Below are 57336 nucleotides of genomic sequence, written 5' to 3' on the forward strand. Positions count from 1 at the left end.
CATCGAGCGGCACGGACGATGCGGCCAACCGCCGTATGCTTGGGCTTTGAGAGCATTTCAGGGGAGATATTATGGCTATTGAAGGAAAGACAACCGACAAGGCGAACAGGCGGATTCGCCTTGGCATGGTGGGCGGCGGTTCGGGCGCATTTATCGGCGGCGTTCACCGCATGGCCGCGCGGCTCGACAATCGCTTCGATCTCGTGGCGGGGGCTCTGTCCTCGACGCCGGAAAAATCCCTCGCCTCCGGCCGTGAGCTGGGGCTCGATCCCGAGCGCTGCTACGGTTCGTTCGAGGAGATGGCCGAAAAGGAAGCGCTGCGCGAGGATGGCATCGAGGCGGTGGCGATCGTCACCCCCAACCATGTGCATTATCCGGCGGCCAAGGCGTTTCTGGAGCGCGGCATCCATGTCATCTGCGACAAGCCGCTGACCTCCAATCTGGAGGACGCCAAAAAGCTGAAGCAGGTGGCCGACAAGGCCGATGCGCTGTTCATCCTGACGCATAATTATACCGGCTATCCCATGGTGCGGCACGCGCGGGAACTGGTGGAGGCCGGTGAACTCGGCAATATCCGTCTGGTGCAGATGGAATATCCGCAGGACTGGCTGACGGAAGCGGTGGAACAGACCGGTGCGAAACAGGCTGTCTGGCGCACCGATCCGGCGCAATCGGGCGTCGGCGGCTCCACCGGCGATATCGGCACCCATGCCTATAATCTCGGTTGCTTCATTTCCGGTCTGGAAGCGGATGAGCTGGCGGCGGATGTGCACACCTTTGTCGAAGGCCGCCGGCTGGATGACAATGCGCATGTGATGCTGCGCTTCAAGCAAAAGGGCGGCAAGCAGGCGGCCAAGGGGCTGCTCTGGTGCAGCCAGGTTGCGGTCGGTCACGAAAACGGGCTGAAGGTGCGTGTTTATGGCGACAAGGCCGGCATCGAGTGGACGCAGGCGGACCCCAACTATCTCTGGTTCACGAAGCTTGGCGAGCCCAAGCAGTTGATCACCCGCGGCGGCGCCGGGGCAGGGGCTGCCGCAGCACGCGTCACCCGCATTCCGTCCGGCCACCCGGAAGGTTATCTCGAAGCCTTTGCCACTATCTATACCGAGGCGGCGCATGCCATCGAAGCCCGCCGCAGCGGCTCGGCGCTCGACAAGGCGGTGATTTACCCGACCGTGGATGACGGGGTTAAAGGTGTCGCTTTCGTAACGGCCTGCGTTGAGTCCGGCAGGAAGAATGGCGGCTGGGTGAAGCTGTAAGACAAGGTTGCCGCGTATTTCTTCTCCCCGCTGTCGGGGAGAAGATGCCCTTGGCGTCATCTGCCGATGGGATCAGTTGACGCGGGTTGATTGCGTCTGCACCCTTTCCGTTATGGGGCAACCGTCCTGAAGCTTGGTCCAGGACGAAACGTTGAGCTTCATCTCGCAGCGCGCGAGATAAGAACCGCCGTCGACCTTCAGGCAGGATGTCTGGCCGAGCTGGAACATGACGCCGCGATTTCGGCATTTGCAATTGTGGGCATCCGCCAAAGTCGGAATAAGGGCCAAGATCAGGCCAAGTATGAGCACTCCAGGTCGCATGGCTGAGGCTCCAAAGGATCTCCAGCCAGATTACTCCTGTCCGAGGGCATAGTCAAAACGTCTTCCCTCCACGATCCACGCGCCGGAAAGCCCGTAATCGTTGCGAACTTCTCCGCTATCACCCGATCAAAATCGCGCGGATATCATTCACATTCGTCAGCGTCGGCCCCGTCACGACAAGGTCTCCTGCTGCCCTGAAAGCGGTGTAGCTGTCGTGGCCCACGAGCGACTGACGCGGATCGACACCGGCTTCGCGCATGCGGGCAAGCGTGTCCGGTGTTACTACCGCACCCGCCGCATCCTCCACGCCGTCTATGCCGTCGCTATCGCCGGCAATGGCCCAGATGCCGTCCGCACCTTTGAGCGTCAGCGCAAGGCTCAGCAGGAATTCCGTATTGCGGCCGCCCTTGCCGGCCGGTCCCTTGCCGCCAACGCCCCTGTTCAGCGTGACTGTGGTTTCACCGCCGGAAAGCAGCACGGCCGGGCCCTTGACCGGCAGGCCCTTGCGGCTGGCGGAAAGCGCGATGCCGGCCATGACAGCGCCGACATCTTTTGACTCGCCTTCCAGCGAATCCCCGAGGATGAGCGGCGTAAGCCCGAGCTTTACGGCCTCATCCGCCGCCGCCTGCAGGGCGAGCGAAGGAGCCGCGATGAGCCGGATATCTTCCTCGATATCGCCTGTCTTCGGGGTTTCCTCGCCTTTTTCCAGCACCTTGCGCACGTTTTCGGGAAGATCGAGCGCATAACGGGAGACGATTTCCCGCACGGTTTCGATATCGCTCGGATCGGCGACCGTCGGGCCGGAGGCGATTTCGGAGGGATCGTCTCCCGGCACATCGGAAATCAGCAGCGAAACAACCCTGGCCGGTTTGGCAGCCAGCGCCAGCCGCCCGCCCTTGATGCGGGAGAGATGTTTGCGCACGGCGTTCATTTCGGAAATCGTCGCGCCGCTGGCCAAAAGGGCACGATTGACGGCCATCTTGTCGGCAAGCGTCATGCCTTCGGCCGGCGCGACCATCAGCGCCGAACCGCCGCCGGAAATCAGTGCGATGACCATGTCGTCGGCGGTCAGGCCTTCAACGGCGGCGAGAATGCGTTTTGCCGCTTCCGCGCTCTTATCGTCCGGCACCGGATGCGACGCTTCTATGATCTCGATGCGCCCGGCCGGGACGGCATGGCCGTAACGCGTCACCACCACACCGGAAAGATCGACATGTGGCCATGCCGCTTCGAGCGCGGCAGCCATGGCGGCGGAAGCCTTGCCGGCGCCCACCACCACGCAGCGGCCTTTGGGCGGGGAGGGAAGGTGGTGTTGCAGCACCTTTGCCGGGTCGGCGCTTGCGACTGCCGCCATGAAAATCCGGTTGAGGGCGTCTTTTGCGCTGTGATCGTTCCATGCGCTCATCGGTTCATGCTCCGACCCAGAGGAAGCCGAGCGCGAACAATGCCGGCAAAGCCTGAATGAACAGGATCTTCATATTGGCAGTGATGGCGCCGAAAATACCGGCCACCAGAACGCAGGCGAGGAAGAAAACCTTGAAGCTCAGCCCTTCATCGCCCTGCATCAGCCCATAGATCAGCCCCGCTGCGAGAAAACCGTTATAAAGCCCCTGATTGGCGGCAAGCACCTTTGTCTGCCGGGCAAAATCCGCCGAAAGACCGAAGGCCTTGCGGCCGGCTGGTTTTTCCCACAGCAGCATTTCCAGAATGACGATGTAAATATGGATGGCCGCAACCACGGCAATCAGAATGCTGGCGATCATCGGCGGTTTCCTCCAAACCATGATGTCCGTTGCCGGCGGCTGTCAGGGTAAAACAGGTGGCGAGCGGACAATTCCGTTTTAACGGCAGGGCAGAGGGCCGCAAGGCCAGAATCCTCTCTTCCCGTGCAAACTGTTGAAGACCGGCAGCCTATTGCTTGACTCTTTGTTGAAATAGGAACAAAACAAGAACAATAAAGATGAATAACCGGAATTGAAACCTGTCATGCCATGCAAAAGCGCGCGGATCAGTTGCTCGTTGTCGAAGAGCTGCGTGAAAGGCTGGAAAGGATCGGTAACGGCGCTCCGCGCCTGCACGAGACCTTACCTTTCGGCGTGGATGCCATCGACCATCGCCTGCCGGGAGGCGGGCTGAAGCTCGGCTGCCTGCATGAGGTGAGCGGCGGCAATAGCGCTGCCGATGGCGCGGCGGCCGCCCTTTTTGCGGCCGGTGTGGCGGCAAGGCTTTCCGGCAAGGTTTTATGGTGCGTCACCCGGCGGGATCTGTTCATGCCGGGGCTGACGCAGGCAGGCCTGTCGCAGAACCGGGTCATCATCGTTGAATGCCGTGATGAGAAAGGTGTGCTCGACTGTTTCGAGGAGGGTTTGCGCTGCAACGGCTTCGGCGCGGTGATGGGCGAAGTGGCAAAACTGCCGATGAACGCCTCGCGGCGGCTGCAACTGGCGGCGGAAACCTCCGGTGTTACAGGCATCGCCATCCGCCGTTTCCGTCGCGCCGCCGATGCGGCGCTGTTCGGCGAGCCGACGGCGGCGGTGACCCGCTGGCGCATCTCCGTCCTTCCTTCTTCGCCCTTGCCGGTGCCGGGGGTGGGCAGGCCGCGCTGGTTTCTGGAACTTTTGCGATGTCGCGGCGGCGAAAGTGCCGAATTTGAAGTGGAAGCCTGTGATGCAAAGGGTCGTCTCGCTCTACCTGCCGACATGGTCGACGGATCGCTTCCGGCGTCTTTCGGGCAAGGACGCGCCGCCGGTTGAAAAACCACTGGTCATGATCGGCCGCCAGGGCAGCCGCCGGCTGGTGCTGGCGCTCGACAAGGCGGCAAAGGCGGCGGGCATCCGGCCGGGCACGCCGGTCAGCAAGGCGCAGGCGCTGGTGCCGGGCCTTCTCGTGGAAGATATGGATGCGGCTGGTGATACCCGCGCGCTGCAGCAGCTGGCCTTTCATTTCCTGCGCATCTATGCCCCCATCGTTGCGGCCGACCCGCCGGACGGGCTGGTGCTGGATACGGCGGGGGCGGACCATCTGCACGGCAATGAGGCGCTGATGCTGAGCGGCATGGTCAACCGCCTGCATGCCGCCGGCTTTGTCGCCCGCGCCGCCATTGCCGATAGCTGGGGTGCTGCCCATGCGCTGGCCCGTTTCGGCCGTGAGGAAATCAGCATCGTGCCACCGGGCGGGCAGCGGGCGGCGATCGGCGGCTTGCCGCTTTCTGCGCTCAGGCTGGAAGAGCGTATCGTTTCCGGGCTGAAGGTGCTCGGTTTCCGCAGTATCGGCGAGCTGACCGATGCCCCGCGTGCACCGCTGACCCTGCGTTTCGGGCCCGAACTTGTGCGCCGTCTTTCCCAGGCTTTCGGAGAGATCGGCGAACCCATAGAACCGGTGCGCGTGGCCGAGTTGGTGGAGGTGCGGCGCGCCTTTCCCGAACCCATTGCAGCGGCGGAGACGATTGCCCGTTACACGCAAAAACTGGTTGCGGAGCTCTGTGTCGCGCTGGAAAAGCGCGGCCTCGGCGCCCGCCGTGTCGATCTGGTGCTGCACCGGGTGGATAGCGGCCTGCAGGCGGTGCGGGCCGGCACCTCCAGACCGGTGCGCGATGTCAAGCAGCTTGTCCGGCTTCTGACCGACCGTATCGACACCATCGATCCCGGTTTCGGCATCGAGATGGTGGTGCTGACCGCCACCCATGCCGAGCCGCTTGTCGCCGCGCAGGCCCGATCCTCGCTTCTGGAGGAAGGCCGTGCGGACATCGCCGATACGGTCGATGTTATTCTCAATCGCGGCCACAGGGTCTATCGTTATGCGGCGGTGGCAAGCGACGTGCCGGAACGCTCCCTTGCCCCCGTTGCGGCGCTTGCGCCTGAGGATACGCTCGGCTGGCCCGGCCACTGGCCGCGTCCGGTCAGGCTTTTTGCAAGACCGGAACCCATCGAGACGCTGGCGCTGCTGCCGGATCATCCGCCGCGTTATTTCCTCTGGAAAGGCGTGCGCCACAATGTGCGGCGCGCCGACGGGCCGGAGCGGGTGTTCGGCGAATGGTGGAAACGCGACCGGGAAAAGGCCGCTGTGCGCGATTATTTCACGGTGGAAAATGAAAGCGGCGAGCGCTTCTGGATTTTCCGCTCCGGTGACGGCGAACATGCCGAAACCGGCTCGCAGGGCTGGTTCATCCACGGGGTTTTCGCATGAATACGCCGCTTTATGCCGAACTTCAGGTGACCACGCATTTCTCCTTCCTGCGCGGTGCAAGCTCCTGTGAGGAGCTGTTCGAACAGGCCAAAAATCTTGGCATCGAGACGCTGGGCATCGTGGATCGCAACAGCCTTGCGGGCATTCCCCGCGCTTACGAAGCCGCCAATAATCATGGCATCCGCCTCGTCATCGGCTGCCGGCTCGATCTGGATGATGATATCTCCGTGCTTGCCTATCCCATGGATCGCCCGGCTTACGGCCGGCTTTGCCGGCTGCTTTCCGTCGGCAAGAAAAGAGGCGGCAAGGGCAAATGCCGGCTGACATGGGATGACCTCGTCGCCTATGGCGAAGGCCTGATCGTGGTGCTGCTCGCCGATCTGGCCGACGATCTCTGCGCCCTTCGCCTGCGGCGACTGAAGACAGCCTTTGCGGACCGGGCTTATATGGCGCTCAGCCTCCGAAGGCGGCCCAACGACCAGATGCGGCTTTTCGAATTGTCGAACATGGCGGAAGCGGCTGGTGTGCCGACCGTGGTGACCAATGACGTGCTGTTTCACGTGCCCGAGCGGCGCATGCTGCAGGATGTCGTCACCTGCATCCGGCACAATTGCACCATCGATGAGGCCGGTTTCCGGCGCGAACGCCATGCCGACCGCTATATGAAACCGCCGCAGGAAATGCACCGGCTGTTTGCCCGCTACCCCGAGGCGCTCTCCCGCAGTCTCGAAATCGCCCGACGTTGCACCTTTTCACTGAAGGAACTGGTCTATCAATATCCCGAGGAGCGCACCCTGCCGGGGCTGACGGCGCAGCAGGCGCTGGAAAAGCTCGTCTGGGATGCTGTGCCGGGGCGGTATCCGAAGGGTTTGCCGGAGAAGGTGGAAAAGGCGCTCAAACATGAGCTGGCGGTTGTCGGCAGGCTGCAATATGCCTCCTATTTCCTGACCGTGAATGCCATCGTTCGCCATGCGCGCTCGAAAGATATTCTATGTCAGGGACGTGGTTCGGCGGCCAATTCGGTCATCTGTTTTGTGCTCGGCATCACCGCCATCGATCCTGCCCTTTTCAGCAATCTCGTCTTCGAACGTTTCGTTTCCGAAAACCGGGGCGAGCCGCCGGATATCGACGTGGATTTTGAACATCAGCGGCGCGAGGAGGTCATCCAGTGGGTCTATGACACCTACGGCCGTGACAAGGCTGCGCTCTGCTCCGTTGTTACCCGTTATCGCGGACGCGGGGCGCTACGCGATGTCGGCAAGGTTTTGGGCCTGCCGGAAGATCTGACGAAGCTTTTGTCCTCGCAGGTCTGGCGCTGGAGCGAGGGGGTGGATGAAAAGCAGGTGAAGGAGCTGAACCTCAATATGGAGGATCGCCGCCTGAAGCTTGCTTTCGAGCTTGCCAACCAGCTTGTCGGCACACCGCGTCACCACAGCCAGCATCCGGGTGGTTTCGTCTTGACCCATGACCGGCTGGACGAACTGGTGCCGATCGAACCCGCCGCCATGGATGACCGCCAGATCATCGAATGGGACAAGGACGATATCGATGTCGTGAAGTTCATGAAGATGGATTGCCTGGCGCTTGGCATGCTCTCCTGCATGAAGCGCGGCTTCGACATGTTGGAGGCACGCACGGGAGAGAAATACGATCTCGCCGCCATGCCGCCGGATGACAAACCCACCTATGCCATGATCCAGAAGGCCGATACGCTCGGCACGTTCCAGATCGAAAGCCGGGCGCAGATGTCGATGCTGCCGCGCCTGAGGCCGAAGGAGTTTTACGACCTTGTCATTCAGGTCGCCATCGTTCGCCCCGGCCCGATTCAGGGGGATATGGTCCATCCCTATCTACGCCGCCGGCAGGGAAAGGAGCCGGTCCTTTTTCCGAAAAAAGAACTTGAAAGCGTCTTGGGAAAGACGATGGGTGTTCCGCTGTTTCAGGAGCAGGCGATGCGGATCGCCATGGATTGCGCCGGCTTCACCGCAGATGAGGCTGACCAGCTGCGCCGCGCCATGGCGACTTTCAAGAATGTCGGTACCATTTCCAAATTCAGGGAAAAGCTCGTCATGGGCATGGTGGAGCGCGGTTATGAGCAGGACTTCGCCGAACGCATCTTCAAACAGCTCGAAGGTTTCGGCAGCTATGGTTTTCCCGAAAGCCACGCGGCATCCTTCGCGCTGATCGCCTATGCCTCCTCATGGCTTAAATGCCACCATCCCGATATTTTCTGCACGGCGCTTCTCAATTCACAGCCCATGGGGTTTTACGCCCCGGCGCAGATCGTGCGCGATGCGCGCGATCATGGCGTGGAGGTGCGCCCGGTCTGCGTCAATAACAGCCGTTTCGATTGCACGCTGGAACCGACGGGAAAGCGAGATGTCAATGGCAAAGAGCGTTATGCCGTGCGGCTCGGCATGCGTCTGGTGAAGGGGCTTTCCAACAATCATGCTGCCGATATCGTCGCCGGCCGGCAGGACCGGGCTTTTGCCTCGGTGGATGATCTCTGGCGCAGGGCCGGCGTTCCTGCCGCTGCCCTCGTCTGTCTGGCCGAAGCCGATGCCTTTCTGCCGTCGCTTTCGCTTGCCAGACGTGAAGCGCTCTGGGCCATCAAGGCTTTGCGCGATGAGCCGCTGCCGCTTTTTGCCGCCGCCGCCAGCCGGGAAAATGCTGTCGTGGACGAGCTTCAGGAACCCGCCGTCGCGCTCAGGCCCATGACGGATGGCGGCGAGGTGGTGCAGGATTACGGTCATGTGGGGCTGACGCTACGCGAACATCCCATGACCTTCCTGCGGCGCGATCTTTCCCGCCGTCGCATCGTCACCTGCGCGGAGGCGGTGCGGGTCCGTGACGGCACATGGCTGGAAACGGCGGGGTTGGTGCTGGTGCGCCAGCGTCCCGGTTCGGCCAAGGGCGTGATCTTCATGACGCTGGAGGATGAGACGGGCATTGCCAATGCGGTGCTGTGGGTCAAGACCTTCGAAAAATACCGGCGTGTGGTGCTGTCTGCCGGCATGGTCGGCATTTACGGCAAGATCCAGCGGGAAGGCGAGGTGGTGCATCTGGTCGCCCACCGGCTGACCGATCTGTCGGAAGCGCTGGCAAGTGTGGGCGAGCGTAACCACGCATTCCCCCTGCCGCATGGGCGCGGCGATGAGTTCCACCACGGCATGCCGCCGGAAGATCATCGCACTATTAAGGAACGCCTGCCGGCTACAGTCGATGATGAAGATGAGGTGGAGCGGATAAAGGTCATTTCCCGCAATTTTCATTGAAAAGGCGGTTCAGATTATCTTTTTCGCGCCACGATATAAGGCCGCTTGTCATTGCCCTTTGTCGCGTGGAATTCCGTGGCCAGAATGTCGAAGCCTCCGGCTGTTATATGCCGGCTCAACTCGGTGGCGGTGAAGATGCCGGCATAGGGCGCCTTGCCGATTGCGCGCATGGCCGGCAACACAAGGCGGATGAGTGGGTTCATATCGCCGACGCAGGGTGTCTTGGTGATGAGAAGCCCCTGCGTGGCGAGCAGGGAATGGATGTGCTGCAATGTACCGGGCAGGTCACGGACCAGATGAAGATAATTGAAACCCAGAACCGCGTTAAACTGCGCGGGGTCGGGCACAAGCGTTTCCACGGTCGCCATGCTGAAAACAAGGTTGGTGAGAGAGCCGGCGGCGTGTTTTCTTTCCTCGGCAATCGCAATCATGTCGGCGGAAATATCCGTCGCAAGATAATTTTTGACGCCGCCTGCCAGCCGGATTGCCGTTGTCCCGGTGCCGCAGCCCAGTTCCAATACCCTGTCATCCGGTTTCAGCAGGGCGAGGGTCCGTTCCAGCGTGCGCACATATCCGGTTTCGTCCGAAATCTTGCCCCCGGCATATTTCCGGGCAGACCGGTTCCAGAAACGGGCGTCGTCGGCAATGCTCATGGTGGATGCTCCCCGAACCCCACGCTTTCGCGGCACGCGGATCTGATTTCACCCCGTATCCATATCCGTTTTATTTGAAGCTTTTAAGCCGCATCCTCAAGCCCGGCCGTGTCCTTCCTGCGGAACTGGCTGGGCGGCGCGCCGAGCACGCGTTTGAAGGCGCGGCTGAAGGAGGCTTCGGAATCGTAACCGAGCTTTTCCGCCGCCAGTGTCACGCGCATGCCTTCGCGCAGCCACAGTCGCGCCTGATGCATGCGCACGCGCACCACATAACGGGCCGGGCTTTCGCCGACCACGCGGGTGAAACGTTCCGCGAAACTGGAGCGGGATGCGCCCATCAGCGAGGCAAGCTCCTCCACGCTCCAGTCCTTTTCGGGATTGAGGTGGATGGCGGCCAGCACCCGCCCGAGTTCGGGATTGCGCACGGCGGCCAGCCAGCCGCTGGAATCGCCGCAGCCATATTCCACCCATGTGCGGATCAAGGTCGCCGTCAGCACATCGGCAAGCCGTGCCAGAATGCCGCCCGCGCCGACGCGGTTCAGTTCCACCTCGCGCGTCATGGCTTCAAGCAGATGGGGGATAGCCGGGTCGCTTTTGGCCAGATCGCTGGTCAGCATCACATCCGGCATCAGCTGCAGCAGCGGGTGCAGATTGTCCATGTTGAAACGCATCGAGGCGGTAAAGGCGACGGTATCGCCGCCGGCGCTCGCGCATTCCATGTCGAAGATGCCCTGGCAGACTTCCTTCTTGCCGAAGCGGTCGAAAAGGGTGGGCTTCACATCCTCGCCGCTGCCCAGCACATGGGCGTGCCCTCGCGGCAGAAGCACGGCGTCACCGCAGGTCAGCGTCAGCCATTCGCCGGAAGGTTTCAGCAATTTCGCCTGACCGACGCCGATGAAATGAAACCGCGCGGCTTCCTGTTCGGGAAAGGCCGTCGCCCAGGGCGTGGCCATGCGGCATCGGCCGTATTCGACGCCGTCGAGCCTCAGGCCACGCAACATTTCGGTCAGGGCATCATTCATGGCTTGCTCGCAAATTCGGATTTTTGGTTAAGGAATATGGATTTTCTAGCATGGAAACGCCGGGATGTCACGCATAGCTTATGTGCATCGATTTGCGGTTGTTGAACCGGACTCCCACCGGTTTCACCATTTCGCCTTTCCGTTTCAGGACGCATTCCGGGAATGCGCATCAGGAGATTTTCATGAACAACCGGACCATAAACGAGCTTGAATATGTGCCGCGCAAGACAGAGCCGGATGCGAAATGGGCGGCCGTGGTTTCGCTTTCGCTCGGCGTTTTCGGGCTGGTGACGGCGGAATTCCTGCCGGTCAGCCTTCTCACGCCGCTTTCGGCCGATCTCGCCGTCAGCTCCGGCATCGCCGGTCAATCCATCACCGTTACGGCGCTGGTCGCGGCGGTCGCCGGCCCCGGCGTCGTCATCGGCACACGCAGCATCGACCGTCGCTGGACATTGCTTGGTCTGACCACGCTGCTGATCATTTCCAGCACGCTGGCCGCCTTCGCCAACGGTCTTTTCATGCTGTTCGCCTCGCGTGTCCTGCTCGGCATCGGCCTTGGCGGTTTCTGGGCCATGTCGGCGGCGCTGGCGCTGAGGCTCGTGCCGCTTGAGAAGATGCCACGCGCCATGGCCATTATCCTGACAGGGGTTTCGGTTGCCACCGTCTGTGCAGCGCCGGTGGGCGCGTGGATCGGCGCGACGCTTGGCTGGCGCTCGGCCTTTGTCGTTGCGGGTGCACTCGGTGTCATCGCACTTTTCGTGCAATTGCTCACCGTTCCGTCGCTGCCGCCGGCTGGCGCACCCGGTCTTTCCACAATGTTCCGCCTGTTGCAGCGGCCGCAGGTCCGGATCGGCCTTCTGACGACGCTGTTCATCGTTGCGGGTCACTTTGCCGGTTTCACCTATGTCCGTCCATTCCTGGAGGATGTGACGCTTCTTGGCGTCGAGGCGATTTCCCTCGTCCTTCTGGTTTATGGTGTCAGCGGCTTTTTCGGCAATCTTTTCGGCGGTTTCCTCTCCGAGAAAAACACGGCATGGGCAGTGACGTTCGCCGCGACTCTCATCGCGGCATCGGCCTCCGTTCTGGTCGTTGCGGGTGCTTCGCCCCTCGTTGCGGGTCTTGCCATCGCCTCCTGGGGTTTTGCCTTCGGTGCGCTTCCGGTCAGTGTGCAGAGCTTCATCACGCGGGCCGCTTCCGATGAAGCGGAAAGCGCCGGTGCGCTGCTGCTCACCACGTTCCAGATCGCCATTTCCAGCGGTGCGGTTCTGGGCGGCCTGCTGATCGATCTTCAGGGGGCGACGATGGTCTTCGTCTTCGTGGCGATTGCCGCCCTTCTCGGCGCATCGCTGATGGCGTCGCGCCGTGGCGTGGTGCCGCAGGTCGAGGCATCGCAGGGGTAATTGGTTGGAGAAAACGGACCCGCATTCCTGCGGGTCCTACTACTCCTCAAACCGTCTTGATCGCCTTCTGCGTCCGGTCTTTACCGACCTCGATCACGTGGCGCATGGCTTTCACCGCCGCATCCGCGTCACGCGCCGCAATCGCATGCACGATACGCAGATGATTGGACGCGATTTCGGCGATGGTGCCAGGCGAAGCGGCCGGCGAAGAGAGCTGGAAGGAAATGGCAAGTGCTGCTTCGATCAGCCCGCTTGCCGAGCGCATGAAGGGGTTGCCGGACATATGCGCCACGGCAAGGTGGAATTCGAGATCGACCTTGGCGATGCTTTCGGGCGTATGTTTAGGATTGTCGAATTTGGCGGCGATGACGTAAAGCGAAACGATATCGTCATTGGAGGCCTGCAGGGCCGCTGCTGCCGCCGCCGCCGGTTCCAGCGCCAGGCGGATCTCCGCCAGATGCGTGACGAATTCCTGGTCTATGCCGGCCTCGCAGCGCCAGCCCAGCACATCCGGATCGAAGAAGTTCCAGCTTGAGCGGTCGAGAACGCGGGTGCCGACCTTCGCCTTGGGCTCCACCAGCCGCTTGGCCGCCAGCGTCTTCATGGTTTCGCGCAGCACGGTGCGCGAGACGCCGAAGCGCATGGAGAGTTCCGCGTCATTGGGCAACAGGGAGCCTTCCGCAATTCTGCCCGAGACGATGGCGCTGCCGAGTTCGGAGACCACATGGGCGTGGCTGTTCCGGCGTTTTCGCCCGCTTATCGTCGTTTCGAGCAGCCCCAAGCAAGCCTCCCTTGGCAATTATGCCGGATGCGGTCCGGCCAGTCTCCTGTTTGAATACCAGATGATTGCGCGCTGCAACACGATGAAGATGAAAAGCAGCACACCGATGACGATTTTCGTCCACCAGGAGGAAAGCGTCCCGTCAAAAACGATGTAGGTCTGGATCAAGCCCTGTATCAGAAGGCCGATGAAGGTTCCTGCCACCAGCCCCGTGCCGCCGGTCAAAAGCGTGCCGCCGATGACGACGGCGGCGATGGCGTCGAGTTCAACGCCCACCGTCGCCAGCGAATAACCTGACGAAGTGTAGAGCGTATAGACGATGCCGGCGAGGCCCGACAGGAAACCGGAAAGCGCATAGATGCCGATGGTCGTCGCCCCGATCGGCACGCCCATCAGCTCGGCCGATTGCGGATTGCCGCCAAGCGCATAGACATTGGCGCCGAAGCGGGTGCGGCTGGCGATCAGCATGCCGGCGGCGAAGACGAGAAGCATCAGCATGGCCAGTGCCGTCAGCCTGCCGCCGCCGGGAAAGCGGTAATAAAAGCCCTGTATCGCATCGATGAAGGGATGCGAGATCGGCACGGACTGGGTGGAGATGAGGTAAGCCGCGCCGCGCGCCAGAAACATGCCCGCCAGCGTCACCACGAAAGGTGGGATCGACAGGAAGCGGATCATCGCCCCCATCAGGCAGCCAAACAGCGTCGAGACAACCAGCACGATGGCGAAGGCGAGCAGCGGGTGGATATTATAGGTGCCGACCATGACGGCGACGAAGACGCTGGTAAAGGCGATGACTGAACCGATGGACAGATCGATGCCGCCCGACAGGATGACGAAGGTCATGCCGACGGCCGCGATGCCGAGGAAGGCATTGTCGGTCAGAAGGTTGCCGATCACCCGCGTGGAAAAGATCGCCGGATATTGCAGCACGCAGAGGAGATAGGCGATGACGAAGATCGTCAGGGTGGTGAGGAAGGGCAGGTTGCGGCTGTGGATCATCGCGCGGTTCCTTCCTTGGTCATGCCATTGGTGGCCGCCGGTTTGGCGTGTGGCTTCGGCGCTTTCACGAAGCCCAGCACCGTCATGATCGCCGGCGATTGTAGCGTCAGCACCACCATGATGATGCCGGCCTTGATGATGAGGTTGAATTCCGGCGGAAAGCCCGAAACGAGAATGCCGGTATTGATGGTCTGGATGATCAGCGCGCCGATCAGCGAGGCGGTGATGGAGAAGCGCCCGCCATTCAGCGACGTGCCGCCGATGACTACCGCCAATATGGCGTCCAGTTCCAGCCAAAGCCCGGCATTGTTGGCATCCGCGCCGCGAATATCGGCAGTCACGATCATGCCAGCGATGGCCGCGCAGAGGCCGGAAACCGCATAGACGAAAAACAAGAGGAAACGGGCCCGTACGCCGGCAAGCGCTGCCGCGCGACGATTGATGCCGGTCGCCTCGATCAGAAAACCGAGCGCGCTCTTGCGCACCAGAAGCCCGATCAGCAGCGCCGCCGCCACCCAGATGATGACGGGCAGCGGAATGCCCGCAAACGAGCCGGAACCGATAGCGGAAAAGCTGTCATTGTTGAAGGTGAGAATGACGCCTTCGGTAATGAGCTGGGCGATGCCGCGCCCTGCCACCATCAGGATCAGCGTGGCGATGATCGGCTGGATGTCGAGAAGGGCGACCAGCACGCCGTTCCAGAGGCCGCAGGCGATGCCGACGGCAAGCGAGATGACGATGACGGAAGGAATGGAATGGCCATTGCTGATGAGCGTGGCCGCGACCGCGCCGCAGATGGCGATGACGGCGCCGATGGAAAGGTCGATGCCCTTGGTGGCGATGACCAGCGTCATGCCGATGGTCAACAGCGCGACCGGTGCGGCGCGAACGAGAATATCCACCAGACTGCCATAGAGCCGGCCGTTCTGGAACGAGACATGCAGGAAACCCGGCGAAAGGATTGTAATCGCTGCCAGAATGATGAAGAGCGCGGCAAGCTGGGGAGCAAGCCTTTTGAAGCGTCGTGTCACAGCCACCATCACGCCGCCTCCGTTTTCGCCGCATCGGCAATCGCCCGCATGATGTTGTCGGCGGTCACCTCGCCGCCCTTCAATTCGCTGACATGGCGGCGGTCGGAGAGCACGACGACACGATGGGCGACGGCGGTAAGCTCTTCCAGCTCGGAGGAGATGACGACAAGCGACATGCCCTCGCTGCAGAGTTTTTCGATCATTTTCAGGATTTCCGCATGCGCGCCGATATCGATGCCGCGTGTCGGCTCGTCGAGGATCAGAAGCCGGGGATGGGTGGCGAGCCAGCGCGCCAGAATGGCCTTCTGCTGATTGCCGCCGGACAGGAATTTGATCGGCCGGTCAGGGTCGGCCGGGCGGATATCCAGCGACTTGATGAAGCTTTCGGCAAGCTCAGCCTTCTGCCGACGCGAGAGCGGCCGTGCCCAGCCCTGCCGCGCCTGAAGCGCCAGCGCGATATTATCGGTGACGGAAAAGTCGCCGATGATGCCGTCCGTCTTGCGCTCTTCCGGACAGAAACCGAACCCGGCCGAGATGGCGGCTTCAGGAGACGAAATTGCCGCCGTCTTTCCATCGATTGTCGCCGTGCCGGTATCGGGTCGATCGATGCCGAACAGCAGGAAGGCGGTCTCGGTTCGGCCGGAGCCAAGGAGACCGGCGACGCCGACGATCTCTCCCGGCCGGATGCCGAGATCGAAAGGCGCGATGCTGCCGCGTTTGCCGTAACCTTCGAAACGGATCGGCGGCTCGCCCTCGGCAACCGTATCTTCGGTCGCCTGATGGTCATGGGTAATGTGCTGAAGTTCGCGACCGAGCATCATGGAAATGAGTTCGGACCTCGGCAGGCTGCCGATATCGCGGGTGCCGACGAGGCGGCCATTGCGCAGCACCGTCACCCGGTCGGCGATATCATAGACCTGATTGAGGAAGTGGGTGATGATGACGATGCCGATGCCGCGGGCGCGCAGGTTTTTCAAAACCCCGAACAGCATCTCGACTTCATGGGCGTCAAGGCTGGCGGTCGGTTCGTCCAGCACCAGCACCTTGCCGGAAAGATCGACGGCGCGGGCAATGGCGATGATTTGCCGGATGGCGACGGAATAGCTTGAAAGAAGCGCGTTGACGTCGATGGAAAGCCCGTATTGCGCAAGCAGCGCCTGCGAATTCTTCTGCATCGTGCTGCGGTCGATCAGCCCGAAGCGGCGCGGTTGGCGCCCAAGAAACAGGTTTTCGGCAACCGTCAGGTTTTCGAGAAGGTTCACTTCCTGATAGACCGTGCCGATACCGAGCGCCTGCGCCTCGCCCACATTGGCGGGCGAAATCTCGCTGCCCTCCAGAAAGATCGAACCGCTGTCGCGGTGATAAACGCCGGTCAGGATCTTGATGAGCGTCGATTTGCCCGCGCCGTTTTCGCCGAGCAGGGCATGGATTTCACCGTGCCCGAGCGAAAAATCGACGCCATCGAGCGCCGTGATCCCCAGAAAGGATTTGCCGATGGCGCGTGCTTCCAGAAGTGGTGCCGTTTCGGACATTGAGCAGGTTCCGTATCGAAATGGGTCTCGGTGGAGTGATCGCGTAAGGCGAGGCGGGTTTCTTCTCCCCGCCGGGGAGAAGGTGGCCCGAAGGGTCGGATGAGGGGGCTAGCTCTCGGTCTATCGCTACCCTCGCCCCCTCATCCCGCTGCCGCGGACTTCTCCCCGGCGGGGAGAAGAACAAGCGGCGTCCGCCCGCTCCATACGCGATCATTTTGCAGACTGAATCGGAGAAGTCTCCCTCTCTTCAGCAGAAAGAAACGGCGCAAACCATGCGCCGTTCCTCACGAAACAGGGCTCAGTAACCCAGACCCTTCTTCGCCTCGTAGACCTTCATCGGGTCGTCGGACGCCGTGTAGAGCTTGGATTCGGTCTGAATCCATTTCGGCGGGGCCTTCTTGTCCTTCAGATAGGCTTCGAGCGCGTCGAAGGCGGGGCCGGCCATGTCAGGCGTCAGTTCGACGGTGGCGTTGGCTTCACCGGCCGCCATGGCCTTGAAGATATCAGGTACGGCATCGATGGAAACGACCTTGATGTCGGTTCCGGGCTTCAGACCGGCTTCCTTGATCGCCTGGATCGCGCCGACGGCCATGTCGTCATTATGAGCGTAGACAGCACAGATATCCTTGCCGCCGCCTTCGGCCTTGATGAAGCTTTCCATCACTTCCTTGCCCTTGGTGCGGGTGAAGTCACCCGTCTGCGAGCGCGCGATCTTGATGTTCTTGTGCGAGGCAATCGCCTCTTCGAAGCCCTTCTTGCGGTTGATGGCGGGCGAAGAGCCGGTTGTGCCCTGCAATTCAACGACCTTGCAGTCCTTGGAACCGACATCCTTGACTAGCCAGTCGCCGGCAACCTTGCCTTCATGAACCTGATCGGAGGTCACGGCGGTGAGGTAAAGATCGTCCGAAGCCTCGATCTGGCGGTCGAGCAGGATGACAGGGATTTTTTCTTCCTTGGCTTCCTTCAGCACGGCGTCCCAACCGGTTGCGACGACCGGAGCGATCAGGATCGCATCGACGCCCTGCGCGATGAAGCCGCGAACGGCCTTGATCTGGTTTTCCTGCTTCTGCTGCGCGTCGGCGAATTTCAGCGTGACGCCGCGCTTCTCCGCCTGCTGCTTGGTGACGGTTGTTTCAGCCGCGCGCCAGCCGGATTCCGAACCGATCTGCGAAAAGCCGACGGTAAGCGATTGTGCGGAAACACTGGATGCAAGGCATGCGGAAACGGCGACAGTGAATGCCGCAAGAGCTTTTCTCATCTTATCCTCCCAGAGATGATGTCAGCGTGACGGCGACACTATGAGCATATAGTAATACTCTTGAAAAGTGGTTTTTTGGCCTTTTCGCAATTTGGCTTTCACGAACTGCGGCTAAATTTTGTCATAAAATACAATGAATCAATGGGTTGTGTGGAAATCAGTTATACTCTTTCCCTGTCTGGATACGCCGAAAATGGTCCGTGACGTGGCTTGACAGCCAATGACGGCATCTAATAGTAATACAAATAAAGAGATCAGACTGAGGCGGAGTGCCGGGCCATCGGGCCAGACGCATTCCGGCAAGGCAGGGAGGAAGAGGCCGTTGCGCGACACCGGTATCATCGTAAATGCCGAAAAATATTCGGCTAAAGCCGAAGAACAGCTCCAAATCACTCGTCTGGGGCTGCTCTGTCGGTTATGCGTGATCTCCGAAAGCTGATTCCATTTTCCTTGCGCACAACATAAGCTTGTCGCATTTCGTAATATTTTACCGTTGGCCACTTCCGGCTGGAGACCCGCATCATGACTACATCCGACAATCTTCCCGCAACCCAGGGCAAGGGAGGCAAGCTTCGCTCGCGCGCGTGGTTCGACAATCCCGCCAACGCGGATATGACTGCGCTTTATCTCGAGCGTTACATGAACTTCGGTCTGAGCCAGGCCGAGCTTCAGTCCGACCGCCCGATCATCGGCATTGCGCAGACCGGCTCGGACCTTTCACCCTGCAACCGTCACCATCTGGAACTGGCGAACCGCCTGCGCGAAGGCATCCGTGAAGCGGGCGGCATCGCCATCGAATTCCCGGTGCATCCGATCCAGGAAACCGGCAAGCGCCCGACCGCCGGTCTCGACCGCAACCTTGCCTATCTCGGCCTCGTGGAAGTGCTGTACGGCTATCCGCTCGATGGCGTTGTCCTCACCATCGGCTGTGACAAGACCACGCCTGCCTGTCTTATGGCGGCGGCCACCGTCAACATTCCGGCCATCGCCCTTTCCGTCGGCCCCATGTTGAACGGCTGGTTCCGTGGCGAACGCACCGGTTCCGGCACCATCGTCTGGAAGGCGCGCGAATTGCTGGCGAAGGGTGAGATCGATTACCAGGGCTTCGTCAAGCTCGTCGCTTCGTCGGCTCCCTCCACCGGTTACTGCAACACCATGGGCACGGCGACGACCATGAACTCGCTGGCCGAAGCGCTCGGCATGCAGCTTCCGGGCTCCGCCGCCATTCCGGCGCCTTACCGTGACCGTCAGGAAGTCTCCTACCTCACCGGCCTGCGTATCGTCGAAATGGTCAAGGAAGATCTGAAACCATCAGACATCATGACCAAGGACGCCTTCATCAACGCCATCCGTGTCAATTCGGCCATCGGCGGCTCCACCAACGCGCCGATCCACCTGAACGGCCTTGCCCGCCATGTCGGCGTCGAGCTGACCGTGGATGACTGGCAGACCTATGGCGAAGACGTGCCGCTGCTCGTCAACCTGCAGCCGGCCGGTGAATATCTCGGCGAGGATTATTACCATGCCGGCGGTGTTCCTGCGGTCGTCAACCAGCTGATGACACAGGGACTGATCATGGAAGACGCCATGACTGTCAACGGCAAGACCATCGGCGAAAACTGCCGTGGCGCGATCATCGAAGACGAGAAGGTCATCCGCCCCTATGAACAGCCGCTCAAGGAGCGCGCCGGCTTCCGCGTCCTGCGCGGTAACCTGTTCTCCTCCGCCATCATGAAGACGAGCGTGATCTCGGAAGAGTTCCGCAACCGTTACCTCTCCAACCCGAACGATCCGGAAGCCTTCGAAGGCCGCGCCGTGGTGTTCGACGGTCCGGAGGACTACCATCACCGCATCGACGATCCGTCGCTGAAGATCGACGCCAACACCATCCTGTTCATGCGTGGCGCCGGTCCGATCGGTTATCCGGGTGCGGCGGAAGTGGTGAACATGCGCGCGCCGGATTATCTTCTGAAGGAAGGCGTCAATTCTCTGCCCTGCATCGGCGACGGCCGCCAGTCCGGCACGTCGGGCAGCCCGTCCATCCTCAACGCTTCCCCGGAAGCGGCGGCCGGCGGCGGTCTTGCCATTCTGCAGACGGGTGACCGCGTCCGCATCGATGTGGGCCGCGGCAAGGCGGATATCCTGATTTCCGGCGAGGAACTGGCCAAGCGTTACGAGGCGCTTTCCGCCGAGGGCGGTTACAAGTTCCCCGACCACCAGACGCCATGGCAGGAAATCCAGCGCGGTATCGTCAGCCAGATGGAAACCGGCGCGGTTCTGGAACCGGCCGTGAAGTATCAGCGTATCGCCCAGACCAAGGGCCTGCCGCGCGACAACCACTAAGGCAAGGCCGTTTCGTCCGACCGCTTTTTAATCAGCCCCGGGGTAAAACCCGGGGCTGAAACATTTTGAATACCGTGCTTCGCAACCGCGTAAACCGTGCGAGTGGCCGAAGAGCGCGATAGCATCATTGCTTACCTGCCTACTTCTCCGATGGGGCTGGCGGCTTTCCCAGATATGGCAGGAAGAACATGTACAGCCCGCTGAAAATAAGCAAAGTCAGCGGAATCAGCGGAGCAAAGACGATCATCGGCGGTGTCGGGCCGAAGGCCATCGAAGCGAAATTCGCCAGAATGGTAATGGTCAGCAGAATGCCCAGCCACCGATGGCCCTGCCTTATCCAGTTTCGCAAGATCAAAATCGCCCCCAAGAAAAAGCATCCATGATGGAATATGACACATCGGCGCTTCAGCGGGCCTGAACGAGCTTCCAGCCATTGCCGGAAGGATCGCGAAAGCTCGCATCCACCGAGCCGTAGCGGGCGATCGGTTCCTGGGTGAATTCGACGCCGCGTTTGTGCATGGCGTCAAAGGCTTTCTGGCAATCCTCGACCACCAGAACCAGCGGCGGCATGGCGCCTTTGGCCACGGCTTCGTTCAGATCCTGCGCCGTCGCCTCGTCAACGGTCGGGGCCTGCGGCCGAAACAGGCCCAGCTGGAAATCCGGCTGGTCCGGGTGCTGCACGGTCAGCCAGCGATAATCGCCGTTGCGTGCGTCCGTATGCAGACGAAATCCGACTTTTTCGACATAAAATTGCAGCGCTTCGTCCTGGTCATGAACATAAAGCCCGACAAGTTGAACACCATTTTTCATGAGCTATCTCCCTTTCACTCACCGTGCCTACCGCTTTCCGTTCGCCGGCGCTTCTCCGAAACTGCGATTGTGAGATGGGGACGATGTGCGGCGCTGACGAAGCAATGGGGAACATGCTCAAGGTCGGCAGGCAAAAGCCGCATCCTGCGCCGCAATTCACTCGGGTTTTCCCCCGTCACGTCGCGGAAAACACGGCCGAACGTGCCGATGCTGTTCCAGCCGGTTTGCAGCGCGATCTCGATGACCGGAAGGTCCGTGTCACGCAACAGCGCCACGGCGCGCTCCACCCGGCGGGTCAGCAGATAACGGTGAGGAGGTATGCCGAAAGCATCGCGAAACGATCTCGCGAAGTGCGCCTGCGAGGCGCCGCTGACGCTTGCAAGACGTGAAACAGGCCACGCCTCATGGGGCGCCGCGTCCATATGATCCTTGGCCCGCAGAAGGCGGCGCAACAGTTGCAAGTCTCTGTTCGCAGAGTTCTTTTCGGGCCGGCGCATGCGGCAATCATTGAATGAACCCGCGGTCCTTGGCAAGGTTCATGCCTGCAAGCCGCTGTGAGTGGCTCAGATCACCGGGTAAAGCGACCAGAAGAACAGTTCATATTCCTGATCGCGGTCATCGTCGTGCGACTCGTCATCGGGTCTGCGCGGTGTTTTGTCCTGAAACTCGGTCTCCACCCGCTCATTGACGACGGGCATCCTTCGGCCGATGCCAAAGAGGTCAAAGGAGAGCATATTGAACCCTGCTACCATGGCCATTTCCCTTCTTCACGCGAGTTAACGTAGCGTTAAGTTTCGCGCGTTGCCATGATTTCGTCAAGATTGGCCGAGGAATTTGTCTACCATTTTTAACAACAATGTCGTGACTGACATTCCAACGCTGCCGGATTTGGCGCAATGAACGTTTATTAGCGGCATTAAACGCCGTTCGCAGGGGCGTCAGAATAGGCTTTTTCAGTCGCTTCCAGCGCGGAATCGGTATCTGCGGCGTGGCCGAGGCTTTTCAGGGCGCTGGAGAAGGCCGCGATATTGGCTTTCACCGCCTCCGGATGCGCCCTCCGACCGGTGTGATTGAGCCTTATCAGGCGTTCCGCGCCGGGGCCGACACCGGGGGAAATATCCGCGCCGTGCTTTTGGGATGCAGCCGCGAGGAACGCCTTGGCTTCCACGGTATCCGGCAGGATCGCCGTGGAAACGAGGGCGGAGGCGTGTGCCTCCTCCACCCAGGTCGGGATACCGAGCGCCCTGATGCCGCTCCGGGTGGCCGCCGCCGCTCTTTCATGGCGTTCATTGGCGGATTCCAGACCTTCCGCCTCTAGCCGGTCGAGGGCGGCCTCCAGCGCGTAGAATTCCAGCGGAGGAGGCGTTCCGGGCAGCGCGCCGCGGCCGGCATCGAGCCAGAGTTTCTTCTGGTCCATAAGCGAGAGCATGGAGTTTTCCGGCGCATCACCATGGGAAAGTAGCTCCCACGCTTTTTCGCTGACGGAAATGGCGGAAACCCCCGCCGGGCCGGCCAGCGCCTTTTGCGGGCCGATCACGGCGATATCGATGCCCAGCCGGTCGACCTCGAAGGCATGTCCGCCGATGGAGGCGACGGCATCGACGAGCGTGACGATGCCCCTTTGCCGAGCGAGCGCGGCAATGGCGGGCAGGGGGTTGAGAATGCCGCTCGCCGATTCCGCATGGACGATGGCGAGAAGATCGAAGCCCTGACCCTCGTTCAGCGCCCGTTCCACCTCCTCCAGCGTGACCGGCTTCGCCGGGCTGGCGGCCAGGTTGCGCACCGTCGCGCCGCCTCTCGCGAGCCAGCCGCCGAACCATGCGCCATAGGGGCTGGTGACGATGTTGAGCGCTCTAAGGCCCGGTCGGGCAAGGCTTGTCGCCGCCGCCTCAAGCGCCAGCACGGCTTCCGCCTGTATGAGAAGGACGTCGTTCCCCGTGCCCATCAAGGCTGCCAGCCGGTCAGAAAGAATGGCGTAACGCTCCGCGGGAAAGGCAGGTGGGTCGAGCAGCAATGCATAATCCGGAACGGGCATGTCTTTTCCTTACGTGGCAATGGTCAGGCGCGGTGCGGCGTCGATCAGGGTTCTGGCGGTCGAGGATTGCGGCGCCGAGACGATATTTCCCGTCCCGCCGATTTCAACGATCCGCCCCGCTTCCATGATGGCGACGCGGTGGCAGACGGCCCGGATGACCGCGAGATCGTGGGAAACGAAAATACAGGAAACGGTCGTCTCCCGCTGTATTTCCACCAGCAGTTCGAGGATTTGCCGGCGAACGGAAACATCGAGCGCGGAGACGGCTTCGTCCAGAATGAGAAGCGACGGTTTGAGCGCAATCGCCCGTGCAATCGCGACACGCTGCCTTTGGCCACCGGAAAGCTCCAAGACCGAGCGGCCGGCATAGCTGGCGGGCAGGCCCACGCGCTCGAGAAGGCGGTGTATTTCCGCCGCACGCTCGCGTCTTTTGACCGTGCGGTGAATGCGTAACGGTTCGCCGATGGCATCCTCGACGCTGGCGCGCGGATTGAAGGCGCCATGCGTGTCCTGAAACACCATCTGCATATGCCGGCGGGCGGCCCGAAGCGTGCCGCCGTCAAGCGCCAGCCAGTCACGGCCTTTGAAATGGATCGTGCCTTCATCGGCCGGGATCAGCCGCATCAGAATGCGCGCCAGTGTCGATTTCCCGCAGCCGGAGGGACCGGCAAGCCCCAAGGTCTCGCCGGGCTGAAGCGAAAAGGAGATGTCGGAAAGCGCCGCCACCGTTCTTGCGCCGGTGCGATAGGTTTTCGACAGTCCGTCGACACTCAGAAGGGCTTCGTTCATGACTCGGCCTCGCTGATGAGCGGCGGGGTGGAGAGATCGAGATAATCGGCAAGCAGCGCACGCGTATAGTCATGGGCGGGTGCGGAAAGCACCCGCCGCGTCGGGCCGTGTTCCACCAGTAGCCCCGCGCGCAGAACCGCGATCTCGTCGGCAAGGCTGGAAGCAAGGCCGATATCATGGGTGATGAACACCAGCGTCTTGTTTTCCTGCCGCACCAGATCGTCCAGCAGCGTGGCGATGGCGGCCTGACTGACCGTATCGAGCGCGCTCGTGGCCTCGTCGGCAATCAGGATCGAAGGACTGGCGGCAATGGCGGCGGCAATCGCCACGCGCTGCCTCTGGCCGCCGGAAAGCTGGTGCGGATAGGCGGTAAGCAGATGGGAAGGATGCGGCAGCCGCACCCGGTCCAGAAGATCGCGGGCAAGATCGCGCGCTTGCCTCCATGACAGGCCGAGATGCCGCACGGCGCCTTCCGCCACCTGTTCGCCGATGGTGAGAACCGGGTTCAGCGTCGCGCCGGTATCCTGAAAGATCGTGCCGATATCGCGTCCGGGCTGTGGCCTGCCGTGAAACAGGCCGCTATCGCGGCTCCAGGAAATATCGCCGGAAACCCGCGCATTGCCGGGAAGAAGCCCGGCAATGGCTCTGCCGAGCGTGGATTTTCCCGAACCGCTTTCGCCGATGATCGCCAGCCTCTGCCCCTGCCGAATCGTCAGCGAAACATTCTGCAAGGCCGGTGCATCGCCCGCCGCATAAAAAACGCTGAGATCGTCGATCCGGCACAGCGCATTTCCGCTCATGGCGCTTGCCTCCTCGTCGCCATCGCCCTGTTGATGCCTTCGCCGAGAAGATAAACGCCGAGAACCGTGACCAGAAGGCCGATGCCGGGGATGACGGACAAAAACGCGGCCGAGCGCAGGACGTTGCGTCCTTCGGCGATCATCGAACCCCATGTGACGATATTGGGATCGCCGAGCCCGAGGAAGGACAGCGCGGCCTCGGTGAGGATGGCGGCCGCGACGATGATGGCGGCGAGCGCCATGACCGGCGGCAGGGCATTCGGTAAAATCTGCCTGAAGGCGATTTCCAGCGGATGCATGCCGATGGCGCGGGCGGATTGCACGTAGTCGCGCTCGCGGATGCTCAACACCTGCGCCCGCATCAGCCGCGCCGGATCCGCCCATGCGCCGAGCGCAATGGCGAGAATGACGATGGGCATTGAGGGGCCGATGGTGCTGACGAAGGCGAGCGCGAGCAGGAAATTCGGCACGATCTGGAAGGCGTCGGTGACGCGCATCAATGCCTCATCCACGAGGCCGCCCGCAAAACCGGCAATGGTGCCGATGACGGTGCCGATCACCAGCGCGGCGGCGGCGGCGCCCATGCCGACGAGCAGGGAGGCCTGCGCGCCATGGGCAAGCTCGGCCAGCACATTGCGGCCCAGCCGGTCGGTGCCCAGCGGCAGGGTGGCATCCGTAAAGGGCGCAATCAGCGGTTCGCCGACGATGGCCAGCGGGTCGCCCGGAAAGAAGAGGGGGGCGGCGAGCGCCGTCATGGCAAGCAGCACCAGAATGATGGTGCCCGTGGCGCCTTCGAAACTGCGCAGCAGCCGGAGAGCGAAACTCATGCCTGTCGCTCCCCGCTGCCGATGCGCGGATCGAGGACGGCATAGACAATATCGACGGCGAGATTGACGAGGATGACGAAGACGGCGCTTGTCAGAATAATGCCCATTAAAAGCGGCGTATCGCGACCGCTGACGGCCTCCTGCGCCAGCCGGCCGAAGCCGGGAATCGCGAAGACGCTTTCGATCACCACGCTGCCGCCCAGCATGGTTGCGGCCTGCAGGCCAAGCACGGTGACAAGCGGAAGAGCGGCGTTGCGAGCGACATGGCGCAGCACGATCCGTCTCTTGGAAAGTCCCTTGGATTGAGCAAAAAGCACGAAGTCCAGCGGCCAGACCGCCGCCATGGCGGTGCGCATGACGCGCAGGAAAAGCGCGAGATAAATGAGGCCGAGACTGGCGACCGGCAGCACGAGATGGCGGGCAATATCGAGCGCCCTTGCAAATCCCTGCTTGCCCGAGGCGATGGTTTCGATGCCTGAGGTGGGCAGCCATTTGAGTTGAACGGCAAAGACGATGGCCAGCACGAGGCCGAGCCAGAAGCCGGGCGTGGCGTAAAGCGCCAGCGAAAGCGTTGAAAGCACGCGGTCCGTCAGCCCTCCGGGACGCGCGCCGGCCACGATGCCAAGCCCGGTGCCGAGGATGAAGGCGAATGCGGTGGCGCTGCCCATCAGGAGAAGCGTGTTCGGCAGCCGCTCGAGGATCAGCCCCAGCACCGGCCGGTCGAAGGCAAGCGACCAGCCAAGATCGAGCCGCAGCACCGAGCTGGCATAGAGCCAGAAACGGGCCAGCACCGAACCGTTCAGGCCATATTGCTCGCGCAACACATCCCTGAGCCCGGCATCGCCGCCGCCGATGGAGACGAGATAGGCGTCTACCGCGTCTCCAGATGCATTTTCAAGCAGTACGAAAGTGAAGATGAGAACGATCAGTAGCACCGGAATGGCGCTGACTGCCCTTCGCTTCAGCAATGTTACTGCACGCTTCACGATGCGTCCTTACGTATCGACCGCCGTATCCGCCCAGTTGGAAACGGCCCAGCGGGGATTGCTGGCGACATGTTTGACCGTATCGCGCGCCACCGTGATGAAGCCCCATTCGGCAACGTTGATCAGCGGCAGATCGGCGGCGACCTGCTTCTGGAAATCTTTATAAAGCGCCGTGCGCGCGGCGGTATCGACCGTTATCGCCGCCTTGTCGATCAATTCGTCCAGCGTCTTGTTCTCGTAACCGCCCTGGTTGGAGAAGCCGACGCCCGCCGGAATGCCGGAACGCACGAGAATGGTGGTGGAAATTGCCGGGTCGCCGCGGAAGACCGGCGGCGCGATGGCGAGATCGAAGGCATGATCGGTGTAGACGGCCTTCTGGTGAGCGGCTGAATCATTATTGACCAACTCGGCATCGATGCCGATTTCCTGCAGCGCCTGACGAAGATAGGAGCCGAACTGCCTGGTTTCGTTGAAATAGGGCGCCGGCAGAAGTTTCAGCGAGAAACGTGTTCCGTTCGGGCCGCGCGCATAACCCGCCTCGTCCAGCAGGGCATTGGCCTTGGCCACATCGAAATCATAGGTCTCGACATCGTCGGTATAGAATTCAGGGGCGTTCTTCGGTACTGGGCCTGTGGATGCTGTGGCGTAACCGAGGAAGACCTTGTCGATGACGAATTTTTTGTCGATGGCGTGGGCGATGGCCTTTCTGACCTTGAGATCGGCCAGTTCCTTGCGGCGATGGTTGATTTCGACCACCAGCTGATAGGTCAGCGCCTCGTAGCCATCGGCAATGACCTTGATGCCCGCCACCTTTGAGATGCGGTCGAGATCGGCCAGAGGCACGGCGGAGAAGGCGGCGAGCTGGATTTCCTCTGCTTCGAGCGCGGAGGCCGCACCCGCCCGGTCCGGCAGGACGCGGTAGATGATCTCTTCGAGCTGCGGTTCGTCCTTGCCCCAATAATTGGGATTGCGGGTCAGGCGATAATATTCGCCGGGCTTGTATTCGGCAAAGACGAAAGGCCCGGTGCCGACCGGCTTGGTATTGGCCGGGTTGGTGGCGATATCCGTGCCTTCATAAAGATGTTTCGGCACGACGCTGGTAATGACCGGCAGCGCGTTGCGGATGAGCTGGAAGGGCGTGGGCTTGGAGAAGCGGAAGATTGCCGTGTGTTCATCCGGCGTGTCCACCTTCTCGAGATTGGCGAAGACCAGCCGTCCGAGATTCTGTAACGGCTTCCAGATGGAGAGCGCCGAAAAGGCCACATCCGCCGAGGTAAACGGCTTGCCGTCATGCCAGGACACGCCTTCGCGCAGCTTGAAAGTGGCGCTGAGACCGTCATCCGATCCCTGCCATTCGGTCGCAAGCCGCGGCGCGAGCCCGTCCTTGCCATCGAAGGAGGCCTCGGCCAGCGGCTCGACGATCTTGCTGGCGATATAAAACACGCCGTTTGAGGCGACGATCGCCGGGTTGAGGTTCTTCGGCTCCGAATCGGCCGCCACGATCAGCCTTCCGCCGGGTGCCGCCTGCTGCGCGGCGGCGATGCCCGCCAAACCCGTGGTTGCGGCAAGAAGGAGTGACGTCTTGAGAAGCGAGCGGCGGGACAGGTGGACAGGCGACATGATTCACTCCGGAAATGAGGGCTGGGCGGGCCTTTCCACTTGGTCCGCGGCGGCCGATCTTAAGACTGCAACCTCGGCAGTGTCCACGTTAATTCGCGGGCTTTACAGCAATGATTTTACGTTGCGCGGGCCTTTGCGGAAACAATATGCTTTCCGGCGGCAATGCGCTTTTCTCCTGTTGCGGTCCTGCCGGCGGCGATGTTCCGGAAAATTGATTTAACGCAATGAAATTAGGTGGTTGGGACACCGATGCTTCGGCCGTGTGTGCCCCGTTGCGCCTGTGGGCGGAGCGAAAATCTGCCGCGGTGACCCCGTTTGGAAAGGGGTAATTAACCTTTATTTTCTATTTCAGGGAGACCGAAATATGTACGTTTATGATGAGTGTGCACGCTGCCATGAGTTTCTCCCGATCCAGATTCCAGAATTCGTCCAATAGCGTAGGGGAGGGGAGCGAGAAGGCTCGTCATGCCGGCGGCCAGTCGGTTGCCGGTCAGCAGACGGCGGGAATGAAGGCCGGCGCGGCACCCCGGCAGAATGCCGATGTCAGCGCAGCCGACGCCATTGAAGGCCGCGCCGAGATGCCCGGCTGGCAGAATGCTTTCGTGCTTGGCCCGAATGTGCGTTTCACCCGCACGCCGGAAAGCGCCTTTGCCCGGCGTATGCCGGTCGAGACACCCAATATTCCGGAAGAAGAAATCCCGGCTGCCGCTCCACTTGAAACGGTGGAGCAGGAAGCGTTGGCGCAGCAGCAGGCTGTGCAGCAGGAGGTTGCTCCTGTCTCCCAACCCGTCGTGAAGCCGGCGGAGCAGCGCGTGCCGCCGCCGCGCATGCCGTTTCTGCCGCAGCCGCCGGAGGCCCGGGGCGCCAGAGCGCTGACTTACAAATTGCGGCTGGAGCTTGCCCGCAAGCAGGCGGAAGAGGCGGCTGCCGCTGCGCAGATGCCGGTTCAGGAAGGTATCTCCGTAGCCGTGGAAGCGCCCGTGCCGCAGATATTCCCGTCGGTTCAGCCGCAATCCGTCGCGCCTGCTGTCGAGGCCGCTCAGGCCGTCATTCCTGCTTTCGCCGCCCATCTGCCGGATGAGCTTTTCTGGGAAGTGATGACGCTCGATCTGCCGGGCAGTGCCGGCGAGGGCGTTTCCGCGTCCACGCGCGCCGTTCTTGCAAATTCGGTCGTCACGGCGCCAGGGATAGTCGCGCCGGTCGCCGTCGTGTCGCCGGCAGCCGCTGCGATCGTGCTTTCGTCCGAACCTCCTGTCGTCACCGTGCCGGGCGGTTCGGCAATCCGGCTTTACCGCGAGATCGGCGTGCGTCAGTCCGTCGTTCCTGCCGCCCTTCCGGTCGCTGAACAGGAAGTCGCGCCGCTGCCTGTCGCTGAAGCGCCGATGGTTGTCGAGACGCCGAGACCTGTGGAGCAGGTTCAGCCGGTTGAGAGAATTGCGGCCGAGCCGCGCTTCACGCCGCGCGCGCCCATCCAGTCCTCGCAGCCGATGTTCCGCGAAGCGCCTGTCTTCGCCGAGGGGGAATATGAATACCCCTCCATCGACCTTCTGCAGGAGGCCCGCGTTCAACAGACCACGACCATGACACCGGAAGCGCTGGAGCAGAGCGCCGGGCTTCTCGAAAGCGTGCTGGAGGATTTCGGCATCAAGGGCGAGATCATCGATGTCCGCCCCGGCCCCGTCGTCACGCTGTATGAATTCGAACCGGCTCCCGGCGTCAAGTCCTCGCGCGTCATCGGTCTCTCGGACGATATCGCCCGCTCCATGTCGGCGCTCTCGGCCCGTGTCGCCGTCGTGCCCGGCCGCAATGTCATCGGCATCGAACTGCCGAACCCGGTGCGCGAGACGGTTTATCTGCGCGAACTGATCGAAGCGACAGACTACGCCGAGACCCGCCAGAAGCTTGCGCTTTGCTTGGGCAAGACCATCGGCGGCGAACCTGTCATCGCCGAACTGGCGAAGATGCCTCACCTTCTGGTCGCCGGCACCACCGGTTCCGGCAAGTCGGTCGCCATCAACACCATGATCCTGTCGCTGCTCTATCGTCTGAAGCCGGAAGAGTGCCGTCTCATCATGGTCGATCCCAAGATGCTCGAGCTTTCCGTTTATGACGGTATTCCGCATCTGTTGACGCCTGTAGTCACTGATCCGAAAAAGGCGGTCATGGCGCTGAAATGGGCCGTGCGCGAAATGGAAGACCGTTATCGCAAGATGTCGCGTCTCGGCGTGCGCAATATCGACGGCTACAATGCAAGGGCAGCTGCTGCCCGCGCCAAGGGCGAGACGGTGTTCTGCAACGTGCAGAGCGGCTTCGACCGCGCCACCGGCGAAGCGGTCTACGAGCAGGAAGAAATGGACCTCACGGCCATGCCTTATATCGTCGTCATCGTCGACGAAATGGCCGACCTGATGATGGTCGCGGGCAAGGAAATCGAAGGCGCGATCCAGCGCCTGGCGCAGATGGCGCGTGCTGCCGGCATCCATCTCATCATGGCAACCCAGCGCCCGTCGGTCGATGTCATCACCGGTACGATCAAGGCGAATTTCCCGACCCGCATCTCCTTCCAGGTAACGTCGAAGATCGACAGCCGCACCATCCTCGGTGAACAGGGCGCGGAGCATCTGCTCGGCCAGGGCGATATGCTGCACATGATGGGCGGCGGCCGCATCGCCCGTGTCCACGGTCCTTTCGTTTCGGATGAGGAAGTGGAGAAGGTGGTCGCGCATCTGAAGACGCAGGGACGTCCGGAATATCTCGGCACCGTTACCGAAGACGCCGACGAAACCGACGAAGAGGTGGAAGAGGAAGCCGCTGTTTTCGACAAGACCGCCATGGGTGAGGACGATAGCGACGATCTCTATGAAAAGGCCGTCAAGGTGGTGATGCGCGACAAAAAGTGCTCCACTTCCTATATCCAGCGCCGCCTGTCCGTCGGCTATAATCGTGCCGCTTCGCTGGTCGAGCGCATGGAACAGGAAGGCATTGTCGGACCTGCCAACCATGTCGGCAAACGCGCGATTATCGCCGGCGAACGCTCTTCTTACGATGCCATGGGAGCGGAAGACTGATTGAGCCTTCGGGCGCGCGATATTCGATTGCAAAAACGCGTCCCGTGAATAGCTTGTGCGACATGGATTCTGGATCGGGAGGATTCCCTCATGGCGCACAGCAATGAAAAAGCCACCGTTCTGGCGAGTCTGGATGAGCTGGAGCGGTTTTGCCGCACCGTTTTCCTGGCCGCCGGCACCGATGACGAAACGGCCGATGCGGCGACGCGCGCCATGATGCACGGTACAAGGCTCGGTGTAGACAGCCACGGCGTCCGCCTGCTCGCCCATTATATTACCGCGCTCGAAGGCGGGCGTCTCAATCGGCGGCCGCAGATCCGCCGCGTTTCGGGCTTCGGCGCGGTGGAGACGATCGACGCCGACCACGCCCATGGCGCCCGCGCCACCTATGTGGCGATGGACAGCGCCATGGCGCTCGCGGAAAAATTCGGCATTGGCGCGGTGGCGATCCGCAACTCATCGCATTTCGGCCCGGCCGGCGCTTATGCGCTGGAAGCGGCGCGACAGGGCTATATCGGCCTCACCTTCTGCAATTCCGACAGTTTCGTGCGCTTGCATGATGGCGCCATGCGTTTCCACGGCACCAATCCCATCGCCATCGGTGTGCCGGCAGCGGATGACATGCCTTGGCTGCTGGATATGGCCACCAGCGCGGTGCCCTATAACCGTGTCCTGCTTTACCGGAGCCTCGGCCAGCAATTGCCGCAAGGTGTGGCCTCTGACGGCGACGGCGTCGATACCCGCGATCCCCATGCCGTTGAAATGCTTGCCCCGGTCGGCGGCGAGTTCGGTTTCAAGGGGGCGGCACTTGCGGGAATGGTCGAGATTTTCAGCGCTGTTCTCACGGGCATGAAACTCAGCTTCGATATCGCTCCCATGGGCGGGCCGGATTTTTCCACGCCGCGCGGGCTTGGGGCCTTCGTTCTGGCGCTGAAGCCGGAAGCGTTCCTGGAGCGCGAGGTGTTCGACGAGGGCATGAAACGTTATCTCGAGGTCCTGCGCGGATCCCCCGTGCGGGAGGATTGCAAGGTCATGGCGCCGGGTGACCGGGAGTGGGCGGTGGCGGCAAGACGGGAAAGGGAAGGGGCCCCTGTCGATCCCGTCACGCGGGCGGCCTTCTCGGAGCTTGCCGTAAAATTCTCGGTCAACCCGCCCGCCTATCATTAAAGCGGCCCGCAGCTGACGGCGGCGTTCCGCCGTCATACAGGATTAGGCGGGGCGCAGCAGCATGTTCGGGCGCGGATAGGGCGCTGCCGCCGCGCCCAGCCTTTCGGCGCCGATGGGGCGACCGATATAATAACCCTGCGCGTAGTCGATCTCCATCTGACGCACGAGCCTCAGCTGTTCCTCGGTTTCGACGCCTTCGATCAGGATCTTGTGGCCGCGATTGCGGATGAGGCGGATCATGTCCTGCAGCATCGCCCGGCCACGCGGGGTCTTGCTGTCGTGCAGGAAGGAGCGGTCGATCTTGACGGTATCGAAATCCGTCATGCGCAGCCACGAAAGGCCGGCAAAACCCGTTCCGAAATCATCCAGCCAGATATTGATGCCGAGCGTTTTCAGGTCGTTGAGACAACGCAGCACGTCCGAATGCATTTCCATGTCGACGCCTTCGGTGATTTCGAAGGCGAGCCTGTTGCCGGCAATTCCCGCCTCCACGAGAATGGCGGCCACCGAGGTGGCGAAACCCGGATTTTTCAATTGCATCGGCGATACGTTGACACTGACGACGGCCACCTTGTCATCTGCCAGTATCTGTTTGCAGACGGTCTTGATGGTCCACAGGCCCAATTCCATGATCGTGCCGGTGCGTTCGGCAATCGGAATGAAAATACCGGGTGCGACTGGATTGCCATCCAGCAGGCGAAGCCGCATCAGCGCTTCGACCCCCGCAGTCTCATTGGTCGAAATGTTGAGAATAGGCTGATAGACGAGGGAAACGAGATCTTCCGCGACGGCGATTTTCAGCAGGGCGGCAATGTTTTCCGTCTCGTCGCTGGTCTGCGGATCGTCCGGATCGAACAGCTTCATGCAGTTGCGGCCATTGCCCTTGGCTATATAGAGCGCGCGGTCGGCCTCGTTGATGATCTTTTCCAGCTTGCCGTCCGCATTGGGACGGGTGAAGGATGCACCGATGCTGACGGTGACGATGAAGGTGCCATCCCGGCGCTGGTCATGCGCAAGCGACAGGTCTTCAACGGTGTGGCGGATCGTTTCGGCAAGCTCACCCACCTGCTGCTTGGACTTGAACGGCGCCAGCACGATGAATTCCTCCCCGCCATAGCGGCCGATGGAAGCGCCGTGTTCGGTGATCGCATCCTGCAGGGCGTTGCCCACTGTCACCAGGCACTTGTCGCCTTCCTGGTGGCCGTAACGGTCGTTGTATTTCTTGAAGAAGTCGACATCGATCAGGAAAACGGCAAAGCCTTCTTCCTTCCTGATCCAGTTGTCCCACAGCAGGCGCAGATGGTGGTCGATGGCGCGGCGGTTCTGCAGGCCGGTCAGGGAGTCGGTATTGGAAAGCCGCAGCAGCGCCTGGCCACGTTCGTCCGCCGCCTTTTGCTGGGCCTTCGCCTCAAGCCCGTTGACGAAGACGTGGTAGCGCTCCCGGTTCAGGTTCCAGTTCACGTAAGAGGTGAAGACGAAACAGGATATGTAGAAGGTGCCGAAGGCGAACTTGTAGAAGCTGTCTTCGGGAAACTGCGTGGCCGCCAGAAAATAGGTAACGAGAATGATTCCTGAAGACACCAGCGACAGATGGAAGCGGAAGGTGAAAAACAGATTGGCGCCCATCATGAAGATCGCCCCGAAAACCATGTAATAGGACATGTTTTCGGTATTGTCGGTCAACAGCGAAGGCAGCAGCCAGCCGATATAGCCCATGACGAGAGCGGTGGCGCAGGTGAGATCGAGCGCGGTGGTGCTGGCGCCCTTGCTTAGCTGAATCTCCAGCGTCAGCAGGGATGACAGGACAACAATCAGGCGTGCGATAATGGTGTAAAAAGCAACGTCGGGTATCAGAATGATGTCGGTTGCGGCAAACAGCAGATAGATGAAGACAGCGGTCCACAGGCCCCGCCGGATCGAACCGCGGCGGCTGCGCTCACCTTCCTGCTGGTAAAGGGCAAGGAGTTCATCAGAAAACCGGGAGTCCGGCCGCCGATAGTCTTGCTGTCCACTCACCTCTCCCAATGTGTGCTTCATGCACTTTCCCATAGTGTTGCGTATACTTTATTAAGTAACTGCTTATTCCACTTTTCCGTGTGCTGTCGCACCCAGTGCGGGTTCCCGTCGATCTCTGCCGATGCGTGCGGAGAACATGGAAAGGAAGAACGCATCATACGTTCGCAACATTAAGTTTCACTAAATCGCGTATCTGCTTTCTCCCGTCCTCACGAGTGTGACCAAAAAAATACGCTAATCTACTAATGTATCCCTACACCGCTCAAAAATCGAAAGCGAGTGGCCTTCCGCCTCCCAGAAACGTATAGTTAACAATGTGTTAATACTGGAGGCTGAAGTGGTGCGGGTAAAGAAGAAAAATCTTGACGGGGCAAGTCTGATTACCCCGGATACTGTCGCAAAAGAGATTTTTGCACGCAGAACGGAAACATTCGATGAGCAGTTCGCAGTTGCGAAAGCAGAGATTGCGCTCATTCTCGAATTGGCACAGCAGCAATTCGACAATCGTGTTTCAGCACGTGAGATAATACATAGAACGGCGGGTGCACTGCATGCCCTGCGGGAGAAGCTCCACTCCAGCGTGTGGGCTGAACTGATTCCGCTGGTGCAGAATCACCCCGTTTCGGTCCATTTTCTGGAGGACCCGTTCACGCGCTGGTCTTTCGAAAAGCCGCGGGGTTATTCGGGCGATGCGCAGCTGCTCGATTTCATTTATGGCCACGACAGTGTTGCCGAACTGGTAAATAACGCCACGCCGCTCGGTGCTGCCCTTTACGACTACACCAGGGATGCCAGTTCCTCGGTCGCCGTGCGCGAGCGGCGCGATTTGCTGACGCGGTTCGTCGATGAGGCCGCGGCCCGGCACGGTAATGAGACGGAAATCCTCACCATCGCTTCCGGCCATCTGCGCGAAGCGGATGCCTCCGTGGCGCTGAAAGAGGGTAAAATCAAGCGCTGGGTGGCGCTCGATCAGGACCCCTTGAGCGTCGGTTCCGTCGCCCGCGATTTCAACGGTAGCTGCATCGAGGCGATCGACGGTTCCGTGCGCGATATCGTCCTGCGTACGCAGGAACTCGGCACTTTCGACCTGATCTACGCGGCCGGTCTCTACGACTATCTGAACGACCGCGTGGCGATCAAACTCACGCGGCGCTGCATGGAAATGCTGAAACCCGGCGGCATGTTCCTCTTCGCCAATTTCTCGGAAGACATCGTCGTCGACGGTTACATGGAAACCTTCATGAACTGGGCGCTGCTGTTGCGCTCCAAGGCGGATATGTGGCGTATCGTCAATGCCAGCGCCGATCCTGCAAGCATTGAGGCTGATGTGTTCTTCGGAGAGAACCACAATATCGTCTATGCCACGATGCGTAAGAAGGCGTGACATCCTTCGGGCCAGTCTCTGCTTGCCAATAACCATTTGATTAAACGCCGGCGCGGGCCTAAGAATCCGCGCCGAATGCGTTGCAGAATGGAATGGCTGAAATGAAGAGATATTATTCGGATATGGGCGGTCTGCCGGGACAGACGGAACTTCTGTCGAGCAAGGCGGTGTTCAAGACCGCCTATGCGGTCATCCCCAAAACCGTCATGTCCGATATCGTGACGAGCGTGCTGCCGCACTGGACCGGCACTCGCGCGTGGATCATCGCCCGGCCGATGACAGGTTTCTCCGAAACCTTCGCGCAATATATCGTCGAGGTACAGCCGGGCGGCGGCAGTGAGCGGCCGGAACCGGACGCAAGGGCGCAAGCGGCGATCTTCGTCGTTGACGGCGAAATGACCGTGGAATTCGAGGGCGTGCAGCATGCGTTGCGGGAGGGTTCCTTCGCCTTCCTGCCGGCCGGTTTCCGCTGGCAGCTTCGCAATTCGGGCAAGGCGCCGGTCAAGTTCCACTGGGTCCGCAAAGCGTTTCAGGCGGTCGAGGGGCTGGAGCCGCCGCCGGCGATCTTCACGCATGAGGATGAGCACGCTTTGTCGGCCATGCCGGATACGGACGGCAAATGGGCGACGACCCGCTTCATCGATCCGGAAGATGTGCGTTACGACATGCATCTCAACATCGTCACCTTCGAGCCGGGTGCGACCATTCCTTTCATGGAAACCCATGTAATGGAACACGGCCTTTATGTGCTGGAAGGCAAGGCCGTCTACCGGCTGAACGAGGACTGGGTGGAAGTGCAGGCGGGCGACTTCATGTGGCTGCGCGCCTATTGCCCGCAGGCCTGCTATGCGGGTGGGCCGGGCCGCTTCCGTTACCTGCTTTACAAGGATGTGAACCGGCACGTGAAGCTCTGGTAACGGGCGTCATATCGGCAAAACCCATGAATTATCGCGCAATCCGGCGGTTTGCGCGATAAATGCTTGCGTTAAATCGAATATCACTAATAAATCCGGTTATGCGGGCGGCTATCGCTGTTCCGCACCGTTTCGGCATTCGCCTGCTATCCTTGAGAAGACCTCCCGTATGAATGAGATAATCGATACCAATGTCTTCAATCTTGCCCCCGTGGCGATGTGGATCGAGGATTTCAGCGAGGTGAAAAGCCAGTTCGATATCTGGCGATCGCAGGGCGTCGAGGATATCCGGGCGTTTCTTCTGGAAGATTTATCGAGGGTGGCGGCCTGCTCGCAGAAAATCCGCGTGATCAAGGTCAACGCCAGGACGCTGGAACTGTTCGAGGCCCGCGATCAGGCGCATCTCATCGACAATCTCCATCGGATTTTTCGTGACGACATGCTGGAAAGCCATGTGAACGAGCTTTCCGAACTCTGGGCGGGCAAGACGGAATTCACCAGCAACGCGGTCAATTATTCAATCGGCGGCAAGCGGCTGGATATCCAGTTGCGCGGCGCGGTCATACCCGGCCATGAAGAAACCCTCGGGCGGCTGCTTTTGACCACCGAGGATGTGACGGAGCGGGAGGAGGCGCGCCGCAAGGAGCTTCTCAACCGCCGTTACGCCGAAGGCATGTTCAAACATTCGCCCGTTTCCCTGTGGGTGGAGGATTTCAGCCGGGTGCGGCGGCTGATCGAGGAGGTCAGGGAGCGCGGCATCATCGATTTCCGCGTGTTCATGGATGTGCATCCCGAATTCGTGCGGCAATGCATGAGCGAAATCCGCGTCATCGACGTCAACCGCGCGACGCTGGACCTGTTCTGCGCGCCGGACCGGCAGGTTCTGTTGCAGCGACTCGGCGATATTTTCCGCGGCGAGATGGAAAAGCCGTTCCGGGAACAGCTGATGGAGCTTTGGAACGGCAATCTCACCCACCATCGCGAGGTGGTGAATTACGCGCTTGACGGTTCGGAGCGGCATGTGCTCCTGCATTTTTCCGTCTTCCCCGGCCATGAGCGCGACTGGTCGCTGGTGCAGGTGGCGCTGACGGACATTACCGCGCGCAAGAAGGCGGAAGCCTATCTCGAATATCTTGGCAAGCACGATGTGCTGACCAAGCTGCACAATCGCGCCTTCTATTCGGACGAGCTGAACCGGCTGGAGCGCAGCGCGCTCAGGCCGGTTTCGGCCATCGTCATCGATCTCAATGGCCTGAAGGACGCTAACGACAAGCTGGGACACGATGCTGGCGACGCATTGTTGCGGCGTGTGGGCGAGGTGCTGAATGGCGTGGTGACCGCGCCGAACCATGCCGCGCGCATCGGCGGCGACGAATTCGCCATCCTTCTTCCCGGCGCCGACAGGCAGGTGGCCGCCGCCATGGTCGAGACCGTTTATGAATTGCTGAAGATCAACAACCAGTTCTATTCCAGCGCGCCGCTCAGCCTGTCGCTGGGCGTGGCGACCAGCGAGGCCGGCGAGACGATGGAATCGCTGGTGCGCCGCGCCGATATGAATATGTACGAGCAGAAGAACGCCTATTACGCGGCCCTGCGCAACAGATCCGCCGACAATAACGACACGACGAAACCCGGCCCGCAGTCGGAAGCCTCCTCGCTGAAGCGTCTGTCCTAACGGGGAGTGAGGGCGTCGTGGGGCATTCCCTTAGCCCCGACGTTATCCTCGGCCCCGTGCCGAGGATCTAATCACGTCGAATAAAATCAATCGGTTGCAGATCCTCGGGACAGGCCCGAGGATGACGTCGAGAGAATGTTTATCCCCGGAATCTAAACCGCGCAGCGATGGTTTGGACGTGACGAAAGCAGCGGAAAGCTTCATTCGTCCGGCTGTCGCCTCCGGCTCGTCGGGATATGTCCTGCCTTGAACGCCAGTTAGTCCTCCGTTCCCAATTACAGCGCTCTCCGCAAGCCGTCTCACACGCCTTCACAAGCGCGTGAGAGGGCTTTTGCGCTGCAACAATTTCGTTGCTGAAGTTTTACATACGTCTTAGTATGTATGTAAATGTGACATTTTTTATGAATTCGGAGCGCAGTATGGCGAAGAGATTGGGGCAGATCGCGGCGGTGTTGTTGACGGGCATCGTTCTTGTCGGATGTAGCGATGAGCAGGCGTCCGCGCCCGGCGCGCCGCCGCCCGGTGCGGTGAAGATCGTGACGGTGAGCCAGGAAGAACTGCCCATCACCAACGAATTGCCGGGACGCATTGCGCCGACGCGGCTTGCCGAAGTGCGCCCGCGTGTCTCCGGCATCATCGTGGAGCGGGTGTTTGAGCAGGGCTCGCTGGTGACGGAAGGCGATGTTCTCTATCGGATCGATCCCGCGCCGTTCCAAGTGCGCGTCGACAGCGCCGAGGGCACGCTGCGCCGGGCGCAGGCCGCGCAGCTTCAGGCGCGGCAGACGGCCGACAGGCAGCAGCAGCTGCGCCGTTCCAACGTCGGTTCCCAGCAGGAATTCGACAACGCCATCGCCCAGCTGGCGCAGGCGGATGCCGAGGTGGCCGTGGCCGAAGCCGGCGTCGCGGAAGCGAAGCTCAATCTGCAATATGCCGATGTCAAAGCCCCGATCAGCGGCCGCATCGGTCGCGCGCGTATTACGGAAGGCGCCCTTGTCAGCGCAACCGGCTCTGAAAATCTGGCGACGATCCAGCAGCTCGATCCGATCTATGCCGACTTCACCCAGCCGGCGGCCGATCTTATCCGCCTGCGCAAGGCCCTGCAGGATGGCAAGCTGATGACCGGCCCGAACGAAGCCGAAGTCAACCTTCTGTTCGATGACGGCAGCCGTTACCCGCTGCCCGGCCGCCTGCTGTTTTCCGAAGCGGCGGTAGATGAAACCACCGGTCAGGTGACGCTGCGCGGTGAGTTCCCCAACCCGAACGGCGATCTGCTGCCGGGCATGTATGTCCGTGTGCAGATCCAACAGGGTATCCAGAAGGCGGCCTTCGCGGTGCCGCAGCAGGCGGTTCAGCGCGATGCCGGCGGGCAGGCGAGCGTGCTCGTCGTCAATGCCGAAGACACGGTGGAGCAGCGGCGCGTCAGCGTCGGCCGCTCCATCGGCGATCGCTGGGTGATTTCCGAGGGTCTGAAGGATGGCGACCGCGTCGTGGCCGAAGGTTTCCAGAAGACCGCTCCGGGCGCGAAAGTGAAGCCGGAACCGTGGTCCGATGAGGCCGATGTCGCCACTGCCGCTGACAGCGAGAGCGCGGCTCCGGCTGCGAAGCAATAAGGACCGATTTCTCATGGCACGTTTTTTCATCGATCGGCCCATTTTTGCCTGGGTCGTCGCCATCTTCATCATGCTGGCGGGCCTGCTCGCCATTCCCATGTTGCCGATTGCGCAATATCCGAATGTCGCTCCGCCGCAGATCTCCGTCTCGACGACCTATCCGGGCGCGTCGCCGGAGGATATTTACCAGAGCGTCACGCGTCCCATCGAAGAAGAGCTGAACGGCGTTCCAGGCCTGATCTATTTCGAATCGACGTCGGAATCTTCAGGCCGCATTTCCATCAACGTCACCTTTGCGCCGGGCTCCAACATCGGTGAAGCTCAGGTTGAGGTCCAGAACCGCATTGCACGCGTCGAACCCCGCCTGCCACAGGCGGTGACGCAGCAGGGCCTGCGCGTGGAGCAGGCGGGCACGTCGTTCCTGATGATGGTGGCGCTCACCTCCGTCGACGGTAACACGGACGCCATCGGTCTCGGCGATTATCTCAGCCGCAATGTGCTCGGCGAATTGCGCCGCGTTCCCGGCGTCGGCAGCGCGCAGCTCTTCGCCACCCAGCGCTCCATGCGCATCTGGATGGACCCGGACAAGATGCTGGGCCTCAGCCTGACCTCGAACGACGTCATCGGCGCCATTCAGGCGCAGAATTCGCAGGTTGCCGCCGGCCGCATCGGCGCATCGCCAAATCCCATCGGTCAGCAGATTTCCGCAACCGTCAATGTGCAGGGCCAGCTCACCTCGCCGGAAGAATTCGGCTCCATCGTGCTGCGCGCCAATCCGGACGGCTCATCCGTGCGGCTGCGCGATGTCGCGCGGGTGGAAGTGGGCGGCGAAAGCTATAACTTCTCGAGCCGCCTGAACGGCAAGCCGAGCGCCGCCATCGGCGTGCAGCTTTCGCCCACCGGCAATGCACTGCAGACCTCCGAGGGCGTTCGCGCCACCATGGAGGAGCTGTCCCGATATTTCCCGCCGGGTCTGGAATATGAAATTCCCTATGACACCAGCCCCTTCGTGAAAATCTCGATCCAGAAGGTGATCAACACGCTGGTGGAGGCGATCATCCTCGTCTTCGTGGTGATGTTCGTCTTCCTGCAGAATATCCGCTACACCATCATCCCGACACTGGTGGTGCCCGTGGCGCTGCTCGGCACCTGCGCCATCATGTATGTCTCGGGTTTCTCGATCAACGTTCTGACCATGTTCGCCATGGTTCTCGCCATCGGCATTCTGGTGGATGACGCGATTGTCGTCGTCGAGAATGTCGAGCGCATCATGGCGGAAGAGCATCTGTCGCCCAAGGAGGCCACCCGCAAGGCGATGGGCCAGATTTCCGGCGCGATCATCGGCATCACGCTGGTGCTGACCGCCGTGTTCGTGCCCATGGCCTTCTTCCCGGGCGCCGTCGGCATCATCTATCAGCAGTTCAGCCTGACCATGGTGGTGTCGATCCTGTTTTCGGGCTTCCTTGCTTTGTCGCTCACGCCGGCGCTCTGCGCGTCGTTCCTGAAGCCCATCAAGGCCGGACACCATGAGAAGAAGGGCTTCTTCGGCTGGTTCAACCGCGGCTTCGACAAGGCGTCGCACAAATATTCCTCGTCCGTCGGCAGCATCATCAAGCGTTCCGGTCGCTTCATGGTCATCTACGCGGCTTTGCTGGTTGGTCTTGGCTGGGCGTATATGCAATTGCCGAGCTCGTTCCTTCCGAACGAAGATCAGGGCTATCTGATCGTCGACATTCAGGCGCCGGCGGAAGCCAGCAGCGACCGCACCCTGCAATCCATCCAGCAGATCGAAAAGATCTTCATGGAAGAGCCGGCGGTGGATCGCGTGATTGCGGTTTCGGGTTTCTCCTTCTCCGGCTCCGGCCAGAATGCGGGTCTCGCCTTCGCCACCCTGAAGGACTGGAGCGAACGCGGACCGAACGATTCCGCAGCCGCCATATCGGCGCGCGTCAACGCCAAGCTGTGGGGTCTTCCGGACGCCATGTCGTTTGCGCTGTCGCCGCCGCCGATCCAGGGCCTCGGCAATTCCAGCGGCTTCACCTTCCGCCTGCAGGATCGCTCGGGCGCGGGACAGGCGGCTCTCAGCGCCGCCGGTACGCAACTGATGGCTGCCGCCCGTCAGAGCCCCATCCTTGCCGGCCTTCGTATCGAAGGCATGCCGGATGCGGCGCAGGTCAATCTCATCATCGACCGTGAGAAGGCCAATACGTTCGGCGTCACCTTCAGCGACATCAACGCCACCATCTCGGCCAATATGGGTTCGTCCTACGTCAACGACTTCCCCAATGCCGGCCGCATGCAGCGCGTGACGGTGCAGGCGGAACAGGGCCAGCGCATGAAGACGGAGGATCTCCTGAACCTCAACGTCCGCAATGCCAATGGCGGCATGGTGCCGGTGAGCTCATTCGCCACGGTGGAATGGGTGCGCGGTCCCTCGCAGGTGGTCGGTTACAACGGCTATCCGGCGGTCCGTATCGGCGGCCAGTCGGCCCCCGGTTATTCGTCGGGTGACGCCATTGCCGAAATGGAGCGCTTAGCGGGTGAGTTGCCGAGCGGCTTCGGTTTCGAATGGACCGGCCAGTCGCTGCAGGAAATCCAGTCCGGGTCGCAGGCGCCGGCATTGATCGGGCTCAGCGTTCTGTTCGTCTTCCTGCTGCTGGCAGCACTTTACGAAAGCTGGTCCATTCCGCTCTCCGTCATGCTGGTGGTACCGCTCGGCGTCATCGGCTCGGTGGCGGCGGTGATGCTGCGCGGCATGCCGAACGACGTCTACTTCCTCGTAGGCCTCGTCGCGATCATCGGCCTGTCCGCCAAGAATGCGATCCTGATCATCGAATTCGCCAAGGATTTGCGGGCGGAAGGAAAATCCACCTATGATGCCACGGTGGAGGCGGCGCACCTGCGCTTCCGGCCGATCCTGATGACGTCGCTCGCCTTCTCGCTCGGCGTGCTGCCGATGGCGATTGCTTCGGGCGCCAGCGCGGCGAGCCAGAACGCCATCGGCACCGGCGTGCTCGGCGGCATGATCTCGGCGACGATCCTCGCGATCTTCTTCGTTCCCGTCTTCTTCGTCTTCGTCATGAAGATTTTCGGGGATCGGAAGAAGGAGAATGAGATTGCTGCTGACGCGGTATCGCCGGCGGAATAAAACGGGTGTGACGGCTGGGCGAAAAGTCACGTGAATGCGTTCATCTGACTGACAGTCCGGTACCGCAAACAAGGCACGGTGCGAAAGCGCCGTGCCGCGACTGGAAGGAGACATCAGTATGCGCCGAACCAAGGCCGAGGCAGAAGAGACGCGTCAGGCGATCCTTGCCGCTGCCGAGCGGGTGTTCTTCAAGAAGGGCGTGGCCAACAGCTCTCTGGATGAGGTGGCGGCTGCGGCCGGCGTTACGCGCGGGGCGATCTACTGGCATTTTTCCAGCAAGAGCGACCTTTTCATCGGCCTTTACGAATCGGTGGCGCTGCCGGAATCGGACCTGCTCGATTTCGGCGATCCGGACCTCAAGGGAGAAGCGCTGCTGGCCAAGATCGAGGACGCCGCGTGCAACTGGCTTTCGCTTCTTTCAAAAGACGAACAGCGCCAGCGCATCATGACCATCAGCCTGCGCACCAATTACTCCGATGAATTCGCCCCCGTGCTGCGCGCGCAGGAGGAGCTGGACCGTTACCACAAGCGGCTGCTTGAGGAGGCTTTCGAACGGGCGCAGGCGGAAGGGGCTTTCAACGATAACTGGACGGCGGAGTCCGCGCTCGGTGCGCTCTACTGGCTGCTGAAAGGCATGTGCTCGGACTGGCTACTGTTCGGCAAGCGTTTCGATCTGGCCAATGAGGGCGCGGAAGCGGTGCATCGTCTCATGAAGGCCTTTCGACGCTCCCCGGCATAGCGAACGGATTTCCCGGACCCGGCGCGGCGGTCAAATTTGAGTGTATTCTAAAACACCAGCGAAATTTGCTTTACGTACCTCAAAACGAAGGCTAGCTTCTTCCTCGAGCTTTGGGAGGAGTTCGCAGATGGTCGTTTCAGATAAAATCAAGGGGCAAGCGCCGTCCGTTCACGCCGGATTCCGGTGACGGCACATGGCTTTTGCTGACGAATCTCCAGACCACGCCCTTATCCGGACGGTTGGGCTGTCCAAGTCTTTCGGGCCGGTACAGGTTCTCAAGGATATAGAGATCGCGGTGCGCGCCGGTGAGGTCCATGCGATCATTGGCGAGAACGGCGCCGGCAAGTCGACGCTGATGAAGCTGCTGGCTGGCAATGAAAAGCCGTCGGGCGGGGAAATCCGCATCGATGGCGAAGCCGTTACGCTGAGCGGTCCGGTGGATGCCGAACATCGCGGCATCGTTCTCGTGCATCAGGAAATACTGCTGGCCCCGGATTTGACGGTGGCGCAGAACATCTATCTCGGCCGCGAAGTGCACCGGGGCGTCATGGTGGACGACCGCGCCATGCGCGCCGGCGCCCGCAAGGCAATCGCCGATCTCGGCGCTACGATCGATCCGGACGCCATTGTCGGCAGCCTGTCGATTGCCCAGCGGCAGCTGGTGCAGATCGCCCGCGTTCTGCTGGTGCCGCATCGCGTGGTGATTTTCGATGAACCGACGGCGAGCCTGACGCCCATCGAAACGGATGCGCTGCTGAATGTCATCAGGGACATCCGGGCGAAAGGCGTGGCCGTGCTTTATATTTCGCATCGTCTGCCGGAGGTGAAGGAGATTGCCGACCGGGTGACGGTTCTGCGAGACGGCAGGCTGGTCGCCTCCCATCCGGCAGCGGCGCTGGAGCCTGCCGATATGGCGCGGCTGATGGTGGGGCGCGATGTCGCCAAGCTTTATCCGGACCGCGCCGCCGGCGGCGAGCACGAGCCGGTTCTGCAGGTGGAGCATTTTACCGTACCGGGTTATGTTCAGGATGCCGGTTTCAGCCTGCGTAGGGGCGAAATCCTCGGTTTCGCCGGTCTGGTCGGCGCGGGCAGAACGGAGCTCATGGAAGGAATACTCGGCCTGCGCGCCGGTCGGGGAACGGTGCGTCATCACGGCAGGCCGGTGCATTTCGCAAAGGCGGAAGACAGCCTGAAGGCCGGCATCGTTTATCTGAGCGAGGATCGCAAGGGCAAGGGCCTGCTGCTTACCAAGGATTTGCGTGTCAATCTCACGCTTGCTTCGCTCAAGAAATTCAGCCGGCTGTTTCAGATCGATACCCGCCGGGAAACGGCGGCGCTCGATGATGCGGTCCGGGATTTCGACATCCGCACCGGCCGCAAGGATCTGCTGGCGGGCCAGCTTTCCGGCGGCAACCAGCAGAAGCTGCTGCTGGCCAAGATGATGCTCATCGATCCGTCGATCGTCATCATCGACGAACCGACGCGCGGCATCGATATCGGCACCAAGGAACAGATTTACCGCTTCATCGCCAGGCTCGCGGATGAGGGGCGCTCGATCATCGTCGTTTCCTCGGAAATGCCGGAGCTGATCGGCATCTGCGACCGCATTCTGGTGATGCGGTCGGGCCGGATCGTCGGCGAGGTGACGGGTGAGCGCATGACCGAGAACGACATCGTGGCGCTGGCGACGGGCGTTCATACGCAGGAACCCGCCTGAGCGCCCGTGTGCCGGGAAACATGGCCTGACAAAAGAGACTGAGGGGAAACATGACTGAGGCCGCATTTGACAACGGCAAAACGCCGAAGACCTCGAAGGACTGGGATCTGCGCGCCGTCGCGCCTTTCGTGGCGCTGGCCCTGCTGCTGGTTCTCGGCACCATCGCCAATCCCAATTTCATCGGCATCGACAATCTCCTGAACGTCATCACCCGCAGCGCCTTCATCGCCATCATCGCGCTCGGCGCAACTTACGTCATAACCTCGGGCGGGCTCGATCTTTCGGTTGGCGCGATGGTGGCTTTCGTCGCCAGCCTGATGATCCTGTTCATGAATAGCGGCGTCATCGCCAGTCCGCTTTTGATGCTGCTCACCGCCATGGCGCTGGCGCTCGCCATCGGGGCTGCCTGCGGGCTGACGAACGGCCTCATCACCACCATTGGCCGCATCGAGCCCTTCATCGCCACGCTCGGCACCATGGGCATCTATCGCGGCTTGACCACATGGCTGTCTCAGGGCGGGGCGATCACGCTGCGCAACCCGGAAATCCAGACGCTTTATCGTCCGGTCTATTTCGGCAATGTCCTTGGCGTGCCGGTGCCGGTCATCGTCATTTTCGTCACAGCCGCCATCGCCGCTTTCGTGCTTTACCGCACCCGTTACGGCCGGCATCTGACCGCAGTAGGGTCGAGCGAGGATGTGGCGCGTTATTCCGGCATCTCGGTCGCGCGGGTGCGCACCATCACTTATGTGGTGCAGGGGCTGTGTGTCGCCGTTGCGGTGCTGCTTTACGTGCCGCGCCTCGCTTCCACTTCGGCCACGACAGGCATGTTGTGGGAGCTGCAGGCCATCACCGCCGTCGTCGTCGGCGGCACGGCGCTGAGGGGCGGGGTAGGGCGCATCTGGGGGACGATCTGCGGCGCCTTCATTCTGGAGATCGTCGGCAACATCATGATCCTGTCGAACTTCGTCAGCGAATATCTGATCGGCGCCATTCAGGGGGCCATCATCATCATCGCCATGCTGGTGCAGCGTTCGCTCAGCCGCAGGTGACGTATCACGCCGCGCCATGTGGGGCAGGCGCGGTCGAAGGAGGAACGCCCCGGTCTTGGGAGGAAAGAGACTATGCGTAGTAAATTCATCGGCGTGGCCTTTGCCGCGCTGGCCACGGTGCTTGCCGCTTCAGCGCATGCGCAGGACAAGAAGGTCACCATCGGCGTATCCATTCCAGCGGCCGACCATGGCTGGACGGCGGGCGTCGTCTACCATGCCGAGCGTGTGGCGAAACTTCTGATGCAGGAACATCCGGGGCTCAACGTCATCGTCAAGACGTCGCCGGACGCCGCCAATCAGGCCAATGCGCTGCAGGACCTTGCCGTGCAGGGGCTCGATGCGCTGGTCGTGCTGCCATCCGATCCCGATCCGCTGGTCAACGCCATCAAGGAGATCAAGGACAAGGGCACCTTCGTCGCGCTGGTGGACCGTGCGCCAAGCGTCAACGACAATTCCATCCGCGATCTCTATGTTGCCGGCAACAACCCTGCACTTGGCCAGGTGGCCGGCGAATACATCAAGAAGACGACGCCTGACGCCGAAGTCGTGGTCATTCGCGGCCTGCCGATCCCGATCGATCAGCAGCGGCAGGACGGTTTCGACAAGGGTATCGCCGGTTCCGGCGTCAAGGTTCTCGACCGTCAATACGGCAACTGGAACCGCGACGACGCCTTCCGCGTGATGCAGGACTATCTGACCAAATACAAGAAGATCGACGTGGTCTGGTGTCAGGATGACGATATGGCTATCGGCGTGCTGGAAGCCATCCAGCAGGCGAAACGCACCGATATCCAGTATATCGTCGCGGGTGCCGGTTCCAAGGACATGATCAAGAAGGTCATGGACGGTGACAAGCTCGTGCCGGTCGACGTGCTCTACCCGCCGGCGATGGTGGCGACAGCCATGCAGCTGACGGCCGGGCATTTCTACGATCAGGTGCCGGTCGCGGGTGAATATATCCTCGATGCGACGCTCATCACCAAGGACAATGCCGAGCAGTTCTACTTCCCGGATTCGCCGTTCTGACGAGCTGGCTTCTGCCATGCGACGCTCGCTGAAACGCGGGCGTCGCTGCTGCTAAAAGTTTGCCGAGGTTTGGATTTGGCGAGACGGCTGCATCCCACTCCGTCACCCCGGACTTGATCCGGGGTCCAGGGCGATCAAGTCCTTGATCGCGGGAGAGTCCTTTCACGGCGCAGACGCGCCGTGGCTGGATGCCGGATCAAGTCCGGCATGACGGAGGGACGCTCGGCGAATGCCGCCCGGCCCTTCACCCGTTCTTCCTGAACCAGGCCGAGAGATAATCCACGAAGCTGCGCACCTTGGCCGGCAGGTAGCGGCGATGCGGATAGACCGCATAGATACCCCTGTCCTTGGAAATAAAATCGTCGAACAGCGTCACCAGCTCGCCGGACTGGATATAGGGTCTGGCGATGAAATCGGGCACGAGCGCAATGCCGAGCCCGGCGCGGGCGGCGCGCAGCGTCGCCTGTGGGCTGTTGACCTCGATAGGTCCGCTGATGGTGACCGAATTCGAGCCGCCATCCGGCTCCAGATACCGTACCGTATTGTGAAACCGCGTATTGGTGTCGATGATGAAGGGGACGCGGGAGAAATCCTGCGGTCCGTCGAGCGGCCCGTGCTGCGCCACGAAATCCGCCGTCGCCACCGCGTAGACCCGGAAATCGGAGAGCTTGCGGGCGATGAGGCCCGAATCCTCCAGCCGGGTTATGCGAACCGCAAGGTCGAAACCCTCCTCGATCAGGTCGACGAATCGGTCTTCCGCGACGATTTCCAGCGACAGCTCCGGGTTTTCCTTGGCGAAGTCGATCAGGCTCTGGCCGACATCGGCATCGATGAAGGTGCGGGGAACCGAAATCCTGAGCTTGCCCTTCAGATCGGCATTCTTTTCGCGCACCAGATCGGCAAGGTTATCGATCTCCTTCAAAATATCGGAAGCGGTACGGTAATAGGTGTGCCCGGCTTCCGTCAGAGAGAACTGCCGGGTGGTACGGTTGAGGAGCAGTGCGCCGAGATCGTCCTCCAGTTCCCGCACATATTTGGACAGAAGCGCCTTGGAACGCCCCGTCTTGCGCGCAGCGGCGGAAAAACCCTCCGCTTCGACGACATCGATAAAGGCGCGGATGCGGGTGAGCGTGTCCATGAAAATCCTCCAGTTCGTTCCATATAATTGAACGGCGAGGGCGGACTGTTCAACCCTTAATTCATTGCCGAAAAAATCCGCTCTTTGGTGAAAAAATCCTCTTGATTATGACTGCGAATATTCTTATTTCCCGTGCTGCCCAAAGTCGCACGTGCCCATGTGTGTCCGCCGATTCCTCGATGTGGTGAGGATTTAGGTAAGGTACCTGGAACTAACCCCTCCAGTCGCTATTCCGGCCAACCGGAAAATGCGAGGACATACGAAGCAACGACGGTGCGGGCCTTTCTGGTTCTCTGCCGGCTTTCCATCAGCCGGGGTACTAAAGAGGCACACCATCATTGCCTGAAGTGCGGTCGGGTCATTCCCTCCAATCCATGGCAGACAAAGCCGAATGATGCTCTGGCAGGGCATCGTTCACATTCGCGCCTTGAGCGTATGCTATCGATTCTGCGCCTCCACCGGCTGATTCGAATGCATATCTCGAGCGTCCTTTGTCCTTCGGATTTTTCCGAAGCCGGTTTAACAGGGAATACATCGATGACGACTGCACGCATTCTCGACTTCATCAAGACCCGACGTCCCGAAGGCCCTTGCCTCGTGGTTGATCTCGACGTCGTGCGCGACAATTTCAACGCTTTCCGGCATTCCCTGCCGAACAGCGCCATCTATTATGCCGTCAAGGCAAACCCGGCTCCCGAAATCCTGAAGCTGCTCGCTTCGCTCGGCTCCAACTTCGATTGCGCCTCCGTGGCTGAAATCCAGATGGCGCTCGATGCAGGCGCGACGGCCGACCGTATCTCCTTCGGCAACACCATCAAGAAGGAACGCGATGTCGCCCGCGCCCATGCGCTCGGCATCGATCTCTTCGCCGTGGACAGCCATGAGGAAGTCGAGAAGGTTGCCCGCGCCGCTCCCGGCGCGCGCGTCTTCTGCCGCGTGCTGACGGATGGCGAAGGCGCCGAATGGCCGCTGTCGCGCAAGTTCGGTTGCGTGCCGCAGATGGCTGTCGACGTTCTGGTCTATGCACACCAGCTCGGCCTCGAGTCCTATGGCGTATCCTTCCATGTCGGCTCGCAGATGATGAATCTCGACGCATGGGATGCGGCGCTGGCCGATGCCAAGCGCGTCTTCGCTTCGCTTGCCAAGCAGGGCATCCACCTGCAGATGGTCAACATGGGCGGTGGTTTCCCGACCAAGTACCTGCGCGACGTTCCGGCTGCCGAAGAATACGGCCAGGCGATCGACACGGCGCTGCGCAAGCACTTCGGCAACCAGATCCCGAAGACGATCATCGAGCCGGGCCGCGGCATGGTCGGCAATGCCGGCGTCATCAAGGCGGAAGTCGTTCTGGTGTCGCGCAAGTCCGACAATGACAACCACCGCTGGGTGTTCCTCGACATCGGCAAGTTCGGCGGTCTCGCCGAGACGATGGACGAGGCTATCCGTTACCCGATCCGCACTGAGCGCGATCAGGACGAGATGGAGCCCTGCGTTCTGGCCGGCCCGACCTGCGACAGCGCCGATGTGCTGTATGAAAAGAACATGTACCCGCTGCCGGTCTCGCTGACCATCGGCGACGAAGTTCTGATCGAAGGCACGGGCGCTTACACGACCACCTATTCGGCGGTCGCGTTCAACGGTTTCGAGCCGCTGAAGGCCTACGTCATCTAAGGCATCGAACCGAAAATCGTTACGCGGTTTTCGGAAAATCCGATGCTCCTTAAAAGTCCGAACGCCGTCCGCTGAGCAGGGCGGCGTCTCGACCAAGCTTCCGTTCCGGCCCTGCCGATTGTGCTGATGCGCAAATCCCTGCTTGCTGCACCTCTTCCAGCCGAGGAAAGCGTGTCGGCGGGCCGGAACGGCTCCACCAATTTTTCATCAAGGGCCGCGTGTGGGCGGTAGTGTGACGGGAGGCCAAGGATGGCCGCTCTTTTGAATTCGGTACGGGCATTTTTCACGCCGCAGACATTTCATGTCGATCAGGAAAATCCGGGCGATGTCGTCGCCCGTGAGAACCTGCTCGACCGCGCCATGGGCGCCGGCCGCCGCCGCAAGTCTTCCGAAAAGCTGCGCGCCGGTCGCGTTCCGGCCGAAGGCCTGGCGCTCGTCGCCCGCGATGAGGATGGCCATGTCATCGGCACGGTGCGCCTGTGGAACGTCGAGGCCGGCATCTCGCGCGAAGGCCGCGCCGTCGAAGCGCTGCTGCTCGGCCCGCTGGCCGTCGATGCCGCCCATGAGGGCAAGGGCATCGGCTCGGCGCTGATGCGCGCCGCCATTGCCGAAGCCACCAAGCGTGGCCACGGCGCCGTTCTTCTGGTTGGCGATGCACCTTATTACGAGCGCTTCGGCTTTTTCGCCGACAAGGCCCAGCACCTCATCATGCCCGGCCCGTTCGAGCGCAGCCGTTTCCTGGCGCTGGAGCTGAAATCCGGCTGGCTTGAAGGCGCTGCCGGCCTGCTGGTGGCAAGCGGCCGCAGGCTCTCGGCTTGAGACCGTCAACCGTTGATTTCGTGCTCCGGCCGGGTGGCCGGAGCCGATCCAGCGAAATTGTATTGCTGCAAAATATTCTTTCATGCGAGGCTGCGGAATCGGATGCGATACCGGTTCGGCGGCGATAGGGTCGCAATTGCCTCTTTGGCCACTGCGACAGTTTATGTCTGGTCCGGCGTGATTTCAGCAGCAGGGGATCAGGCATGCAGGCAGCTCTACTCCGAACCAATCGCGACTACCGCCTGCTATTCTCCGCGAGCGCCGTATCCAATCTTGCCGATGGTATTTCGATGGTGGCGATACCATGGCTGGGCACCTTGCTGACCAGCGATCCGCTGCTGATTTCCATGATCGCGGTGGCGCAACGGCTGCCCTGGCTGCTTTTTGCACTGCCGGTCGGTGTCTGGACGGATCGAAGCGACCGGCGTCTGCTGATGGTGCGGGCGGACATGGTGCGGCTGGCGCTGATGGTATGCACCGTCGCGATGATCTCCGCTACCACAAACCCGCCATTGCCGACGCAATCTGGTTCGACGGCGATTTTTTCGCTGGCGGTAATAGCCTTCCTGTTCGGCTGCGCCGAAGTCGTTCGGGACAATGCGGCTCAGACGATCCTGCCTTCGCTTGTCGCGCCGGGTGATCTTGAACATGCCAATGGCCAGATGTGGAGCGCCGAACAGGTCACTGGCCAGTTCATAGGCCCACCGCTGGCTGGCCTGTTGATTGCGGCGGGCATCGCCATTCCCTTCGGTCTCGATGCCGGTTTTTATGGGGTTTCGGCGGTGTTGATCTGGCTCATCGTGCTGCCGCCGCGTAGGCCCTCCAGCCCCGTTTCTTTCTGGCCCGCATTGCAGGAAGGACTTGGCTGGATGCGGCGCAATACCATGATCCTTCGGCTGGCCATCATGCTGGGAGCAATCAACGCCGTATTTGTCGGGGGAATGACGATCCTCGTTCTCTATGCGCAGGAGGTGCTCAATCTATCCGCGACCGCCTATGGCGTGCTGTTGACATGCGGCGCTGCGGGCGGCGTTCTTGGCGGGCTGATCTCTCCATGGTTTGCCCGCCAACTGGGGGCGAGAGCAAGCCTCTTTCTGGCGCTTTGCGCATTTGCACTGTTCAATCTGGTTCTCGGCCTGTCGGCCTCCGTGCCGCTGGTTGCGACCGGCCTGTTTTTCGAGGCCGCAGCGGGCATGTTGTGGAATGTGGTGACCGTCAGCTACAGGCAAAGGCTTATTCCGGATGATCTGCTTGGGCGCGTCAATTCCGTCTATCGGTTTTTCGGTTGGGGGGCGATGTCGTTTGGCGCGTTTGCCGCAGGCATACTGGTCAGTTTTGCCGAGCCGGGGATCGGCCGCATTGCGGCACTGCATATGCCTTATCTGGTCGGAGCCTTTATCTGCGCGGTTCTGGCCGTTTATGGCTTCTTCCGACTGCGCTTTTGACGCCTCCTGTGCGGTGACCTGCCGGCCGTTTTATCGCCTCATCGCGCTCCATGCCTCTTGCGCGCAGAAATTTACGGGTATATACCCGAGACAAATGCCAAACGATAGTTGCCATTGCATCCTGTTGCGCAAAGCATCCCGCAAGGTTTCGTCCTATTATGACGAGGCTCTGGCGCCGCTTGGCGTGAATATCGGTCAGTTCAGCCTGTTGCGGAACATCAATCGCACCGCGCCGGTTTCGCTGACCGATCTGGCAGCGCGGGTGGAACTGGATCGCTCCACCGTCGGCCGCAACGCCAAGGTGCTGGCTCGCATGGGTCTGGTGGCCATCGGCCACGGCGAGGATCAGCGGGAAGCGATGCTGACGGTGACGAAGGAAGGCCACGCGATCCTGAAAGCGGGCGCGCCGCTCTGGGATGGGGTGCAGGATGAAATCGAGGCCCGGCTTGGGCCTGAGAAGACAGCACAATTGCAGGAACTGCTCGCAGCCCTGTGATTTTTGGGGACATAAGCGGGTATCTGCCCGCAATACAGGGTATATACCCGTAAAATATCGGCCGCGGCCGCTGGAAAGGGAATTTGAACATGCTCTCCACACGCCTCGCCAGCTGGATGGCCGGCAGAAATCTGCATTATGGCTGGCTCGTTGCCGCAACCACCTTTTTGACCATGCTGGCCACCGCCGGTGCCATGGGGTCCGCCGGGGTGATGATCCAGCCGCTGCATCAGGAATTCGGCTGGGATATTGCCGATATTTCCTCCGCAATGGCCGTCAGGCTGGTGCTTTTTGGCCTGCTCGGGCCTTTTGCCGCCGCCTTCATGAATCATTTCGGCGTCCGGCTGGTAGTTTCCACCGCGCTTGCCCTGATCATGGGCGGCATTGTCGCCTCCTTCTTCATGACCGAGGTATGGCAATTACTGCTGCTCTGGGGCGTGGTGATCGGCGTCGGCACCGGCATGACCGCGCTGGTATTGGGCGCCACCGTGGCGACACGCTGGTTTTCCAAGCGTCGCGGACTGGTGATCGGCCTCATGACGGCGAGCAACGCCACCGGCCAGCTGGTTTTCTTGCCGCTGCTGGCGGCGCTGACGGAAGCCTATGGCTGGCGAACCGCCTTGACCCTGTCCGTTGCGGTAATTGCCACCGCCATGGTCCTCGTCCTGCTTTTGATGCGTGACCATCCTGCCGATGTTGGTCTGCCGGCCTATGGCGAGACGGCGGTGGCAAAGCCGGTCAAGCAGGATCACAATCTTCTCGCCACACTGGTATCGCCGCTGGTGACCCTGAAGAGCGTATCGGGCAACCCGGTGTTCTGGGTGCTTTTCGGCACCTTCTTTGTCTGCGGGCTTTCGACCAACGGTCTCATCCAGACACACTGGATTTCGATCTGCGGCGATTTCGGCATGGCTGCGGTGACGGCGGCAGGCACGCTGGCGGTGATCGGCATTTTCGATTTCTTCGGCACCATCTTCGCCGGCTGGCTTTCCGACCGGTTCGACAATCGTTTCCTGCTGTTCTGGTTCTACGGCCTGCGCGGGCTTTCCCTGCTATATCTCTCATTCTCGGGGTTCAGCTTCGTGGAGCTTTCGGTCTTCGCCGTCTTTTACGGTCTGGACTGGGTGGCGACCGTGCCGCCGACGGTGAAGCTCGCTGCCGAGAATTTCGGCCGCGAAAAGGCCGGTCTCGTTTTCGGCTGGGTGTTTGCCGGCCATCAGCTGGGAGCCGCCACCGCTGCCTTTGGCGCCGGTTTCTTCAAGAGCGACTTCGATACCTATATGCCCGCGCTGCAGATTGCCGGTCTGATGTGCATGATCGCGGCCGTCTCGGTTCTGCTTCTGCGCAAGCCGGGTTCCGCAACCCTGACGCCGCAGGCCGCGTAATAGAGGTGATGCACTGGAAGGAGGCCTGCAAATGCAGGCTTTTTCGTATTTTTCCGGCATCTGCCGGGCTCGTTGTGCATCCGCTTCTCGATCGCTGGATGGCATTTGTTGCGTAATTGTCACAATGCTTGCCGGTTAATCGTTCCGATCCATGATCGGCGTCCCGGTTTGATCCATCTCAATCGGCTCGCCTCTCCCTTCGTCATAGTGGCCCCAAGCGGTTGCGGCCGGCGAAGATTCGCGAAAGCCCGCCGTCATCAGCCGGTTCCGGGGACTTGCCCGGCTGCGGTGCGCTATAGGAGAGATGGAATGACGAACAGAAACAAAAAAACCGCCTTGCTTGCCAGTGTCGCAGTCGGTGTTGCGGCCATGCTGGTATCCGCCAATGCCATGGCCGCCGATCTGGCCCAGGCAGCGCCGGCCCCGACCGCCGAAGAGGCGATTGCGGCGGCAAGCCCGTGGATGCTGCGCGTGCGCGGCCTCGGCGTCATCACCCATGACAGCGGCAGCGTCGACGGTTTGTCGGGAGCGGGCCTGTCCTATTCGGACACCGTGATCCCGGAACTCGATATCAGCTATTTCTTCACCGAAAACTTCGCCGCGGAGCTTATCCTCGGCACCACCTATGCCAAAATCAATGGCGAAGGTGTGCTGGCCGGCACGCCCGTCGGCAAGACGTGGTTACTGCCGCCGACATTGACGCTGCAATATCACTTCACCGATTTCGGCGCTTTCAAGCCCTATATCGGCGCGGGCGTGAATTATTCGCTGTTCTATAACCAGACGGAAAAGCCCGGTTTCAGCAATCTCGACGTCAAGAACAAGGTCGGTGCAGCCGTGCAGGTCGGTTTCGACTATATGCTGGACGAGCATTGGGGCGTGAACTTCGACGTGAAGAAGATCTTCCTCAAGACCGACTGGACGGCGGAACTCGGCGGCACACCGATCAGCGGCAAGGCCAAGCTCGATCCCTGGCTGATCGGCGCGGGTATCACCTATCGCTTCTGATCACGGGATCGGTTAAGCGCCGCCTTTGACGGGCGGCGCTTTCTGGGCTATAGGGACGGCCACGGGCATAAGAGCCCCGGCCGTCCGCAGGCGTTTGCGCCCCTGGTGAAGCTCTTTCTTTAATAACGGTCATCCCATGTTTTGCATGTCGTCGATGGCAACGCGGACCCCCTTCGGAATAGTCGGCATGCGCATGTTGGAGAACCGTTATGAACGTGTCCAAACCGCTTCCCGCACTTGAGGGGCTGAAAGAACAGGCAAAACGCCTGCGCGCCGCCCTTGAGGATCAGGGGCAGGCAATCACCCATTCGAAAGCGCTGGAACTCATCGCCGCGCAATATGGCTTCCGCGACTGGAACACCCTCCACGCATCGGCCGGCAACCGCCCCGCTTTCAACCCCTATCTTCTGGGTTCAAGGGTGGAAGGTTTTTACCTCGGCCAATCCTTCGTGGCCTCCGTTCTGGGCGTGCAGGCGCTCGGCGGCGATCCCGAACGCTACCGGCTGACCCTGCATCTCGACGATCCGGTGGATGTGGTGACTTTCGAAAGCTTTTCCGCCTTTCGCCAGCGCGTCCACTGCAATGTTGATACATCCGGCCGTACGGTGGAGAAAACCTCCAACGGTCAGCCGCAGGTGGAGCTGGTGTGGTAGGGGAGCGGGCAGAGTTTACTTGCTGTCAGCTTTGAAACAGCGCACCACATCGCTGGCGTCGTCGCGCCGCGTTCCGATTCAGGGTCGGAATGCGGTGTGCCGCAGCTGTTTGGGAGCACACGCCGACAAAGAGAGCATGACCGGTTGCAATTCCTGCTTGGGCGGCAGTATAATCAAGTCCAAATTGCTGAATATTGTATTTTTATAACAAATTTTGAATGAGGTATTGATGAGCGCGGAGCGCAATCCCGGGCGTTGGATTTACGTCGATTCCATTCGAGGCATAGCGGCTCTGGCGGTGATATACATTCATATTGCCGAAGTCGCCTATAAGAACAGATTTTCGACCTATGCGGTTGAGCATTATCTGTTTTACTTTTTTTCGGAATACTTCGATCTCGGGAAGATCGCCGTCGTCATGTTCTTTGCCGTTTCCGGGTTTGTTATTCCCTTCTCCTTGCTGAAGGTAAACAAGGCGCCCTTGCGCAGCTTTGCGATTTCGCGATTTTTCAGGCTCTACCCCGCCTACTGGGGGTCTATGGTCCTTGCTCTGTTGATTATCCCGCAGCTGCGCGGAGATGTCTTCACGCTTAGTCAGATCATTGCCAATGGGACGATGCTGCAACAGTTTCTGGGGCAGCAAAATATTCTCGGGGTCTATTGGACGTTGCAGATAGAAATCCTGTTTTATGTCGTCAGCGCCATACTGTTCTATGTCAGGCTTCTCCATAAGCCGGAGGCGGCGGCGGGTGCTGTAGTGTTCTTCCTGTTCTGCGCCGTCGCCATGGGGGCCGCGCGATATGGTACGGGCATCAAATTGCCGGTCGCCATTCCGCTTGGACTGACCGTCATGTTCTGGGGATTATTGTGGCGTCACGGCGCGGGTGAAGAGACTGGCGCGCATATGCGGCGGCTCATCCTTGCCACATCCCTCCTCATCATCTTCACCGTGCCTGTCGTCAGCCTTCTGAGCTATAATGTGGATATGGGGTTCGGTGAGACCTGGTACCGTTATACGATTGCCTATTATGCGGGAATGGCGCTGTTTGCCCTCTTCACGACAAAGCTTCGTATCACGCACCCGGTTTGCGTCTGGCTCGGCGCAATAAGCTATTCCGTGTATCTGCTTGGCCCGGTCGCCCAGCCGATCGTGGAATATGTTCTCCCCTATCGGCAACTGGCTCCCTATCCCGTTCACGTCACCATCATCCTGACCTTCGCCCTGGCGGTGATCATGGCTTATGTGAGCTACAGGTTCATCGAGCTGCCGTCACAAAAG

The 57336-nt window shown here is 61.0% G+C and carries 48 protein-coding genes (2 of these 48 only partly in view); 26 read left to right on the forward strand and 22 right to left on the reverse strand.

The window, feature by feature from the left end; genetic code table 11:
* A protein-coding gene (locus I3J13_RS13300; protein ID WP_196379092.1) for a sugar phosphate isomerase/epimerase family protein crosses the window boundary here: on the forward strand, positions 1 to 50 show its end. The gene continues 1003 nt to the left of window position 1, outside the view; the window shows 50 of its 1053 coding nt (coding positions 1004-1053); its start codon lies off the left edge, out of view; its stop codon occupies positions 48 to 50.
* A gap of 21 nt (positions 51 to 71) precedes the next feature.
* The gene (locus I3J13_RS13305) at positions 72 to 1259 is read left to right on the forward strand and encodes a Gfo/Idh/MocA family protein (protein WP_196379093.1); all 1188 of its coding nucleotides are present in this window, start codon (positions 72 to 74) and stop codon (positions 1257 to 1259) included.
* A gap of 72 nt (positions 1260 to 1331) precedes the next feature.
* Here the strand turns inward: I3J13_RS13305 and I3J13_RS13310 are convergent, their stop codons facing one another.
* From I3J13_RS13310 to I3J13_RS13320, 3 genes are all read right to left on the reverse strand, one after another.
* The gene (locus tag I3J13_RS13310) at positions 1332 to 1580 is read right to left on the reverse strand and encodes a hypothetical protein (RefSeq protein ID WP_196379094.1); all 249 of its coding nucleotides are present in this window, start codon (positions 1578 to 1580) and stop codon (positions 1332 to 1334) included.
* Positions 1581 to 1698: 118 nt separating this feature from the next.
* Positions 1699 to 2985 (reverse strand): glycerate kinase type-2 family protein, encoded by a 1287-nt coding sequence (locus tag I3J13_RS13315; RefSeq protein ID WP_196379095.1) that lies wholly within the window; start codon positions 2983 to 2985, stop codon positions 1699 to 1701.
* Positions 2986 to 2989: 4 nt separating this feature from the next.
* The gene (locus tag I3J13_RS13320) at positions 2990 to 3343 is read right to left on the reverse strand and encodes a DUF1304 domain-containing protein (protein ID WP_196379096.1); all 354 of its coding nucleotides are present in this window, start codon (positions 3341 to 3343) and stop codon (positions 2990 to 2992) included.
* Positions 3344 to 3571: 228 nt separating this feature from the next.
* Between I3J13_RS13320 and I3J13_RS13325 the strand changes: the two genes are divergently transcribed.
* Genes I3J13_RS13325 through I3J13_RS13335 form a run of 3 tightly spaced genes read left to right on the forward strand, consistent with a single transcriptional unit; the run spans position 3572 to position 9040 of the window.
* On the forward strand, positions 3572 to 4333 hold the full coding sequence (locus tag I3J13_RS13325) for an ImuA family protein (RefSeq protein ID WP_196379099.1): 762 nt from the start codon (positions 3572 to 3574) through the stop codon (positions 4331 to 4333).
* Positions 4248 to 5765, forward strand: a complete 1518-nt coding sequence (locus I3J13_RS13330) for a Y-family DNA polymerase (protein ID WP_196379100.1) — start codon at positions 4248 to 4250, stop codon at positions 5763 to 5765. Before I3J13_RS13325 ends, I3J13_RS13330 begins: the two co-directional genes overlap by 86 nt.
* Positions 5762 to 9040 (forward strand): error-prone DNA polymerase, encoded by a 3279-nt coding sequence (locus I3J13_RS13335; RefSeq protein ID WP_196379101.1) that lies wholly within the window; start codon positions 5762 to 5764, stop codon positions 9038 to 9040. Before I3J13_RS13330 ends, I3J13_RS13335 begins: the two co-directional genes overlap by 4 nt.
* A 14-nt stretch (positions 9041 to 9054) precedes the next feature.
* Here I3J13_RS13335 and I3J13_RS13340 read toward each other — a convergent pair whose 3' ends face one another.
* Complete coding sequence (locus tag I3J13_RS13340) at positions 9055 to 9693, reverse strand: class I SAM-dependent methyltransferase (protein ID WP_196379102.1); 639 nt, start codon at positions 9691 to 9693, stop codon at positions 9055 to 9057.
* A gap of 83 nt (positions 9694 to 9776) precedes the next feature.
* Complete coding sequence (locus I3J13_RS13345) at positions 9777 to 10715, reverse strand: AraC family transcriptional regulator (protein ID WP_142780380.1); 939 nt, start codon at positions 10713 to 10715, stop codon at positions 9777 to 9779.
* A 182-nt stretch (positions 10716 to 10897) separates the two neighbouring features.
* Between I3J13_RS13345 and I3J13_RS13350 the strand changes: the two genes are divergently transcribed.
* On the forward strand, positions 10898 to 12115 hold the full coding sequence (locus I3J13_RS13350) for an MFS transporter (protein WP_196379103.1): 1218 nt from the start codon (positions 10898 to 10900) through the stop codon (positions 12113 to 12115).
* A 46-nt stretch (positions 12116 to 12161) separates the two neighbouring features.
* On the opposite strand, the gene I3J13_RS13355 is transcribed toward I3J13_RS13350, so the two are convergent.
* From I3J13_RS13355 to ytfQ, 5 genes are all read right to left on the reverse strand, one after another.
* Positions 12162 to 12896 (reverse strand): FadR/GntR family transcriptional regulator, encoded by a 735-nt coding sequence (locus I3J13_RS13355; RefSeq protein ID WP_003523755.1) that lies wholly within the window; start codon positions 12894 to 12896, stop codon positions 12162 to 12164.
* Between the two features lie 18 nt (positions 12897 to 12914).
* Positions 12915 to 13895, reverse strand: a complete 981-nt coding sequence (yjfF, locus tag I3J13_RS13360; protein WP_196379104.1) for a galactofuranose ABC transporter, permease protein YjfF — start codon at positions 13893 to 13895, stop codon at positions 12915 to 12917.
* Entirely contained in the window at positions 13892 to 14935 is a 1044-nt protein-coding gene (locus I3J13_RS13365) for an ABC transporter permease (protein ID WP_196379105.1), read from the reverse strand. The genes yjfF and I3J13_RS13365 overlap by 4 nt, the downstream gene beginning before the upstream one ends.
* Entirely contained in the window at positions 14935 to 16458 is a 1524-nt protein-coding gene (locus I3J13_RS13370) for a sugar ABC transporter ATP-binding protein (protein ID WP_196379107.1), read from the reverse strand. Before I3J13_RS13370 ends, I3J13_RS13365 begins: the two co-directional genes overlap by 1 nt.
* A 298-nt stretch (positions 16459 to 16756) precedes the next feature.
* Positions 16757 to 17716, reverse strand: coding sequence for a galactofuranose ABC transporter, galactofuranose-binding protein YtfQ (ytfQ, locus tag I3J13_RS13375; RefSeq protein WP_020809449.1), 960 nt, complete (start codon positions 17714 to 17716; stop codon positions 16757 to 16759).
* A 522-nt stretch (positions 17717 to 18238) separates the two neighbouring features.
* On the opposite strand from ytfQ, the gene I3J13_RS13380 reads away from it, so the two are divergent.
* The gene (locus I3J13_RS13380) at positions 18239 to 20059 is read left to right on the forward strand and encodes an IlvD/Edd family dehydratase (protein WP_196379108.1); all 1821 of its coding nucleotides are present in this window, start codon (positions 18239 to 18241) and stop codon (positions 20057 to 20059) included.
* 139 nt (positions 20060 to 20198) lie between these two features.
* Here the strand turns inward: I3J13_RS13380 and I3J13_RS13385 are convergent, their stop codons facing one another.
* The 10 genes from I3J13_RS13385 to I3J13_RS13430 form a co-directional block, all read right to left on the reverse strand.
* Positions 20199 to 20426 (reverse strand): hypothetical protein, encoded by a 228-nt coding sequence (locus I3J13_RS13385; protein WP_196379109.1) that lies wholly within the window; start codon positions 20424 to 20426, stop codon positions 20199 to 20201.
* Between the two features lie 38 nt (positions 20427 to 20464).
* A complete protein-coding gene (locus I3J13_RS13390) occupies positions 20465 to 20869 on the reverse strand; it encodes a VOC family protein (RefSeq protein WP_003523747.1) in 405 nt (134 codons plus the stop codon).
* 14 nt (positions 20870 to 20883) lie between these two features.
* Entirely contained in the window at positions 20884 to 21366 is a 483-nt protein-coding gene (locus I3J13_RS13395) for a helix-turn-helix domain-containing protein (protein ID WP_196379110.1), read from the reverse strand.
* A gap of 66 nt (positions 21367 to 21432) precedes the next feature.
* Positions 21433 to 21627 carry a hypothetical protein gene (locus I3J13_RS13400; RefSeq protein ID WP_003523745.1) on the reverse strand — a complete coding sequence of 65 codons (195 nt, stop codon included), beginning with the start codon at positions 21625 to 21627 and terminating at the stop codon, positions 21433 to 21435.
* Between the two features lie 158 nt (positions 21628 to 21785).
* Positions 21786 to 22904, reverse strand: a complete 1119-nt coding sequence (locus tag I3J13_RS13405; protein WP_196379111.1) for a pyridoxal-phosphate-dependent aminotransferase family protein — start codon at positions 22902 to 22904, stop codon at positions 21786 to 21788.
* Between the two features lie 9 nt (positions 22905 to 22913).
* On the reverse strand, positions 22914 to 23693 hold the full coding sequence (locus I3J13_RS13410; protein WP_196379112.1) for an ABC transporter ATP-binding protein: 780 nt from the start codon (positions 23691 to 23693) through the stop codon (positions 22914 to 22916).
* Complete coding sequence (locus tag I3J13_RS13415) at positions 23690 to 24493, reverse strand: ABC transporter ATP-binding protein (protein ID WP_196379113.1); 804 nt, start codon at positions 24491 to 24493, stop codon at positions 23690 to 23692. The genes I3J13_RS13410 and I3J13_RS13415 overlap by 4 nt, the downstream gene beginning before the upstream one ends.
* Positions 24490 to 25320 carry an ABC transporter permease gene (locus I3J13_RS13420; RefSeq protein WP_196379114.1) on the reverse strand — a complete coding sequence of 277 codons (831 nt, stop codon included), beginning with the start codon at positions 25318 to 25320 and terminating at the stop codon, positions 24490 to 24492. Before I3J13_RS13420 ends, I3J13_RS13415 begins: the two co-directional genes overlap by 4 nt.
* Positions 25317 to 26306, reverse strand: a complete 990-nt coding sequence (locus I3J13_RS13425) for an ABC transporter permease (protein ID WP_059757292.1) — start codon at positions 26304 to 26306, stop codon at positions 25317 to 25319. The genes I3J13_RS13420 and I3J13_RS13425 overlap by 4 nt, the downstream gene beginning before the upstream one ends.
* Positions 26307 to 26315: 9 nt before the next feature.
* Positions 26316 to 27926, reverse strand: coding sequence for an ABC transporter substrate-binding protein (locus I3J13_RS13430; protein ID WP_196379115.1), 1611 nt, complete (start codon positions 27924 to 27926; stop codon positions 26316 to 26318).
* A 374-nt stretch (positions 27927 to 28300) separates the two neighbouring features.
* Between I3J13_RS13430 and I3J13_RS13435 the strand changes: the two genes are divergently transcribed.
* A complete protein-coding gene (locus tag I3J13_RS13435; RefSeq protein ID WP_196379116.1) occupies positions 28301 to 30994 on the forward strand; it encodes a DNA translocase FtsK in 2694 nt (897 codons plus the stop codon).
* A gap of 90 nt (positions 30995 to 31084) precedes the next feature.
* Positions 31085 to 32161 (forward strand): Ldh family oxidoreductase, encoded by a 1077-nt coding sequence (locus I3J13_RS13440; protein WP_196379117.1) that lies wholly within the window; start codon positions 31085 to 31087, stop codon positions 32159 to 32161.
* A gap of 42 nt (positions 32162 to 32203) precedes the next feature.
* Here the strand turns inward: I3J13_RS13440 and I3J13_RS13445 are convergent, their stop codons facing one another.
* Positions 32204 to 34198, reverse strand: coding sequence for a putative bifunctional diguanylate cyclase/phosphodiesterase (locus I3J13_RS13445; protein ID WP_059757281.1), 1995 nt, complete (start codon positions 34196 to 34198; stop codon positions 32204 to 32206).
* Between the two features lie 316 nt (positions 34199 to 34514).
* On the opposite strand from I3J13_RS13445, the gene I3J13_RS13450 reads away from it, so the two are divergent.
* The 9 genes from I3J13_RS13450 (at position 34515) to I3J13_RS13490 (ending at position 47442) form a co-directional block, all read left to right on the forward strand.
* Entirely contained in the window at positions 34515 to 35561 is a 1047-nt protein-coding gene (locus tag I3J13_RS13450; RefSeq protein WP_196379118.1) for a class I SAM-dependent methyltransferase, read from the forward strand.
* 92 nt (positions 35562 to 35653) lie between these two features.
* Positions 35654 to 36478, forward strand: coding sequence for a bifunctional allantoicase/(S)-ureidoglycine aminohydrolase (locus I3J13_RS13455; protein WP_196379119.1), 825 nt, complete (start codon positions 35654 to 35656; stop codon positions 36476 to 36478).
* 166 nt (positions 36479 to 36644) lie between these two features.
* Positions 36645 to 38150 (forward strand): sensor domain-containing diguanylate cyclase, encoded by a 1506-nt coding sequence (locus I3J13_RS13460; RefSeq protein WP_196379120.1) that lies wholly within the window; start codon positions 36645 to 36647, stop codon positions 38148 to 38150.
* A gap of 419 nt (positions 38151 to 38569) precedes the next feature.
* Positions 38570 to 39760 carry an efflux RND transporter periplasmic adaptor subunit gene (locus I3J13_RS13465; RefSeq protein WP_082710618.1) on the forward strand — a complete coding sequence of 397 codons (1191 nt, stop codon included), beginning with the start codon at positions 38570 to 38572 and terminating at the stop codon, positions 39758 to 39760.
* Positions 39761 to 39773: 13 nt separating this feature from the next.
* Positions 39774 to 42908, forward strand: a complete 3135-nt coding sequence (locus I3J13_RS13470; protein ID WP_196379122.1) for an efflux RND transporter permease subunit — start codon at positions 39774 to 39776, stop codon at positions 42906 to 42908.
* Positions 42909 to 43026: 118 nt separating this feature from the next.
* Positions 43027 to 43647, forward strand: a complete 621-nt coding sequence (locus tag I3J13_RS13475; protein WP_080854673.1) for a TetR family transcriptional regulator — start codon at positions 43027 to 43029, stop codon at positions 43645 to 43647.
* Positions 43648 to 43840: 193 nt separating this feature from the next.
* Positions 43841 to 45364, forward strand: coding sequence for a sugar ABC transporter ATP-binding protein (locus I3J13_RS13480; RefSeq protein ID WP_196379123.1), 1524 nt, complete (start codon positions 43841 to 43843; stop codon positions 45362 to 45364).
* A gap of 50 nt (positions 45365 to 45414) precedes the next feature.
* A complete protein-coding gene (locus I3J13_RS13485) occupies positions 45415 to 46416 on the forward strand; it encodes an ABC transporter permease (protein WP_196379124.1) in 1002 nt (333 codons plus the stop codon).
* Positions 46417 to 46488: 72 nt separating this feature from the next.
* On the forward strand, positions 46489 to 47442 hold the full coding sequence (locus tag I3J13_RS13490; protein WP_196379125.1) for a substrate-binding domain-containing protein: 954 nt from the start codon (positions 46489 to 46491) through the stop codon (positions 47440 to 47442).
* A 244-nt stretch (positions 47443 to 47686) separates the two neighbouring features.
* On the opposite strand, the gene I3J13_RS13495 is transcribed toward I3J13_RS13490, so the two are convergent.
* The gene (locus I3J13_RS13495) at positions 47687 to 48580 is read right to left on the reverse strand and encodes a LysR family transcriptional regulator (RefSeq protein ID WP_003523361.1); all 894 of its coding nucleotides are present in this window, start codon (positions 48578 to 48580) and stop codon (positions 47687 to 47689) included.
* A gap of 537 nt (positions 48581 to 49117) precedes the next feature.
* Here I3J13_RS13495 and odc2 point away from each other — a divergent pair.
* The 8 genes from odc2 to I3J13_RS13535 form a co-directional block, all read left to right on the forward strand.
* Complete coding sequence (odc2, locus tag I3J13_RS13500) at positions 49118 to 50251, forward strand: ornithine/lysine decarboxylase (protein WP_003523360.1); 1134 nt, start codon at positions 49118 to 49120, stop codon at positions 50249 to 50251.
* 249 nt (positions 50252 to 50500) lie between these two features.
* Positions 50501 to 51070, forward strand: coding sequence for a GNAT family N-acetyltransferase (locus tag I3J13_RS13505; RefSeq protein WP_174057694.1), 570 nt, complete (start codon positions 50501 to 50503; stop codon positions 51068 to 51070).
* Positions 51071 to 51273: 203 nt separating this feature from the next.
* Complete coding sequence (locus I3J13_RS13510) at positions 51274 to 52515, forward strand: MFS transporter (protein WP_196379126.1); 1242 nt, start codon at positions 51274 to 51276, stop codon at positions 52513 to 52515.
* 94 nt (positions 52516 to 52609) lie between these two features.
* The gene (locus tag I3J13_RS13515) at positions 52610 to 53011 is read left to right on the forward strand and encodes a MarR family winged helix-turn-helix transcriptional regulator (RefSeq protein ID WP_020813347.1); all 402 of its coding nucleotides are present in this window, start codon (positions 52610 to 52612) and stop codon (positions 53009 to 53011) included.
* An 89-nt stretch (positions 53012 to 53100) separates the two neighbouring features.
* Positions 53101 to 54396, forward strand: coding sequence for an MFS transporter (locus I3J13_RS13520; RefSeq protein ID WP_196379127.1), 1296 nt, complete (start codon positions 53101 to 53103; stop codon positions 54394 to 54396).
* A 309-nt stretch (positions 54397 to 54705) separates the two neighbouring features.
* Positions 54706 to 55404, forward strand: coding sequence for an OmpW/AlkL family protein (locus I3J13_RS13525; protein ID WP_196379128.1), 699 nt, complete (start codon positions 54706 to 54708; stop codon positions 55402 to 55404).
* A gap of 209 nt (positions 55405 to 55613) precedes the next feature.
* Complete coding sequence (locus tag I3J13_RS13530) at positions 55614 to 56057, forward strand: glyoxalase superfamily protein (protein ID WP_196379129.1); 444 nt, start codon at positions 55614 to 55616, stop codon at positions 56055 to 56057.
* Between the two features lie 229 nt (positions 56058 to 56286).
* Positions 56287 to 57336: the 5' portion of an acyltransferase family protein gene (locus tag I3J13_RS13535; protein ID WP_196379130.1), read on the forward strand. 57 nt of this gene lie beyond the right edge of the window; 1050 of the gene's 1107 nt are visible here — the first part of the coding sequence; the start codon lies at positions 56287 to 56289; its stop codon lies beyond the right edge, outside the window.

Source organism: Agrobacterium leguminum, assembly GCF_015704895.1.
Lineage (GTDB): Bacteria > Pseudomonadota > Alphaproteobacteria > Rhizobiales > Rhizobiaceae > Agrobacterium > Agrobacterium leguminum.

Excerpts from the sequence above, each read along its gene's own strand:
- I3J13_RS13305 (WP_196379093.1), top strand. The coding sequence starts at position 72 with ATGGCTATTGAAGGAAAGACAACCGACAAGGCGAACAGGCGGATTCGC.
- I3J13_RS13310 (WP_196379094.1), bottom strand. The coding sequence starts at position 1,580 with ATGCGACCTGGAGTGCTCATACTTGGCCTGATCTTGGCCCTTATTCCG.
- I3J13_RS13315 (WP_196379095.1), bottom strand. The coding sequence starts at position 2,985 with ATGAGCGCATGGAACGATCACAGCGCAAAAGACGCCCTCAACCGGATT.
- I3J13_RS13320 (WP_196379096.1), bottom strand. The coding sequence starts at position 3,343 with ATGATCGCCAGCATTCTGATTGCCGTGGTTGCGGCCATCCATATTTAC.
- I3J13_RS13325 (WP_196379099.1), top strand. The coding sequence starts at position 3,572 with ATGCAAAAGCGCGCGGATCAGTTGCTCGTTGTCGAAGAGCTGCGTGAA.
- I3J13_RS13330 (WP_196379100.1), top strand. The coding sequence starts at position 4,248 with ATGCAAAGGGTCGTCTCGCTCTACCTGCCGACATGGTCGACGGATCGC.
- I3J13_RS13335 (WP_196379101.1), top strand. The coding sequence starts at position 5,762 with ATGAATACGCCGCTTTATGCCGAACTTCAGGTGACCACGCATTTCTCC.
- I3J13_RS13340 (WP_196379102.1), bottom strand. The coding sequence starts at position 9,693 with ATGAGCATTGCCGACGACGCCCGTTTCTGGAACCGGTCTGCCCGGAAA.
- I3J13_RS13345 (WP_142780380.1), bottom strand. The coding sequence starts at position 10,715 with ATGAATGATGCCCTGACCGAAATGTTGCGTGGCCTGAGGCTCGACGGC.
- I3J13_RS13350 (WP_196379103.1), top strand. The coding sequence starts at position 10,898 with ATGAACAACCGGACCATAAACGAGCTTGAATATGTGCCGCGCAAGACA.
- yjfF (WP_196379104.1), bottom strand. The coding sequence starts at position 13,895 with ATGATCCACAGCCGCAACCTGCCCTTCCTCACCACCCTGACGATCTTC.
- I3J13_RS13365 (WP_196379105.1), bottom strand. The coding sequence starts at position 14,935 with ATGGTGGCTGTGACACGACGCTTCAAAAGGCTTGCTCCCCAGCTTGCC.
- I3J13_RS13370 (WP_196379107.1), bottom strand. The coding sequence starts at position 16,458 with ATGTCCGAAACGGCACCACTTCTGGAAGCACGCGCCATCGGCAAATCC.
- ytfQ (WP_020809449.1), bottom strand. The coding sequence starts at position 17,716 with ATGAGAAAAGCTCTTGCGGCATTCACTGTCGCCGTTTCCGCATGCCTT.
- I3J13_RS13380 (WP_196379108.1), top strand. The coding sequence starts at position 18,239 with ATGACTACATCCGACAATCTTCCCGCAACCCAGGGCAAGGGAGGCAAG.
- I3J13_RS13390 (WP_003523747.1), bottom strand. The coding sequence starts at position 20,869 with ATGAAAAATGGTGTTCAACTTGTCGGGCTTTATGTTCATGACCAGGAC.
- I3J13_RS13395 (WP_196379110.1), bottom strand. The coding sequence starts at position 21,366 with ATGCGCCGGCCCGAAAAGAACTCTGCGAACAGAGACTTGCAACTGTTG.
- I3J13_RS13400 (WP_003523745.1), bottom strand. The coding sequence starts at position 21,627 with ATGGCCATGGTAGCAGGGTTCAATATGCTCTCCTTTGACCTCTTTGGC.
- I3J13_RS13405 (WP_196379111.1), bottom strand. The coding sequence starts at position 22,904 with ATGCCCGTTCCGGATTATGCATTGCTGCTCGACCCACCTGCCTTTCCC.
- I3J13_RS13410 (WP_196379112.1), bottom strand. The coding sequence starts at position 23,693 with ATGAACGAAGCCCTTCTGAGTGTCGACGGACTGTCGAAAACCTATCGC.
- I3J13_RS13415 (WP_196379113.1), bottom strand. The coding sequence starts at position 24,493 with ATGAGCGGAAATGCGCTGTGCCGGATCGACGATCTCAGCGTTTTTTAT.
- I3J13_RS13420 (WP_196379114.1), bottom strand. The coding sequence starts at position 25,320 with ATGAGTTTCGCTCTCCGGCTGCTGCGCAGTTTCGAAGGCGCCACGGGC.
- I3J13_RS13430 (WP_196379115.1), bottom strand. The coding sequence starts at position 27,926 with ATGTCGCCTGTCCACCTGTCCCGCCGCTCGCTTCTCAAGACGTCACTC.
- I3J13_RS13435 (WP_196379116.1), top strand. The coding sequence starts at position 28,301 with ATGATGAGTGTGCACGCTGCCATGAGTTTCTCCCGATCCAGATTCCAG.
- I3J13_RS13440 (WP_196379117.1), top strand. The coding sequence starts at position 31,085 with ATGGCGCACAGCAATGAAAAAGCCACCGTTCTGGCGAGTCTGGATGAG.
- I3J13_RS13445 (WP_059757281.1), bottom strand. The coding sequence starts at position 34,198 with ATGAAGCACACATTGGGAGAGGTGAGTGGACAGCAAGACTATCGGCGG.
- I3J13_RS13455 (WP_196379119.1), top strand. The coding sequence starts at position 35,654 with ATGGCTGAAATGAAGAGATATTATTCGGATATGGGCGGTCTGCCGGGA.
- I3J13_RS13460 (WP_196379120.1), top strand. The coding sequence starts at position 36,645 with ATGAATGAGATAATCGATACCAATGTCTTCAATCTTGCCCCCGTGGCG.
- I3J13_RS13465 (WP_082710618.1), top strand. The coding sequence starts at position 38,570 with ATGGCGAAGAGATTGGGGCAGATCGCGGCGGTGTTGTTGACGGGCATC.
- I3J13_RS13470 (WP_196379122.1), top strand. The coding sequence starts at position 39,774 with ATGGCACGTTTTTTCATCGATCGGCCCATTTTTGCCTGGGTCGTCGCC.
- I3J13_RS13475 (WP_080854673.1), top strand. The coding sequence starts at position 43,027 with ATGCGCCGAACCAAGGCCGAGGCAGAAGAGACGCGTCAGGCGATCCTT.
- I3J13_RS13480 (WP_196379123.1), top strand. The coding sequence starts at position 43,841 with ATGGCTTTTGCTGACGAATCTCCAGACCACGCCCTTATCCGGACGGTT.
- I3J13_RS13485 (WP_196379124.1), top strand. The coding sequence starts at position 45,415 with ATGACTGAGGCCGCATTTGACAACGGCAAAACGCCGAAGACCTCGAAG.
- I3J13_RS13490 (WP_196379125.1), top strand. The coding sequence starts at position 46,489 with ATGCGTAGTAAATTCATCGGCGTGGCCTTTGCCGCGCTGGCCACGGTG.
- I3J13_RS13495 (WP_003523361.1), bottom strand. The coding sequence starts at position 48,580 with ATGGACACGCTCACCCGCATCCGCGCCTTTATCGATGTCGTCGAAGCG.
- odc2 (WP_003523360.1), top strand. The coding sequence starts at position 49,118 with ATGACGACTGCACGCATTCTCGACTTCATCAAGACCCGACGTCCCGAA.
- I3J13_RS13505 (WP_174057694.1), top strand. The coding sequence starts at position 50,501 with ATGGCCGCTCTTTTGAATTCGGTACGGGCATTTTTCACGCCGCAGACA.
- I3J13_RS13510 (WP_196379126.1), top strand. The coding sequence starts at position 51,274 with ATGCAGGCAGCTCTACTCCGAACCAATCGCGACTACCGCCTGCTATTC.
- I3J13_RS13515 (WP_020813347.1), top strand. The coding sequence starts at position 52,610 with ATGCCAAACGATAGTTGCCATTGCATCCTGTTGCGCAAAGCATCCCGC.
- I3J13_RS13520 (WP_196379127.1), top strand. The coding sequence starts at position 53,101 with ATGCTCTCCACACGCCTCGCCAGCTGGATGGCCGGCAGAAATCTGCAT.
- I3J13_RS13525 (WP_196379128.1), top strand. The coding sequence starts at position 54,706 with ATGACGAACAGAAACAAAAAAACCGCCTTGCTTGCCAGTGTCGCAGTC.
- I3J13_RS13530 (WP_196379129.1), top strand. The coding sequence starts at position 55,614 with ATGAACGTGTCCAAACCGCTTCCCGCACTTGAGGGGCTGAAAGAACAG.